The 55,495-nt window shown below is 73.2% G+C and carries 48 protein-coding genes and 7 tRNA genes (1 of these 55 cut by a window edge); 19 read left to right on the plus strand and 36 right to left on the minus strand.

Annotation, left to right across the window (positions count from 1 at the left end; genetic code table 11):
• Positions 1-51: 51 nt before the first annotated feature.
• The 3 genes from ACIQMU_RS15175 to pgsA are packed head-to-tail and all read right to left on the minus strand — an operon-like array spanning position 52 to position 2,887.
• On the minus strand, positions 52-1,212 hold the full coding sequence (locus ACIQMU_RS15175; protein ID WP_352241592.1) for a glycosyltransferase family 4 protein: 1,161 nt from the start codon (positions 1,210-1,212) through the stop codon (positions 52-54).
• Complete coding sequence (locus ACIQMU_RS15180; RefSeq protein WP_352241593.1) at positions 1,209-2,129, minus strand: phosphatidylinositol mannoside acyltransferase; 921 nt, start codon at positions 2,127-2,129, stop codon at positions 1,209-1,211. Before ACIQMU_RS15180 ends, ACIQMU_RS15175 begins: the two co-directional genes overlap by 4 nt.
• Positions 2,126-2,887 carry a phosphatidylinositol phosphate synthase gene (pgsA, locus tag ACIQMU_RS15185; protein WP_402688987.1) on the minus strand — a complete coding sequence of 254 codons (762 nt, stop codon included), beginning with the start codon at positions 2,885-2,887 and terminating at the stop codon, positions 2,126-2,128. The genes ACIQMU_RS15180 and pgsA overlap by 4 nt, the downstream gene beginning before the upstream one ends.
• A gap of 322 nt (positions 2,888-3,209) precedes the next feature.
• On the opposite strand from pgsA, the gene ACIQMU_RS15190 reads away from it, so the two are divergent.
• Both ACIQMU_RS15190 and ACIQMU_RS15195 read left to right on the plus strand, forming a co-directional pair.
• Complete coding sequence (locus tag ACIQMU_RS15190; RefSeq protein WP_402688988.1) at positions 3,210-5,435, plus strand: elongation factor G-like protein EF-G2; 2,226 nt, start codon at positions 3,210-3,212, stop codon at positions 5,433-5,435.
• Between the two features lie 153 nt (positions 5,436-5,588).
• Positions 5,589-7,259, plus strand: a complete 1,671-nt coding sequence (locus ACIQMU_RS15195) for a hypothetical protein (RefSeq protein ID WP_352241596.1) — start codon at positions 5,589-5,591, stop codon at positions 7,257-7,259.
• Between the two features lie 63 nt (positions 7,260-7,322).
• On the opposite strand, the gene ACIQMU_RS15200 is transcribed toward ACIQMU_RS15195, so the two are convergent.
• The 4 genes from ACIQMU_RS15200 to ACIQMU_RS15215 all read right to left on the minus strand — a co-directional run bounded on the left by ACIQMU_RS15200 (position 7,323) and on the right by ACIQMU_RS15215 (position 12,025).
• On the minus strand, positions 7,323-7,898 hold the full coding sequence (locus tag ACIQMU_RS15200) for an HIT domain-containing protein (protein ID WP_352241597.1): 576 nt from the start codon (positions 7,896-7,898) through the stop codon (positions 7,323-7,325).
• Between the two features lie 147 nt (positions 7,899-8,045).
• Positions 8,046-10,022: a threonine--tRNA ligase gene (gene thrS / locus ACIQMU_RS15205; RefSeq protein WP_352241598.1), complete on the minus strand. Its 1,977-nt coding sequence runs from the start codon at positions 10,020-10,022 to the stop codon at positions 8,046-8,048.
• 165 nt (positions 10,023-10,187) lie between these two features.
• Entirely contained in the window at positions 10,188-11,429 is a 1,242-nt protein-coding gene (locus ACIQMU_RS15210) for a hypothetical protein (protein ID WP_352241599.1), read from the minus strand.
• On the minus strand, positions 11,429-12,025 hold the full coding sequence (locus tag ACIQMU_RS15215; protein ID WP_352241600.1) for a DUF4365 domain-containing protein: 597 nt from the start codon (positions 12,023-12,025) through the stop codon (positions 11,429-11,431). The genes ACIQMU_RS15210 and ACIQMU_RS15215 overlap by 1 nt, the downstream gene beginning before the upstream one ends.
• A gap of 226 nt (positions 12,026-12,251) precedes the next feature.
• Here ACIQMU_RS15215 and ACIQMU_RS15220 point away from each other — a divergent pair, with 226 nt between their 5' ends.
• Positions 12,252-12,977, plus strand: a complete 726-nt coding sequence (locus ACIQMU_RS15220; protein ID WP_352241601.1) for a 3'-5' exonuclease — start codon at positions 12,252-12,254, stop codon at positions 12,975-12,977.
• A gap of 79 nt (positions 12,978-13,056) precedes the next feature.
• Here ACIQMU_RS15220 and ACIQMU_RS15225 read toward each other — a convergent pair.
• Positions 13,057-13,128, minus strand: a tRNA-Val gene (locus tag ACIQMU_RS15225).
• Between the two features lie 139 nt (positions 13,129-13,267).
• Between ACIQMU_RS15225 and ACIQMU_RS15230 the strand changes: the two genes are divergently transcribed.
• A complete protein-coding gene (locus ACIQMU_RS15230) occupies positions 13,268-15,895 on the plus strand; it encodes an SCO7613 C-terminal domain-containing membrane protein (RefSeq protein ID WP_402688989.1) in 2,628 nt (875 codons plus the stop codon).
• Between the two features lie 112 nt (positions 15,896-16,007).
• Here the strand turns inward: ACIQMU_RS15230 and ACIQMU_RS15235 are convergent.
• Positions 16,008-16,079 (minus strand) — tRNA-Val (locus ACIQMU_RS15235).
• A 54-nt stretch (positions 16,080-16,133) separates the two neighbouring features.
• Positions 16,134-16,589, minus strand: a complete 456-nt coding sequence (locus ACIQMU_RS15240; protein WP_352241603.1) for a TIGR02611 family protein — start codon at positions 16,587-16,589, stop codon at positions 16,134-16,136.
• Between the two features lie 190 nt (positions 16,590-16,779).
• Between ACIQMU_RS15240 and ACIQMU_RS15245 the strand changes: the two genes are divergently transcribed.
• Together ACIQMU_RS15245 and ACIQMU_RS15250 are read left to right on the plus strand one after the other, a co-directional pair.
• Positions 16,780-17,193 carry an SsgA family sporulation/cell division regulator gene (locus ACIQMU_RS15245; RefSeq protein ID WP_003959770.1) on the plus strand — a complete coding sequence of 138 codons (414 nt, stop codon included), beginning with the start codon at positions 16,780-16,782 and terminating at the stop codon, positions 17,191-17,193.
• A 271-nt stretch (positions 17,194-17,464) separates the two neighbouring features.
• Complete coding sequence (locus ACIQMU_RS15250; protein ID WP_402688990.1) at positions 17,465-18,061, plus strand: CGNR zinc finger domain-containing protein; 597 nt, start codon at positions 17,465-17,467, stop codon at positions 18,059-18,061.
• 33 nt (positions 18,062-18,094) lie between these two features.
• On the opposite strand, the gene ACIQMU_RS15255 is transcribed toward ACIQMU_RS15250, so the two are convergent.
• A complete protein-coding gene (locus ACIQMU_RS15255) occupies positions 18,095-18,250 on the minus strand; it encodes a hypothetical protein (protein ID WP_176711576.1) in 156 nt (51 codons plus the stop codon).
• Positions 18,251-18,415: 165 nt separating this feature from the next.
• Positions 18,416-18,883: a hypothetical protein gene (locus ACIQMU_RS15260; RefSeq protein ID WP_352241605.1), complete on the minus strand. Its 468-nt coding sequence runs from the start codon at positions 18,881-18,883 to the stop codon at positions 18,416-18,418.
• 167 nt (positions 18,884-19,050) lie between these two features.
• Between ACIQMU_RS15260 and ACIQMU_RS15265 the strand changes: the two genes are divergently transcribed.
• Positions 19,051-19,575 carry a DsbA family protein gene (locus ACIQMU_RS15265; RefSeq protein WP_352241606.1) on the plus strand — a complete coding sequence of 175 codons (525 nt, stop codon included), beginning with the start codon at positions 19,051-19,053 and terminating at the stop codon, positions 19,573-19,575.
• A 100-nt stretch (positions 19,576-19,675) separates the two neighbouring features.
• Here ACIQMU_RS15265 and ACIQMU_RS15270 read toward each other — a convergent pair whose 3' ends face one another.
• The 3 genes from ACIQMU_RS15270 to ACIQMU_RS15280 all read right to left on the minus strand — a co-directional run bounded on the left by ACIQMU_RS15270 (position 19,676) and on the right by ACIQMU_RS15280 (position 22,450).
• On the minus strand, positions 19,676-20,512 hold the full coding sequence (locus ACIQMU_RS15270) for a GNAT family N-acetyltransferase (RefSeq protein WP_402688991.1): 837 nt from the start codon (positions 20,510-20,512) through the stop codon (positions 19,676-19,678).
• Between the two features lie 61 nt (positions 20,513-20,573).
• Complete coding sequence (locus ACIQMU_RS15275) at positions 20,574-21,395, minus strand: aminotransferase class IV (protein ID WP_402688992.1); 822 nt, start codon at positions 21,393-21,395, stop codon at positions 20,574-20,576.
• Positions 21,392-22,450, minus strand: a complete 1,059-nt coding sequence (locus ACIQMU_RS15280; protein WP_352241610.1) for a chorismate-binding protein — start codon at positions 22,448-22,450, stop codon at positions 21,392-21,394. The genes ACIQMU_RS15275 and ACIQMU_RS15280 overlap by 4 nt, the downstream gene beginning before the upstream one ends.
• A 145-nt stretch (positions 22,451-22,595) precedes the next feature.
• Between ACIQMU_RS15280 and ACIQMU_RS15285 the strand changes: the two genes are divergently transcribed.
• From ACIQMU_RS15285 to ACIQMU_RS15305, 5 genes are all read left to right on the plus strand, one after another.
• Positions 22,596-22,668: transfer RNA gene (locus ACIQMU_RS15285), tRNA-Gly, on the plus strand.
• Between the two features lie 38 nt (positions 22,669-22,706).
• Positions 22,707-22,780: transfer RNA gene (locus ACIQMU_RS15290), tRNA-Cys, on the plus strand.
• Position 22,781: 1 nt separating this feature from the next.
• Positions 22,782-22,853, plus strand: a tRNA-Val gene (locus ACIQMU_RS15295).
• 36 nt (positions 22,854-22,889) lie between these two features.
• A tRNA-Val gene (locus ACIQMU_RS15300) sits at positions 22,890-22,961 on the plus strand.
• A 23-nt stretch (positions 22,962-22,984) separates the two neighbouring features.
• Positions 22,985-23,059 (plus strand) — tRNA-Val (locus tag ACIQMU_RS15305).
• Positions 23,060-23,160: 101 nt separating this feature from the next.
• Here the strand turns inward: ACIQMU_RS15305 and ACIQMU_RS15310 are convergent.
• From ACIQMU_RS15310 to ACIQMU_RS15320, 3 genes are all read right to left on the minus strand, one after another.
• A complete protein-coding gene (locus tag ACIQMU_RS15310; protein WP_356730929.1) occupies positions 23,161-23,499 on the minus strand; it encodes a zf-TFIIB domain-containing protein in 339 nt (112 codons plus the stop codon).
• Between the two features lie 65 nt (positions 23,500-23,564).
• A complete protein-coding gene (locus tag ACIQMU_RS15315) occupies positions 23,565-24,575 on the minus strand; it encodes a phosphotransferase enzyme family protein (RefSeq protein WP_402688993.1) in 1,011 nt (336 codons plus the stop codon).
• Between the two features lie 306 nt (positions 24,576-24,881).
• Entirely contained in the window at positions 24,882-25,088 is a 207-nt protein-coding gene (locus ACIQMU_RS15320; protein WP_352241613.1) for a hypothetical protein, read from the minus strand.
• A 603-nt stretch (positions 25,089-25,691) separates the two neighbouring features.
• Here ACIQMU_RS15320 and ACIQMU_RS15325 point away from each other — a divergent pair.
• Complete coding sequence (locus ACIQMU_RS15325) at positions 25,692-27,092, plus strand: serine/threonine-protein kinase (RefSeq protein WP_352241614.1); 1,401 nt, start codon at positions 25,692-25,694, stop codon at positions 27,090-27,092.
• Positions 27,093-27,262: 170 nt separating this feature from the next.
• On the opposite strand, the gene ACIQMU_RS15330 is transcribed toward ACIQMU_RS15325, so the two are convergent.
• The 8 genes from ACIQMU_RS15330 to ACIQMU_RS15365 form a co-directional block, all read right to left on the minus strand.
• Complete coding sequence (locus ACIQMU_RS15330; protein WP_352241615.1) at positions 27,263-28,153, minus strand: RNA methyltransferase; 891 nt, start codon at positions 28,151-28,153, stop codon at positions 27,263-27,265.
• 79 nt (positions 28,154-28,232) lie between these two features.
• Entirely contained in the window at positions 28,233-29,534 is a 1,302-nt protein-coding gene (gene cobA, locus ACIQMU_RS15335) for a uroporphyrinogen-III C-methyltransferase (RefSeq protein ID WP_352241616.1), read from the minus strand.
• Between the two features lie 318 nt (positions 29,535-29,852).
• Complete coding sequence (cobT, locus tag ACIQMU_RS15340; RefSeq protein ID WP_402688994.1) at positions 29,853-33,785, minus strand: nicotinate-nucleotide--dimethylbenzimidazole phosphoribosyltransferase; 3,933 nt, start codon at positions 33,783-33,785, stop codon at positions 29,853-29,855.
• 333 nt (positions 33,786-34,118) lie between these two features.
• Positions 34,119-35,357, minus strand: coding sequence for a precorrin-6y C5,15-methyltransferase (decarboxylating) subunit CbiE (gene cbiE, locus ACIQMU_RS15345; protein WP_352241618.1), 1,239 nt, complete (start codon positions 35,355-35,357; stop codon positions 34,119-34,121).
• A 109-nt stretch (positions 35,358-35,466) separates the two neighbouring features.
• Positions 35,467-36,153, minus strand: a complete 687-nt coding sequence (locus tag ACIQMU_RS15350; protein WP_352241619.1) for a GNAT family N-acetyltransferase — start codon at positions 36,151-36,153, stop codon at positions 35,467-35,469.
• Between the two features lie 102 nt (positions 36,154-36,255).
• Complete coding sequence (locus ACIQMU_RS15355; RefSeq protein WP_352241620.1) at positions 36,256-37,122, minus strand: MetQ/NlpA family ABC transporter substrate-binding protein; 867 nt, start codon at positions 37,120-37,122, stop codon at positions 36,256-36,258.
• A gap of 80 nt (positions 37,123-37,202) precedes the next feature.
• The gene (locus ACIQMU_RS15360) at positions 37,203-37,874 is read right to left on the minus strand and encodes a methionine ABC transporter permease (RefSeq protein ID WP_352241621.1); all 672 of its coding nucleotides are present in this window, start codon (positions 37,872-37,874) and stop codon (positions 37,203-37,205) included.
• Positions 37,871-38,962 (minus strand): methionine ABC transporter ATP-binding protein, encoded by a 1,092-nt coding sequence (locus ACIQMU_RS15365; protein WP_402688995.1) that lies wholly within the window; start codon positions 38,960-38,962, stop codon positions 37,871-37,873. Before ACIQMU_RS15365 ends, ACIQMU_RS15360 begins: the two co-directional genes overlap by 4 nt.
• Before the next feature lie 643 nt (positions 38,963-39,605).
• On the opposite strand from ACIQMU_RS15365, the gene ACIQMU_RS15370 reads away from it, so the two are divergent.
• A complete protein-coding gene (locus ACIQMU_RS15370) occupies positions 39,606-39,965 on the plus strand; it encodes a hypothetical protein (protein ID WP_402688996.1) in 360 nt (119 codons plus the stop codon).
• A 1-nt stretch (position 39,966) separates the two neighbouring features.
• Positions 39,967-40,407, plus strand: a complete 441-nt coding sequence (locus ACIQMU_RS15375; RefSeq protein ID WP_402688997.1) for a hypothetical protein — start codon at positions 39,967-39,969, stop codon at positions 40,405-40,407.
• Positions 40,408-40,442: 35 nt separating this feature from the next.
• Here the strand turns inward: ACIQMU_RS15375 and ACIQMU_RS15380 are convergent, their stop codons facing one another.
• The 3 genes from ACIQMU_RS15380 to ACIQMU_RS15390 form a co-directional block, all read right to left on the minus strand.
• Positions 40,443-40,946, minus strand: a complete 504-nt coding sequence (locus ACIQMU_RS15380) for a GNAT family N-acetyltransferase (protein ID WP_352241625.1) — start codon at positions 40,944-40,946, stop codon at positions 40,443-40,445.
• Positions 40,947-40,963: 17 nt separating this feature from the next.
• Positions 40,964-41,536: a sigma-70 family RNA polymerase sigma factor gene (locus ACIQMU_RS15385; protein ID WP_352241626.1), complete on the minus strand. Its 573-nt coding sequence runs from the start codon at positions 41,534-41,536 to the stop codon at positions 40,964-40,966.
• Positions 41,537-41,689: 153 nt separating this feature from the next.
• On the minus strand, positions 41,690-42,835 hold the full coding sequence (locus ACIQMU_RS15390; protein WP_402688998.1) for a glycerophosphodiester phosphodiesterase: 1,146 nt from the start codon (positions 42,833-42,835) through the stop codon (positions 41,690-41,692).
• 265 nt (positions 42,836-43,100) lie between these two features.
• Between ACIQMU_RS15390 and ACIQMU_RS15395 the strand changes: the two genes are divergently transcribed.
• A complete protein-coding gene (locus ACIQMU_RS15395; RefSeq protein WP_352241628.1) occupies positions 43,101-43,772 on the plus strand; it encodes a lysophospholipid acyltransferase family protein in 672 nt (223 codons plus the stop codon).
• Positions 43,773-43,878: 106 nt separating this feature from the next.
• Here ACIQMU_RS15395 and ACIQMU_RS15400 read toward each other — a convergent pair whose 3' ends face one another.
• Positions 43,879-45,423 carry an MFS transporter gene (locus ACIQMU_RS15400; protein ID WP_352241629.1) on the minus strand — a complete coding sequence of 515 codons (1,545 nt, stop codon included), beginning with the start codon at positions 45,421-45,423 and terminating at the stop codon, positions 43,879-43,881.
• Positions 45,420-45,971, minus strand: coding sequence for a TetR/AcrR family transcriptional regulator (locus ACIQMU_RS15405; RefSeq protein ID WP_352241630.1), 552 nt, complete (start codon positions 45,969-45,971; stop codon positions 45,420-45,422). The genes ACIQMU_RS15400 and ACIQMU_RS15405 overlap by 4 nt, the downstream gene beginning before the upstream one ends.
• Before the next feature lie 351 nt (positions 45,972-46,322).
• Between ACIQMU_RS15405 and rox the strand changes: the two genes are divergently transcribed.
• Both rox and helR read left to right on the plus strand, forming a co-directional pair.
• Positions 46,323-47,750 carry a rifampin monooxygenase gene (rox, locus tag ACIQMU_RS15410; protein ID WP_352241714.1) on the plus strand — a complete coding sequence of 476 codons (1,428 nt, stop codon included), beginning with the start codon at positions 46,323-46,325 and terminating at the stop codon, positions 47,748-47,750.
• Positions 47,751-47,875: 125 nt separating this feature from the next.
• Positions 47,876-50,041 carry an RNA polymerase recycling motor ATPase HelR gene (gene helR, locus ACIQMU_RS15415; protein WP_352241631.1) on the plus strand — a complete coding sequence of 722 codons (2,166 nt, stop codon included), beginning with the start codon at positions 47,876-47,878 and terminating at the stop codon, positions 50,039-50,041.
• A gap of 54 nt (positions 50,042-50,095) precedes the next feature.
• Here the strand turns inward: helR and ACIQMU_RS15420 are convergent, their stop codons facing one another.
• The 3 genes from ACIQMU_RS15420 to ACIQMU_RS15430 all read right to left on the minus strand — a co-directional run bounded on the left by ACIQMU_RS15420 (position 50,096) and on the right by ACIQMU_RS15430 (position 53,879).
• Positions 50,096-51,067 (minus strand): aldo/keto reductase, encoded by a 972-nt coding sequence (locus ACIQMU_RS15420; protein WP_352241632.1) that lies wholly within the window; start codon positions 51,065-51,067, stop codon positions 50,096-50,098.
• Between the two features lie 105 nt (positions 51,068-51,172).
• Positions 51,173-52,600, minus strand: coding sequence for an argininosuccinate lyase (gene argH / locus ACIQMU_RS15425; RefSeq protein WP_352241633.1), 1,428 nt, complete (start codon positions 52,598-52,600; stop codon positions 51,173-51,175).
• Positions 52,601-52,685: 85 nt separating this feature from the next.
• Positions 52,686-53,879 carry an argininosuccinate synthase gene (locus ACIQMU_RS15430; RefSeq protein ID WP_352241634.1) on the minus strand — a complete coding sequence of 398 codons (1,194 nt, stop codon included), beginning with the start codon at positions 53,877-53,879 and terminating at the stop codon, positions 52,686-52,688.
• 189 nt (positions 53,880-54,068) lie between these two features.
• Between ACIQMU_RS15430 and ACIQMU_RS15435 the strand changes: the two genes are divergently transcribed.
• Positions 54,069-54,785, plus strand: coding sequence for a L,D-transpeptidase family protein (locus tag ACIQMU_RS15435; RefSeq protein WP_352241635.1), 717 nt, complete (start codon positions 54,069-54,071; stop codon positions 54,783-54,785).
• Positions 54,786-54,856: 71 nt separating this feature from the next.
• Here the strand turns inward: ACIQMU_RS15435 and ACIQMU_RS15440 are convergent, their stop codons facing one another.
• The gene (locus ACIQMU_RS15440; protein WP_019764598.1) at positions 54,857-55,393 is read right to left on the minus strand and encodes an arginine repressor; all 537 of its coding nucleotides are present in this window, start codon (positions 55,391-55,393) and stop codon (positions 54,857-54,859) included.
• Positions 55,394-55,418: 25 nt separating this feature from the next.
• Positions 55,419-55,495, minus strand: partial view of an acetylornithine transaminase gene (locus ACIQMU_RS15445; protein WP_352241636.1) — the final stretch only. Its footprint extends 1,123 nt past the window's final position; 77 of the gene's 1,200 nt are visible here — the last part of the coding sequence; its start codon lies off the right edge, out of view; its stop codon occupies positions 55,419-55,421.

Here is a 55,495-nt window from a genome sequence, read left to right on the forward strand (position 1 = left end):
GTCGCCCAAGGCCCCCGCTTCAACGGGAGGCCCCCGCGACCGGCCCGCCGCTCAGTCCCGCGCGAGTCCGAACCGCGCCCGGAGACCGGAGCGTTCGTCCGCCGCGACCGAGGCGGCCCCGTCGGCCACCGTCTCGTACACCCCGAGGATGTCGGCCCCCACCGTCGCCCAGTCGAAGCGGCGTACGTGGGCCTCGCCCCGCTCGCGCAGTCCGGCCCGGCGCTCCGGGTCGCCCAGCAGCCGGATCGCGGCGGCGGCCAGCGCGTCGGCGTCCTCGTTGGCGAACAGGTCGCCCGCCGTGCCCTGGTCGAGCACCTGCGCGAAGGCGTCCAGGTCGCTCGCCAGCACGGGGGCGCCGGCCGACAGCGCCTCGACCAGGATGATGCCGAAGCTCTCTCCGCCGGTGTTGGGGGCCACGTACACGTCGACGCTGCGCAGCAGCCGGGCCTTGTCCTCGTCGCTGACCATGCCGAGGAACTCGACGCGTTCGCGCAGCTCCTTCGGCAGCGAGGCCACCGCCTCCTCCTCGTCGCCCCGCCCGGCGACCAGCAGCCGGGCCTCCGGGCGGGCGGCGAGGATCGCGGGCAGCGCCTTCATCAGGACGGGCAGGCCCTTGCGGGGTTCGTCGATACGGCCGATGAAGCCGAGGGTCTGGCCCTGCCACGCGGCCTTCGGCTCGGCCCTGGCGAAGAAGCCGACGTCGACGCCGTTCGGAATGACGACGGCGTCCCCGCCGAGGTGCTCGACCAGCGTGCGCCGGGCGTACTCGCTGACCGCGATCCGGGCGCTGATCTTCTCCAGCGCGGGCTGGAGGATCGGGTACGCGGCGATCATCGCCCGGGAGCGGGGGTTGGAGGTGTGGAAGGTGGCCACGATCGGCCCCTGCGCCGCCCAGCAGGCCAGCAGGCCCAGCGACGGGGAGGTCGGCTCGTGGATGTGGATGACGTCGAACGTCCCGTCGTGCAGCCAGCGCCGCACCCGGGCCGCCGACAGGAAGCCGAAGTTCAGCCGGGCGACGGAGCCGTTGTACGGGACGGGGACGGCCCGGCCAGCCGAGACGACGTAGGGCGGCAGCGGTGTCTCGTCGTCGGCGGGGGCCAGCACGGAGACCTCGTGGCCGAGCCGGATCAGGTGCTCGGCGAGGTCCCGGATGTGGAACTGCACGCCGCCCGGTACGTCCCAGGAGTACGGGCAGACGATGCCGATCTTCACGTGGGTTCCCCTCGGGGGTCCAGGTCGTCCAGCCAGAGCCGCTGGAGCATGTGCCAGTCCTCCGGGTGCTCGGCGATGCCGCCGGCGAAGGCGTCCGCCATTGCCTGGGTCATGACGGCGGTCTTCTCGGCGCGGGTGCCCTCCCGCGGCACGTCGACCGCCGGATGGATGCGCCCGCGCATCACCGGCCCGTCGTACCAGAGGGTCACCGGCAGCAGCTTCGCGCCCGTCTGCTGGGCGAGGAGCGCGGGACCCGCGGGCATCCGGGCCGCGGCGCCGAAGAACGACACCTCGGCCCCGGAGGAGGAGAGGTCCCGGTCCGCGACGAGGCAGATCAGGCCGCCCGCGCGCAGCCGCCGGGCCAGGGTGCCGAAGGCGGACCCGCCGCTGTGCGGCAGGACCTCCATGCCGAGGCCCTCGCGGTAGGCGACGAAGCGGTCGTAGAGCGTCGCGGGCTCCAGCCGTTCGGCGACGGTGGTGAAGGGGATCTTCAGGTCGGTGGTGGCCCAGGCTCCGGCGAGATCCCAGTTGGCCAGGTGCGGCAGGGCCACGATCACCCCCTTGCCGGCGTCCAGGCCCTCGGTCAGGTGGTGGACGTCGGAGATGTCGATGCCGTCCTTGATGCGCTCCGGGCTCCAGGTGGGCAGCCGGAAGGACTCCATCCAGTAGCGCATGTAGGAGCGCATCCCGGCCCGTGACAGCTCGGCCAGCCGCGCCGGCCCCGCGTCGGGGACGACCCGGGCGAGGTTCGACTCCAGGCGCAGCACGCTCTTGCCGCGCCGCTTCCACGCCTGGTCGGCGATGGTGCGGAAGATCCGGGCGGCGGCGGGCTCGGGCAGCCTCTTGACGGCGCCCCAGCCCAGTCCGTACAGCCCGTCGGTGAGCCGGCCCCTCAGGCCGGACGCGTCCGCGCTCACCGGTCGGCCTCGCTCCCCCGACCGGGCTGACCGGCCTGACCGGCGGAACCGGCGGAACCGGCGGCGGACGGTCCCGCGGTGCCGGCGGCGGAGTCCACGGCCGCCGGACCCCCGGCGGCCGCCTCCGCGGCGTCCGCCTCGGCGGATTCGCGGCGTACGGTCACCACGCGCTGGACCAGCGTCACGAGGCTGCCCGCGGCGACGATCCACAGCGCGATCGGCAGCAGCACGTCGATGCCGGGGACGCCGAACGCGTGGAGCCCCGCCAGACCTGCGGCGACCAGCGAGATCACCAGGCGCTCGGCGCGCTCCACGAGGCCGTTGACCGCGACCGGCAGGCCGATCGACTCGCCGCGCGCCTTGGTGTACGAGACCACCTGGCCGCTGGCCAGGCAGAAGATCGCGACGGCGCACAGGACGTTGTCGTCACCGCTGCCCGCGTACCAGAGGGCGAAGCCGGCGAAGATCGCGCCGTCGGCGACCCGGTCGAGCGTCGAGTCGAGGAAGGCGCCCCAACGACTGGAGATACCGGCCTGCCGCGCCATGTTGCCGTCGACGAGGTCGGAGAAGACGAAGATCGTGATGACGATCGTGCCCCAGAAGAACTCCCCCATCGGGAAAAAGACCAGCGCACCTGCCATCACTCCGGCCGTGCCGATGAGAGTGACCGCGTCGGGACTGACCCCGAGGCGGAGCAGCAGAGCGGCGAACGGCGTGAGGACACGCGTGAAGAATGCACGCGCGTACTTGTTCAGCATGGCCTTCCCGAGGGTTCGGTTGGCCGAGCGGCCCCTACGGCCACCGGCTGGCCCATCGTAGTCACCGCCGGTGCCTTCCACCGGACGGGCACCCGTCGCCGGGTGCCGGCGGAGCCCGCCCCGGCCGGCGACGGCCCTGCCCGGTGTGCGGACCGGACGCGCGGGCGACGTGTGGACGGGGCCCCGCCGCGGTGCCAAGCTCGAAGGACCGCGGGCGTCTTCGAAGCCGCCGCGGCGGCCTCTTCGAGCGCGCCCGTGCCACCGCTGCTCCGCGCGCGGTCGCCCTCCCCCGCACCGCGCCATCGACCGGGAGGCTCGCATCATGGGCGACAAGGCACACGCACACCCCGGAGCCGCCGGAGGAGCACCGGCGGCCGGCCGTCCCTCCGCCGTACGGAACGTGGTGCTGGTCGGCCCCGGCGGATCGGGCAAGACCACGCTGGTGGAGGCCCTGGCGCTGACGGCCGGAGCCGTGAACCGGGCCGGTCGGGTCGAGGACGGGACGGCCGTCTCCGACTACGACGAGATCGAGCGGCGCCGACAGCGTTCCGTGCAGCTCTCGCTGGTCCCGGTGGCCTGGGACGGCTGCAAGGTGAATCTGCTGGACACTCCCGGCTACGCGGACTTCGTCGGTGAGCTGCGGGCCGGTCTGCGCGCGGCGGACGCGGCCCTCTTCGTCGTCTCGGCGGCCCAGGACGCCGGGTCCGTGGCCGCGACCACCCGGGCCGCGTGGGAGGAGTGCGCGATGGTCGGCATGCCGCGCGCGATCGTCGTCACGCACCTGGACACCGCCCGCACCTCCTACCGGGAGATGAACCGGATCTGCGCCGAGACCTTCGGGGGCGAGGACCCCGACGCCGTGCTGCCGCTGTACCTGCCCGTGCTGGGGCCCGAGGCCGCCGACGGCCACGCCCCGCTGACCGGGCTCACCGGGCTGCTGAGCCGGCGGATCCTCGACTACTCCTCGGGGGAACGCGTCGAGCTGCCGCCCGCGCCCGGCCAGGAGGAGACGCTGCGGTCGGCACGGGAGCGGCTGCTCGAGGGGATCATCGCGGAGAGCGAGGACGAGTCCCTGATGGACCGCTATCTCGGCGGCGAGGACATCGGCGTCGCGACCCTGACCGATGACCTGGAACGGGCCGTCGCCCGGGGCTCCTTCCACCCCGTCCTCACCGCGGCGCCGGCGGCCGAGGGCGCCCGTCAGGGCGTCGGCACCGTCGAGCTGCTGGAACTGGTCACGCGCGGCTTCCCGACCCCGCTGGAGCGCACCCCGCCGCTCCTCACCACCCCCTCGGGGGAGCCGCGGCCCGCCCCGGTCTGCGATCCCGAGGGTCCGCTGGTCGCCGAGGTCGTCAAGACGGCCTCCGATCCGTACGTGGGCCGCGTCTCGCTGGTCCGCGTCTTCTCCGGCACCCTGCGCCCCGACGACCCGGTGCACCTGTGCGGCCATGGCCTGGACGCGGCGGGTCGCGCGCCGCGTCCCGGTCACGGGGCGGAGATCCGCGTCGGGGCGCTCACCTCACCGTTCGGCCGTCGGCAGCACCCGCTGGACCGGTGCGTCGCGGGCGACCTGGCGTGTGTGGCCCGGCTCGGCGAGGCGGAGACCGGCGACACCCTCTCCGCGGTCGGCGACCCCGTCCTGATCGAGCCGTGGGCGACGCCGGACCCGCTGCTCCCGCTGGCCGTGCGGGCGCACGGCCGGGCGGACGAGGACAAGCTGTCGCAGGGCCTGGCCCGGCTGGTCGCCGAGGACCCCACGCTGCGCCTCGAACAGAATCCGGACACCGGCCAGGTCGTCCTGTGGTGCCTGGGCGAGGCCCACCAGGAGGTCGCCCTGGAGCGGCTGCGCGGCCACTACGGTGTCCAGGTCGACGCGGAACCGCACCGGGTGCCGCTGCGCGAGACGTTCGCCGGGCGGGCCACCGGGCGCGGACGGCACGTCAAGCAGTCGGGCGGCCACGGCCAGTTCGCGATCTGCGAGATCGAGGTCGAGCCGCTGCCGCCGGGCTCCGGCGTCGAGTTCGTCGACAAGGTGGTCGGCGGTTCGGTGCCGCGTCAGTTCGTTCCCTCGGTGGAGAAGGGCGTGCGGGCGCAGGCCGCCCGGGGGCTGGCCGCCGGATTCCCCCTGGTCGACGTGCGCGTCACGCTGCTGGACGGCAAGGCGCACTCCGTGGACTCCTCGGACGCCGCCTTCCAGACCGCGGGAGCGCTCGCGCTGCGCGAGGCCGCGTCGGACGTCCGCATCCAACTCCTCGAACCGGTGTACGAGGTGAGCGTCCTGGTCCCCGACGACTACGTCGGACCGGTGATGAGCGACCTGTCGGGCCGGCGGGGCCGCGTCGTGGGCACCGAGCAGAGTCCGGGCGGGCGCACCCTCGTGCGGGCGGAGGTTCCGGAGGCCGAGGTCGGCCGGTACGCGGTGGACCTGCGCTCCCTGTCGCACGGCACGGGCCGCTTCGACCGCGCGTACGCCCGGCACGAGGCGATGCCGCCGCAGGTGGCCGACCGGGTCCGCGCCGAGACGGCGGACGGGGCACCCGGCGCGTGACCGGCGCACCGTCGCACACACCCTCCGGCTGCACGTAGGCGGCCGGTGCCGGTGCGATCCGGACGATACGCTGTGGTCGCAGCTCAGAAGGTATGCCGCGTACGGTAGTTGGGCACACCGCAGGAGCAGACGTGCGGCGAGTGGGGGCGACAGGTGGCCAACGACGGATTCGACTTCTCACCCGGGGCCCAGATCCCGATCCAGGGCGCGGGCGGCCAGTCCGTGGCGACCAATGCCCTGGCTTCGGCGGCGTACCGGGACAGTCCGGTGGAGACGATCCTCGACGCCAACAGCGAGTGGCACAAGTCGACGGTGAAGCCGGGCTCCTCCAAACTCTTCAAGTCCGACTACTTCAAGCCGAATCTCGGTGAGGCGTTCGCCCGTGCCGTCCAGGAGCGCATGCTCGGCGGCGCCCGCAAGGCGCTCATCCAGTCCTTCGGCACGGACCCGCAGACCGTGGTGGAGCACTGCCTCTCGGCGAACAACCTGCGCAAGGCCCGGGACACCCGGCTCACCCTGGTGACCGTCGTGTTCGGCGTCCTGTTCCTGCCCGGCATGCTGGCCTGGGTGATCGCCTTCCGGATCCGGGACGCGCTCAACAAGTCCAAGGACACGGCGTTCCGCGCGGTCGGCACGGTGCTGCTGGCCGCCTTCGGGATCGGCGCGCTGGTCCTGATGGTCAAGCTCCCCCTGGACGGGCTGCTCGCGCTCTACGTCCGGGGCGCGCTCATCGCCCCGGTGATCGGCTGGCTGGTCGCCAAGCGGATCGCGGAGACCTCGGCCAAGGACATGCGGGCCCGCTGGGAAGGACTTCTCTCCGGCACCGGGGTGATCGCGAAGATCCCCGAGGCGGTGCCCAAGAACCCCAACGAGACCGCGCGCGAGGCCCTGCGCCAGAGCCTGGAGAAGCTGACGGCCGAGCAGCAGTCGAACGCCGTCTTCTACGCCGGCCCCAAGGGCGTCCTCGGGATGGGCACCCGCTGGGGCAGCTGGCAGCTGGCGGAGGAGCTGCTGCCGAAGGACCCGACGAAGGAGATCCACCAGTTCCGCAGCTGGGACCTGATCCGGATCATTCACGACCAGCTGAAGATGCTGGAGCGCGGACCGCTGAACACCGGCGGCTTCCCCAAGCCGTCCGTGAAGCACTGGGTCGTCTCGCCCATCGGGGAGAACGCCGACTCCGTGACGCGCCCCGAGGGCGAGGACGTGGCCACCTTCCAGGTGAAGCCCCACGAGATACAGCGGATCTGCAACCACCAGCAGTTCGGCAGCGGCGACCGGCATTATCTGGGCGTCCAGTTCACGCTGTGGGACGGCCAGCTGGTGATCACCATGATGATCACCGTCACCGTGCTCCACGAGACCCTGCGCATCGAGGTCACGGGGCACGCGCTGGGGCCGGTGCACAGCCTGTTCCTGTCCAAGCCCGCGGCGAAGACGAAGACGGTCAACAAGACCGTCCGCTTCTGGGAGACCCGGGACGTCCAGCTGGCGCTGGTGGACGCCAAGGAGGTGGTCCGGCTGGCGCTGCGGGCCCCGCTCACCTGGTATCCGCCGCTGCTGGACTACCTGGGCGGGAAGATAGTGCTGCCGGAGCCGTTCGGGCTGCGGCACGCGTGGGCGGCCAAGCCGTGGAACCACCGCTTCATGGCGGACGACGCGATGCGCGCCGCCACCCCGGTGCTGCGGGCCGTCCACACGGCGGCGATGCGGGTCCTGGAGGAGAACGGCGTCGACACGGAGCGCTTCGACAGCCGCTCGATGGTGCTGAGCGGCCTCGTCCAGGACCCGGCCCCGCGCAAGGCCGACGTCTACGAGGCGTGAGGGGACGGAAGGGGAGGCCCGGGCCGGACCACTCCGGCGGGCCTCCCCTTCCGCGTCCCGTGCTCAGCGGGCCGGCAGTTCGCCCGTCGGCCAGGCGTCGGCCAGCATCGCCCGGGTGTCGCCCAGCAGCTGCGGCAGCACCTTGGTGTGGCCGATGACCGGCATGAAGTTGGTGTCTCCGCCCCAGCGCGGCACCAGGTGCTGGTGCAGGTGCGCGGCGATCCCGGCGCCGGCCACGGAGCCCTGGTTCATGCCGATGTTGAAGCCGTGCGCCCCGGAGGCCGCCCGCAGAGCCACCATCGCCCGCTTGGTGAAGTCCGCCAGCTCAGCCGTCTCCGGGCCGTCCAGTTCGGTGTAGTCGGCCACGTGGCGGTAGGGCACGACCATGAGGTGGCCGCCGTTGTACGGATACAGGTTCAGCACCGTGTAGACGCGCTCGCCGCGCGCCACGACGAGCCCGTCCTCGTCGGATTTCGCGGGGATCGAACAGAACGGACAGCCGTCCTCGGCGCCCGGGCCGCTCGGCTTGTTCTCGCCCTGGATGTACGCCATCCGATGGGGGGTCCACAGACGCTGGAATGCGTCGGGCGTCCCCACGCCGATCTGCTGCTCCGGCTCACTCGTCATGCCGATCAGCATATTGCGTCACCCCGGAGGAGCGTGTCGCCGGGGCCGTGCCGCCCGGCCGCCCGCCGCCCCGCTCGGCGTCCCCGCCGTCCATCCGGGCGGACGAGGAACGGCCCCCGGAGCGCGGGGCGCGCTGCGGGGGCCGTTCCCGCGTGCGGATCAGACCTGTACGCGGTCCTCGACGGCCTTCGCGATCTTGGCGAGGGCCTCCTCGACCGGGACGCCGTTCTCCTGCGAACCGTCGCGGTAGCGGAAGGAGACGGCGCCGTTGGCCATGTCCTCGTCACCAGCGATGATCATGAAGGGCACCTTGGCCTTCTGCTGATTGCGGATTTTCTTCTGCATCCGGTCGGACGAGGCGTCCACGTCCACCCGCAGCCCCTGCTTGCGCGCCTTGGCGGCGAACTCCTGGAGGTAGGGGATGTGGGCGTCGCCGATCGGGATGCCGACGGCCTGGACCGGAGCGAGCCAGACCGGGAACGCGCCCGCGTAGTGCTCCAGGAGCACGGCGAAGAAGCGCTCGATGGAGCCGAACAGGGCACGGTGGATCATGACCGGGCGCTGCTTGGAGCCGTCCGGGCCGGTGTACTCCAGGTCGAAGCGCTCCGGCAGGTTGAAGTCGAGCTGCACGGTCGACATCTGCCAGGTACGGCCGATGGCGTCCTTGCACTGCACGGAGATCTTCGGCCCGTAGAACGCGGCGCCGCCCGGGTCCGGGACCAGGGGCAGCCCCTGCTTCTCGGCGACCTGGCGCAGCGTCTCGGTGGCCTCTTCCCAGGTCTCGTCCGAGCCGACGTACTTCTCCGGGTCCTTGGTGGACAGCTCCAGGTAGAAGTCGGTGAGCCCGTAGTCGCGGAGCAGGTTCAGCACGAAGGTGAGCGTGCGGTCGAGCTCCTCGGCCATCTGCTCCTTGGTGCAGTAGATGTGCGCGTCGTCCTGCGTGAAGCCGCGCGAGCGGGTCAGGCCGTGCACGACGCCCGACTTCTCGTACCGGTACACCGTGCCGAACTCGAAGAGGCGTAGCGGCAGTTCGCGGTAGGAACGGCCGCGCGCGTCGAAGATCAGGTTGTGCATCGGGCAGTTCATCGGCTTGAGGTAGTAGTCCACCCCGTCGTCGAGCTGCATGGGCGGGTACATGCCGTCGGCGTACCAGTCCAGGTGGCCGGACTTCTCGAAGAGCTTGCCCTTGGTGGCGTGCGGCGAGTAGACGAACTCGTAGCCCTCCTCCTCGTGACGGCGGCGCGAGTAGTCCTCCATGGCCCGGCGGATGACGCCGCCCTTGGGGTGGAAGACCGCGAGGCCGGGGCCGATCTCGTCGGGGAAGGAGAAGAGGTCCAGCTCGCTGCCGAGCTTGCGGTGGTCGCGCTTGGCGGCCTCCTCCAGGAACTCCAGGTGGGCCTTCAGCTCGTCCTTGGTCGGCCAGGCCGTGCCGTAGATGCGCTGGAGCATCGGGTTCTTCTCGCTGCCGCGCCAGTACGCGGCGGCATTGCGCATCAGCTTGAACGCCGGGATGAACCGGGTGGTGGGCAGGTGCGGACCCCGGCAGAGGTCCTTCCAGCACAGGTCGCCGGTCTTGGGGTCGAGGTTGTCGTAGATGGTCAGCTCGCCGCCGCCCACCTCGACGTCCGCGCCGTCGTCCGAGGACGCGGAGCCCTTGATGCCGATGAGCTCCAGCTTGTACGGCTCGTCGGCCAGCTCCTCACGGGCGGCCTCGTCGGAGACGACCCGGCGGGAGAACTTCTGGCCGCGCTTCTGGATCTCCTGCATCTTCTTCTCGACGGCCTTGAGGTCCTCGGGCGTGAACGGCTTCTCGACGTCGAAGTCGTAGTAGAAGCCGTCCTTGACCGGCGGGCCGATACCGAGCTTGGCCTCGGGGAAGAGCTCCTGCACGGCCTGGGCCATGACGTGCGCGGTGGAGTGGCGCAGGATGTTGAGGCCGTCCTCGGAGGAGATCTCCACCGGCTCGACGCTCTCGCCGTCCCGGAGCTCGTAGGAGAGGTCCTTCAGCTCGCCGCCGATGCGCGCGGCGACGACGGTGCGCTGACCGGGGAAGAGCTCGCCGGCCGTCGTGCCCGTCGTCACCACGTGCTCTTCCCGCTCGGAATCGCGTTGGATGATCACACGGACGTCTGACACCGGTCTCTCCTGACTGAGGGGGCGCTCGCCTTCGTATGGCTGAGCCATGCGAATCGTACCGAGCCGTACGCCCCCGACGCGAACGCCTTCCGCGAGGGGGCGGGGCCCGCCGTTCGGATCAGGGCGCCGGGGCCCGCGAGCCCGGCCCGATCCGAGCGGCGGGCCCTACGGCTCCTCCCCCGCGCACGCCTCCTCGAAGGAGTCGACGTTCTCCTGGAGGGCCTTCGTCAGCCGGTCGCGTTCGGCCTCGTCGACCTGGACGGGCGCGACCTGCGAGGCCCCGGTGAGCCGCCGGAAGCCGCCCCGGTTCTCCAGCCGCCCCTCCACCCGCAGCGGCAGCCCGACGAGGTGGGCGTGGCCCGCGATGCGGTACGCCTCCTCGTCCAGCTCCACGCGGACATGCGCGACCTCCGCCCCGGCCAGCACCCGCAGTCGTACGATTCCGGCGCCGCGCGGCCCGGAGCGGCGCAGCCGGACCACGACACCGGTCAGCCGCACCTGTACGGCGGGTTCGTCGCGGAGGTAGCGGGCTCCGGCGGCGCGCAGGGCGGGCAGGTCGCCCGGGGAGAACTCGACGGGCTCGGGGCGGGCCGGGCAGCCGTCCGGGGGGCCCGCGGCGGGCGCCCACCGCAGACCGATCCCGGCCCCCTCGGATCCGCGCACCAGCGTGATCAGCGCCTCGGTCAGCTCCCGGCCGACGCCCGCCGCGACCGCGCTGTCGAAGGCCGCCATGCCACCGGTGGCCCGCTGGTAGTCCACCGCCTCGCGGGCGGCGTGCAGGGCGTGGCCCAGCCGGACGGCGACGGCGCGTCCGGAGGCCACGGGGAGGTACGCGGTGAGACGCCGGCCGTCGGCTCCGGGCCCGATCAAGGCGTCGTCCAGGGCCGCGCGGGCCTTCCTGCGGTGCCGGGCGCCGTGGTAGCCGGCCCGGCCGCGCGCCGCGAGGGCCCCGGCCATGAGGACCTGCCGGGCGGCCGACCGCAGCTCCTCCGCCTCGGTCCAGCCCGAGGCGCCCCCCGCGACGGCCGCCGACTCGGGGCCCTCGCGCCACCAGCGGATCTCGTCGCCGGGCACGGTGAGGGCCACGAGGACGTGGCGGGCCGATGGTTCGGCGCTGCGTCCGAGGGCGACCAGGGCCTCCTCGAACAGTTCCCCGCTGTCGGGGAAGGCCGCACTCTCGGGCACCAGCAGGCTGGTGGCCCCGGCGGCGGATCCGGGCGGGGTCCAGCGCCCGTAGCGTCCCGGCGCTCCCCCGCGCCGCCGCCAGCCGTGCCGGCGCAGGAGGGCGGCGAGGACGGCGGGATCGGGCGGCTCCGTACCGGCCGCGGCGGCCAGGGGGCGGGTGAAGTGCGAGCGGGCGGCGGTCGGTCCGGCTCCGTCCGTGGGCTCGTCCGTGGACCGGTGCATCAGGGTCTCCCTCCGGCCCCGACCCGGGCCATGATGTCGCAGAGTGCGCGGTCGTCGAAGATCCGCGAGGTCGGGATGCGCACAGTGGTCCGGTACCGGCCCGTCACCGCGTGGCCGGCCAGGTTGGTCCAGTAACAGCAGTGGCGCAGGTCGAGGCCGCCGGGTGCGGCCCGCAGCCAGTCGTCCTGGCTGCGGGGCACCAGCATCACGACCAGGATCTTGTGCACCGACACCGGAGTGCGGGCCAGCTTGACGAGATGGGCGTTGTCGAGGGTGAAGGGGAACGCTCCGCCCGCCGGGTGCGGCGGTATCTGGTAGGTGCACTTGAGCTGCACCTTGATGGTCACTTCGTCGTCGACGGTGTGGGCGGGGGCGCCGTGGCTGACGTGCCAGTCGATCCCGTTGTCGGGGAAGGGCTGGGACAGGGAACAGCCCGCCGCCGCCGCGACGGCGTGCAGATAGCCCACCTGAAGGGTCTCCATGCAGGCGGTGGTGGCGAGGGAGCCGCGCAGCGGCGCGTCGAACTGCTGCGGCAGCCGGGGCCCGAAGGTCTCGGCGCGGGCGGGTCCCCCGGGGTCGGGCTGCGCGAGCGCCATGGCTCCGTGTGCCTTCCGGGCGTGCCGAACGATGGCAGGTGGTCTGCCGACGGGTGTGGCGGGCTGGGCGGATCAACGGGCACCGGCGGCAACTTCCCGGTGCCTCACCTGAGTTGTCACCGCATCAGACCGCCCGCAAACGGCGTATCAGGCAAACAGCCCGGGTATCACCGATAACGGGCAGAGGAATCACTCCATCTGCCGTGCGGGTGCGAGGAGTTCGGGGATGATGCACTGGTTCGAGGGGCCGCTGGCCGCTTTTGACACGGAGACGACGGGCGTGGACGTCGAGCGGGACCGGATCGTCTCGGCCGCTCTCGTCGCGCAGGACACCGCGGGCGGTCGCGTCCGCGTCACGCGCTGGCTGGTCAATCCGGGGGTTCCGGTCCCGCCCGGGGCGGCCGAGATCCACGGTCTGACCGACGACCACCTCCAGCGCAACGGGCGTTGGCCGGCGCCGGTGATGGACGAGATAGCCCGTTCGCTGACGGAGAGCTGCGCGACGGGCCGGCCGCTGGTCGTGATGAACGCCCCCTTCGACCTGACGCTGCTGGACCGGGAGCTGAAGCGGCACCGGGCGTCGTCGCTGGCCCGGTATCTCGACGGGGCGCCGATGCGGGTGGTGGACCCGCGGGTGCTGGACAGGCATCTGGACCGCTACCGCAAGGGCCGCCGCACGCTCACGGATCTGTGCGCGCGCTATGAGGTGGTGCTCGACGGGGCCCATGACGCGGCGGCCGACGCCACCGCCTCGCTGGAGCTGGTACGGGCGGTGTGCCGGCGCTACTCGGCCCGGCTGGAGCGGCTGTCGCCGTCCGAGCTGCACACCCTGCAGGCGACCTGGCACGCGGCCCAGGCGCGTGGTCTGGAGGCGTGGTTCGCGAAGAGCGGGACACCGGAAAGGGTGGATCCGGCCTGGCCGCTGCGCCCGGACCTGCCCGCCGCGGCGTGAGGGGCCGGGCGTCAGGGGTGAAAGGGGCGGGACACGCGAAAGCCGGCCCGCGTGATGCTGGCGGACCGGCTTTCCCCGGTGGGCGATACTGGGTTCGAACCAGTGACCTCTTCGGTGTGAACGAAGCGCTCTCCCACTGAGCTAATCGCCCGGGAACGGGTTGAACCATACAGGGCTCCGCGGGCTTCGTTCAAACTCCTTCCCTCGGGGCCCTACTCAGTGCGCCGGGCCCGGGAAGTGAGTATCCGAGCGCATGTGCGAGCCGCGTGACCGGGGCCACACTCCCGTACATGGAACACGTGCCCCCGCCCGCCGAGGAACTGGCCCGCCTCGACCGGGAACTGACCGAGCTGGACGCCCGCCGGGCCCAGCTGCTGACCCGGCGTGCCTGGCTGCTCGCCGCGCTGCGGCCGCCCGCGCCGGCGGCCGCGCCCGGCTGGAACCCGTCGGCCTGGGGGGCGCCTCCCGCCGGGCGGCCGGGCGCCCCGGCGCAGCCGTGGGGTCACGTGCCGAAGCGGCCCTCCGCCCCGCGCGGCGTCCAGAACGTCCTGCTGACACTGGGCGGCCTGCTGCTGACGGTGGCCGCCGTCGCCTTCACGCTGGTGAGCTGGGGCTCGATGGGGATCGGCGGCCGGTCGGCCGTGCTGACGGCGCTGACCGCGGGGACGCTGACCGCTCCGGTGCTGCTGGTGCGGCGGGGGCTGGCCGCCACCGCCGAGGCGCTGACGGCCGTGGCCCTGGCGCTGACACTGCTGGACGTCTACGCGGTCCACGCGGTGGCCGCGCCCGACACGGACGGGCTCGGTTTCACGGCCGTCGCGTCGGCGGTGCTCGCGGCGCTGTGGACGGTGTACGGGCTGGCGCTGGGCAAGCTGCGTCTGCCGTTGCCGGCCGCCGTGGTGCTGGCGCAGTGGCCGCTGCTGCTCTGGGCGTGGGCCGCCGGCGCGCCTGCGCTGGTGGTCGGCTGGGTGCTGCTGGCCACGGGGGTGCTGGACGGGACGATCGCGCTGTACGGCAGGGGGGCCGGGGCGCGGGTCACGGCGTGCGTCGGCGGATCGGTGATGGGCTTCTCGGCCCTGGTGGTGGGCCTGGCGCTGTCCGTGACGGCCTCCGGGCCGCTCGCGGCGGTGGCTCCCGGCGCGCTGCTGCTGGCGGCAGCGGCGGCGGCACTGGCCGGGGCGTGGCGCGCGCCGAGGGGCTTCGCCCGGGCGGGCGGCGTGGTGGGCGGCCTGGCGGCGGTGGCAGCGGTCGGCGGCGTACCGGCGGCGGCGGTGCCGGACGGGTGGATGGTTCTCCCGTACCTGCTGTGCGGCCTCGCTCTGACGGCGGTCGTGCGGACACGGCTGCCCGGGAGTGCGGCACACGGGGTGCTGGCGGCGTCGGGCGCGGTGGTGGCCGGGGCCCTGGTGTGGGCAGTACCGCCGGTCGCGACGGTGCTGCTGGGCCCGGTGACGCTGCTGTCGGACGTGTGGGCGGGTCCGCCGGAGGGCTTCCGGTCCGCGCTGGGGTCGACGCTGCCGTGGACGGAGCTGGCCGCGGCCCCGGTGGTGTCGGCGCTGATGGCCGTGCTGCTGGGGGCCGCGTACCGGTGGTGGCCGACGCTGGTGCGGATCGCCGGGCCGGTGGCCGTGCGCAGGGCGCCGGATACGGGCGGGGAGCCGGGCACGCCGCAGTCGGGCGGGGCGGCGTCGCACGGGGTCGGAGCGCACGGGCGGGCCGGGTCCGGCGCGCTCTGGTCCGCCGGGGCCGGCGCCGCCGCTCGCAGGCCGTCCGGCGCGGTGCTGCGCGGGGCCGCCGGGGCGGCGGCGGCGGCGCTCGGCTGGGCTGCGCTGCTGCTGGCCGGGGCGGTGCTGGACGTGCCCTACGGGGTCGCGGTGGGCGGTGGGACGGTGCTGGTGGGCGCCCTGCTCGTCCTGGCGGTCCGGAGCGCGGGGAGCGGTCGGGGCGCGTCGGCGGCGGTGCCGGTGACCGCGTCGGTGGCGGCGGTGTCCGGGGCGGCGAGCGCCGGGCTGCTGTCGCTCGCGTCCGAGGGGGCGTCCTACGCGGTGTTCGGCGTGCTGGCGGTGCTGTTCGCCGGGGCGGCGGTCCGGGCGGGGGACGCGGTGCCGCGTGCGGTGTTCTCCGTCGCCGCCGCGGTGGGGGCCACCGTGCTCACGGGCTTCGCCGGCCGGTCCCTGGACCTCGCCCCGCACGAGGCCGCGCCGCTGGTGCTTCTGGTGCCCGCGCTGACGGTGCTGCTCGGGGCGCGGCTGCGGCGGGACCCGGTGGCGTTGCCGGTGGAGCTGACGGGCGCGCTGGGGGCGCTGGTCGCGGTGGGGGCGGCGGCGTCCGACGGGCCGTCTTCGGCCCTGGTGCTGGCGCTGTGCGGGGTGCTGGCGGCGGGCGCTGCGGTGCGGCCGGAGCGACGGCGGGTGGCGGGCTGCCTGGCGGTGGTGCTGTTCGTGGTGGCGACCTGGGTGCGGCTGGCCGCCTCGGAGGTGTCGTTCCCGGAGGCGTACACGCTGCCGGTGACCGTGCCCGCGCTGGCGGTCGGGGTGCTGCGGCGGCGCGGGGACCCGGAGGCGTCGTCGTGGACGGCGTACGGGCCGGGGCTCGCGGCGACGCTGCTGCCGAGCCTGGCGGTCGCCTGGGCCGACACGGACTGGCTCCGGCCGCTGCTGCTGGGGGTGGCGGCGCTGGTGGTCACGCTGCTGGGCGCGCGCCACCGCCTCCAGGCGCTGCTGCTGCTCGGCGGAGCGGGGCTGGCGTCGGTCGGGCTGCACGAGCTGGCGCCGTACGTGGTGCAGGTGGCGGGGGCGCTCCCCCGCTGGCTGCCGCCGGCCCTGGCCGGGCTGCTGCTGCTGGGGGTGGGAGCGACGTACGAGCAGCGGCTGCGCGACGCCCGCCGGCTGAAGGACGCGCTGGGGCGGATGCGGTGAGCCGCGGCCGGGCCCGGGGCGTGCCGTGCGCAGCGGCCCCCGGGCCCGGGGAAGCGGGCGAACGCAGAGGGCCCGGGAGACGGATTTCCGTCTCCCGGGCCCTCTGTCCGGGTGGGCGATACTGGGTTCGAACCAGTGACCTCTTCGGTGTGAACGAAGCGCTCTCCCACTGAGCTAATCGCCCGGGCGCACCGCAAACATTACCCCATGTCAGCGGCGCTCCGAGACCGTCCCCGGGCTACTCGCTGATCTTCCACGGCATGGTGAGTCCGAACTTCCAGACGTAGACCGCGACGAGCACCGCCATGATCACGAGCCCCACCGTGGTGAGGATGATGTTGCGCCGCCGGACCTTGGGATCGAGGGCCCGCTGCGCCGCCTCGGTGACCTTGCGCTTGGTCCAGCGCAGCACCAGCTGGGCCCAGACGAACTCGGTCGCCCAGATCGCCATGCCTCCGAAGATCACCAGCCAGCCGGGGCCGGGCAGCACCAGCATGAGCACCCCGGCGATCACGACGCCGAGGCCGACGATGAAGACGCCGACCTGCCAGCTCAGATGCAGCGCTTTCGACGCCTTGATGAAACCCGGCGCCCGCGAGCCCAGCTCGCGTTCCGCCCGGTCCGATTCCCCCGTGGCGGATGCCGGGGCCGCCTGCTCGGCGACCTCGCTCCGCTCGTCACTCTCCGCGTTCATGAAGCTCAACTTACCCGACCCGTCGTCGTCACTGGAATGGGTGCATAACTCAAAGTTACACGCCGCTGAGCGAGGGACCTGAAGCATCACAAATGGGACAGAGGGGTTTACAACGCCACCGTAGGTGGCATGTCGATTTCGCCGACGTGCGAATCCCCGAGCGCACACTGAGCGAAAGGCCCTGGCGCTTATGAACACCACGGTCAGCTGCGAGCTGCACCTGCGCCTCGTTGTGTCGAGCGAGTCCTCACTGCCTGTACCCGCGGGCCTGCGGTATGACACGGCCGATCCCTATGCCGTGCACGCCACCTTCCACACCGGAGCGGAGGAGACGGTCGAATGGGTATTCGCCCGCGACCTCCTTGCCGAGGGGCTGCACCGGCCCACCGGCACCGGAGACGTCCGCGTCTGGCCATCTCGTAGTCACGGCCAAGGCGTCGTATGCATCGCCCTGAGCTCCCCGGAGGGAGAAGCCCTGCTCGAAGCCCCGGCGCGAGCCCTGGAGTCGTTCCTGAAAAGGACCGACGCCGCGGTTCCGCCCGGCACCGAGCATCGTCACTTCGATCTCGACACGGAGCTCTCCCACATCCTGGCCGAAAGCTGAGCCAGGCAGAGAGCCGCTCTACGCCGTCCGACTCGGGGCGACGGCGTCGTGCCGACAACCGCATAGGACAGAAACCGGCGCCGGCGCCGCGGAAACCACCGCGGCGACGGCGCCGGTGCGCTCCCACCCCTGCGACCACTCCCCCGGGAGCCGGAGGGTCCGCTTCCGCTCCTCGGCCGGGGCGCGCACCGGACCGGGCGCCGGCGGGCCGAGCCAGTAGAGTCAGCCGCCATCGGCAGGCGCCCGCCCGCCGGAGGCCAGGGAGCGAAGCGTGCTGATCCCTCACGACACCCGGATCGCCCTCGACACGGTGGTCGAGCTGGTGAACACCGCACCGGAGAACGAGCCGCCGCGGGACGACCCGGCACTCGGCACCGCGGGCGGGTCCGAGGACGGCCTCCCCGACGTCGCCGCGCTGTACGCCTTCGCGGAGCGGCATCTCATCAGCGGGGTCGGCACGCTCGGCGGCAGGGACCTGGCCGCCGTGCGCGACGTACGGGCCCGGTTCGCCGAGGTCTTCGCGGCGCCCGACCCCCGTACGGCCGCCGACCTGGTCAACCGGCTCGTCGCGGCGGCCGGGACCACCCCGCAGCTCACCGACCACGACGGCTACGACTGGCATGTGCACTACTTCGCACCCGACGCCTCGATCGCCGACCACCTCGCGGCCGACTGCGGCATGGCGCTGGCCTTCATCATCGTGGCGGGCGAGCAGGAGCGGCTGCGACGCTGCGAGGCGCCGGACTGCGGGCACGCGTTCGTCGACCTGTCGCGCAACCGCTCCCGCCGCTACTGCTCCAGCCGCACCTGCGGGAACCGGCTCCACGTCGCGGCCTACCGGGCCCGGCGCAAGGAAGCCGCGGGCTGACGTCCGCGGCGCCCCGCAGAGGGGCGTGAGCCGTCACAGCACGAAGAGGTCGTGCAGGGCGGCCATCAGCAACAGGCCCCCGACCACCGTCAGGAAGATCATCAGGGGCGGCTGGGAGAGCGCGAAGAGACAGCCGCGGGGCTCTTCGGCGGGGGGTGCGGGGGCATCGCCCCGGGAAGTGTCCACCATCTCGGGGTGATCATGACGTACCCGCGGCCCGGTTGGCGATCAACCGGTGCCACATCCCCGGGAGTTCACCGTCCCGTGGCCATCGGTAATCGATCCGGCGTGCGGGTCGCCGTCAGGTGTTCGGACCGTCGGCCCGAACGCCTGGCCCCGGAACCGGCCGACGCCTCAGATGCCGTGCTTCTTGAGGATCGCCTCGATGTCGCTGAAGTCGTCGCCGGGCGCGGCGGCCTCCCGCTTCTTCCGCGGCCCGGCCTGCGGCTCGGCGGCCGGGGGCGCTGCCGCGCCGCCCGCGCCGAGCGAGGGGGCGGAGGCGCCCGGGGCGACCGCCTCGTTCCGGCCGGCGGCCCGCGCGGCCTTGCGTTCCGCGCGAGTGGTGCCGCCGCGGCGCTCGATGGCGCGGGTGGTCATGAACAGCAGCCAGGAGAGGCCGAGCACCCCGAAGCCGATCCAGACACTCGGCTTGAAGGCGATCCCGGCGACCCACTCGACGACCCCGGTGAGCACGAGCCCGACCGGGACGAGCGCGTAGGCGGCGATCCTCGTCGCCGTGAGGAACCTCTTGCGGTAGGCGGTGACCGCGGCGATGCCCAGACCGGCCGCCGACGCCGCGGAACAGATGGTCTCGGCAAGCATCGGGGCCTCCACGCGCAGGGGATACGTCCCTTCCATCCTGCACCGGCGACCGCCTTCGGGGCCACGGCGGCGGTCCACCTCAGGGTCATTTCAGGGCCGGACTCCTCCCCAGGGGGTGCCCCGGGTCCGGATTGGGTCGCGTCCGCCCGGCCTGAAAGACTGGGCGCATGAGCGATTCCACCCCTGCGGCACCGGTCGTCCTCGACCTCTGGTGCGATCTCGAATGCCCCGACTGCCACCGAGCCCTCGACGACGTACACGCCCTGCGCGCCCGCTACGGGGACCGCCTCGAGATCCGGCTGCGGCACTTCCCGCTGGACAAGCACAAGCACGCCTACGCCGCGGCGCAGGCCGCCGAGGAGGCGACGGACCGGGGCAAGGGCTGGCCGTACATCGAGGCCCTCCTGTCCCGCACCGCCGATCTCGGCCGCACGGGCGAGCCGCTGCTCCTGGATGTGGCGCGGGAACTGGGCCTGGACGCCGAGGAGTTCGACACGGCGCTGATCGACGGCCGGCACCTGCTGCTCGTCGACGCCGACCAGGCGGAGGGCAAGGCGATCGGCGTCACCGGCACGCCGACCTATGTGATCGGTGACGAGCGGCTGGACGGCGGCAAGAGCCAGGACGGGCTGCGCGAACGGATCGAGGAGATCGTCGACCGCACCCTGGCCGAGCAGGGCGGCGGCCGATAGCCGTCGCTAGCGGTCGACAGCGGACGGCAGCCGTCGGCCGCGGCCGGAGTCGGCGAGTGGAGCGCCGACGGCCGGAGGACCGGGAGCGCCGGGACTCCCGTCACAACGGCTTGGCCATGTTGTACCGCGTCGTCGTGTAGCCGAGGGACTCGTACAGCCGCAGCGCCGGGGTGTTGGACGCGAAGACATGCAGGCCGAGGCGGTCCGCGCCCCACTCCCGGGTGACGTCCTCGGCGAGCAGCATCAGGGCCCGGCCGTGCCCCCGGCCCCGGTGCTCCTCACGCACCTCGACGTCGAAGACGTATCCAGCCGGGCGGCCCGGTGACAGTTCCCGCAGGGCCACCCACACATGGCCGACGACCACGCCCCCGTCCACCAGCACCCGGAAGCCCGTCCCCTCGGTCGCCAGTCCGTCCGGCAGAAGGGCGGCGTGGTCGGACTCGGACTTGCGCCGGGCCTGCTCGGGCGGCACTCCGCGATCGGTCCAGTCCCGCGCGTACGTCCGCACCGCGTCGCGCTCCCAGGCGGCGAACTCCTCCCCGCTCATCGCCCGCGACCCGAGGCCGGCGGGCAGCGGCGCGGAATCCGGGCCGAGGCTCTTGATCATGTTGCGGCTGCGTTCGGTGTAGCCGAGGGCGGTCGCGAGGCGCCGGGCGGGGTCGTTGCCGGCCGGAACCTCCACCCGTACCCGGGTGCAGCCCCACCCCCGCAGCGCCTCCTCGGCGGCGAGCGCGGCGATGGTGCCCCGGCCGCGCCTCCGGCCGGCCTCGTCGATGCCGAGCGGGCCCAGCACCCCGGCGGTCGCGCCGAACGCGTCGTCGGTGCTGATGAAGACGGTGCCGACGGGCCGCCCGTTGTCGCACACGTCGTAGTGACGGGCCCGCGCACCGTCGGCGCCTTGCTGAAGCGGCCCGGACGGCCGGAGTGTCGTGGTCATCAAGGGTTTGTATCCCCTGCGCGCCGCCGCGTCACGCGCTTTTCGGCGCCGTCGGGTCCTGTCACGGGTCGAGGTCGTCGGCGGCCCGCTCGGCGAAGATCCGCATCGCCTTCGCCGTCACCGGCCCGGGGGCCGCGCCGAGATCGCGGTCGTCCACGCGGTGCACCGCCTGGATGTCGCGGAGCGTCGAGGTCAGGAACACCTCGTCGGCCTCGGCGAGCACGTCCATCGGCAGGTCGGTCTCCTCCGCCCCGGTCCACTCGACGGCCAGTGCGCGGGTGATCCCGGCGAGGCAGCCGGAGGCCACCGGCGGGGTGTGGACGCGGCCGTCCAGGACGACGAACACGTTGGAGCCGGTGCCTTCGCAGAGGCGGTCGGCGGTGTTCGGGAACAGCGCCTCGGACGCGCCCCGTCGCCGCGCCCGTGCCAGGGCGACGACGTTCTCGGCGTACGAGGTGGTCTTCAGGCCGGCGAGCGCGCCCCGTTCGTTGCGCGTCCACGGGACGGTGATCACCGCCGTGCTGTCCGGGCGGCGGCTCACCCCGTCGAGGGCGACGACGAGGCTCGGCCCGTCGGTGCCCCGGTCGGAGCCGAGCGGGGACAGGCCGCCGGTGTAGGTGATCCGCAGGCGCCCCAGGGCGACGGGGTTGGCGTCGACGACCGCGGCGGCGGCGCGGCGGATCTCGTCGTGGTCCGGATCGGGCAGGCCCAGCCCCCGGGCGGACCGGGTGAGGCGGTCCAGGTGCCGGGTCAGCGCGAAGGGACGCCCCTCGCTCGTACGCACCGTCTCGAAGATGCCGTCGCCCACGGTCAGCCCGTGGTCGAGCACCGACAGCCGGGCGTCGTCGGCGTTCCGCAGTCCGCCGTTGACCCAGATCCTCATATCGCGGTCCTTCCCGTCTCCTCGAACACACCTGACGCTACAGCGAGCAACCGGGATGCCTTGAGCTCGGTCTCGTCCCATTCACGCTCCGGATCGGATCCCCAGGTGATCCCGGCGCCGGTCCCGAACCGGAGCAACGGCGCGGGGCCGGTCCGGTCGATCCAGAACGTCCGTATGCCCACCGCGAGGGAGGCGGTGCCCCGGTCGGCGTCGACCCAGCCGACCGCACCGCAGTAGGGACCGCGCGGGGCCCGCTCCAGCTCGGCGATGATCCGCAGCGCGCTGGACTTCGGCGCCCCGGTGACCGAGCCGGGCGGAAAGGCAGCCGAGAACAGCTCGGGCCAGCCCGCCCCGTCGGCCAGCCGGCCCCGGACGCTGGAGACGAGGTGGACGAGCCCCGGGTGCTTCTCCACGACACAGAGATCGGGAACGCTCACGCTTCCGGTGGCGCAGACCCGGCCCAGGTCGTTGCGGACCAGGTCCACGATCATCACGTTCTCCGCGTGGTCCTTCGGCAGCAGGTCGCCCTCGGTCCGGCCGGTGCCCTTGATCGGCCCGGACTCCACGACCCGCCCCTCGCGCCGGAGGAACAGCTCCGGGGACGCGGTGGCCACCTCCACGCCGTGGCCGGGCAGCCGGATCGTTCCCGCGTACGGGGCGGGGTTGCCGCGGGCGAGGAGGGAGGTCAGGGCGTCGACGTCCGCGTCGGCCCCGCCGCCGGGGAGCGGTGCGGACAGCACCCGGCAGAGGTTGGCCTGGTAGACGTCGCCCGCCGCGATGTGTTCACGGATCCGCCGTACGCCCGCCGTGTAGGCGTCACGGTCCAGTGAGGAGGCCCAGCCCCCGGCGGCGGGCCCGCGCCAGGCTCCCGGCACGGGCGGGGGCACCGGTTCCTCGCGCACCTCGGAGAAGCGGGCGCAGACGGTACGGCCTTCAAAATCGGCGCATACCGCCCAGAAACCCGACGAGTCGAGAGCCGCGGGATCGTGGGTCACATCCTGCAGACCGGAGGCGATGAGGCCGCCGAAGCGGGCCAGGGGGGCGAGGTCGGGCACACAAATGAGTCTAGGACGGTGCGGGTGACCCGCGTCGGGGCGAGGCCACCGCAGCACGCTGCACAAACGCGTTTTTGTACTGGCCCAGGAATCCGCTAGAGTTCAACACGTCGCCGGGACGCGCAAGCGCTCCGGACAAGGACAAGCGGACGTAGCTCAGTTGGTAGAGCGCAACCTTGCCAAGGTTGAGGTCGCCAGTTCGAACCTGGTCGTCCGCTCGCAGAAGGTGGGGGATTCTTCCCGAACCCCCACCCCTGGTGGAGTGGCCGAGAGGCGAGGCAACGGCCTGCAAAGCCGTCTACACGGGTTCAAATCCCGTCTCCACCTCCAAGGACGATTAGCTCAGCGGGAGAGCGCTTCCCTGACACGGAAGAGGTCACTGGTTCAATCCCAGTATCGTCCACTGATCCGCAAGGATTATCGGTCCGCAAGGACACCCGCGCGATTAGCTCAGCGGGAGAGCGCTTCCCTGACACGGAAGAGGTCACTGGTTCAATCCCAGTATCGCGCACGCAGTACACGCAGGGTCACCCTGCGCGATTAGCTCAGCGGGAGAGCGCTTCCCTGACACGGAAGAGGTCACTGGTTCAATCCCAGTATCGCGCACCATCGAAACCCCCGGTCGTCTCCACGACCGGGGGTTCTTCGTCGTACGGTTGCACGCCTCCGTGGCCCGGCGGCACGGGGACCGCCGGCCCGCGGAGGATCGCTCAGGACGAGAACAGCATCCGGCCGAAGCCCTTCTGGCGGTGGTGGCCGTGGTGCCCGCCGTGCTGCGGTGCGCCCCAGGCGGGGGCGTGGGCGGCGGGAGGATAGGCGCCGGGGGCGGGAGCGGCCGGGTACGCCTGCGGGGCGGGAGCTGCCGGGTAGCCGCCGGGGGCGGGGGGCGCGGGCGGAGCCTGCTGGGACCACTGGGACTCCAGGCGGGTCAGCGACTCCAGCTCGCCGTAGTCGAGGAATATCCCCCGGCAGCCGCTGCACTGCTCGATCTGGACGCCGTTGCGGTTGTACGTGTTCATCTGCGCGTGGCACTTCGGGCACTGCATCATCTACTCGGCTCCTCGCCCTCGTTGTGCCGTCGCCGGAATGCCTGCCCGGCCACGGTCCGTTCACCCTACGACGTGCGGTCGACGGTCAACTCGGGCGGCAGCGTAGCGATTCGGGCACAGGATGCGATCATCAGCTGTTCGAGCTCGTCCGGTTCACGCCGCTCCGCGGCGCCCTTGGCCAGGGCGAGGGCCGCCGTCTGCACCGTCAGCGCGCGGGCCGGGACGTCCAGTTCGGGCCAGGGGCTCCCGGTGGCGGAAACCGCCGGGCCCCCGGCGGACCGGTAGGCGTCCAGGAAGGCGGACCAGTCCTCGGGGGCCAGGAGTCCGGCCGCGTACCAGGCGGCGGGCCGGGCGAGGTCCCAGGCCGGATCGCCGGCTCCCGCGTCGTCCACGTCGATGAGCAGCCAGGGCCCGTCCGGTGCGGGGTGGCGTACGAGCTGGCCGAGGTGCAGGTCCCCGTGACACAGGAAGCCGGCCCTCCGCGCGGGCGCCGGCCCCTCGCCGCGGGCCCAGCCGGGCAGGGCCTGCCAGGCGGTCAGCACGGGCGGGACGGCCGGGTCGCCGGGGAGGGCGGCACGCATCCGGGCGACGGCCCGGGCAGCCTTGGCCGGCCCGCGCATCGGCGGGAGCGGGAACGGGGGTGCCGTCCGGTGGAGGCGGGCGAGCAGCACGGCCGCCTCGGCCCAGGGGGCCGCGTCCGGGTCGGTGGGGTCGACGGGCGTGCCGAGCGGCCAGAGGGTGACCGGGCGCGGGGCGGACGCGGGGCGTCCGGGCGACTCCGGAAGCCCGGGGGCGGAACCGGAGAACTCCGGGTTCTCGGCGGCGGTGAGCGGCGCGAGCAGGATTCCGGCGAGCTGCGGGGCGGCGGCCAGGGCGAGCCGGGCCGCCAGCGCCCCGCGGTCGGTGCCGGCGGCGTGGGCCTTCGCGACGATCGCGCCGCTGCGGACCACCGTGCCGTCGGACCGGTCCGCGAGGACCTCCGGCGGCCCGCACACGCAACGCGTCCTGGCGGGGTGGACGAGGCGGTGCGCGAGGGCGCCCAGGTCATGGACGACTGAGGTCTGGGTGGTGGTCAACGGCTCCCCCGGCGGCGGTCGGCCCGGCCGTGGCACCGGTCCCGCCGTGAGCGTAACGCGGGAGGCCGACCGGGCCGGAAGCGAGCATCCGCCCGGAAGCAGGCCCGCCCGGCGCCGTGCTGCGCACCCGGCGGGGCCGGCCGGGCCGCCGCGTCCGGTGGGAAGCGCACGGGCCCGGACAGCGCGATGCCCGGTCAGCTCCCCAGCTGACCGGACAAACGCTGCCGTCCGCCGCACCCCCGTCCCCACGGGGCTGTTGGCCGGATGTGTGGGTCCGGACCGCTCTTCCGGACCCCCGGGCGCCGCTCAGCGCCCCAGCATCACCGCCACGGACGACGCATGTGTGACCACTGCTTCCCAGCCGCCGAAGACGACCGCGAGCAGGGCCGCCAGGGGAAGGACCATCGCCGTCGCCACCAAGGGGTGACGGGTGCCGGACGAACGGGCGCCGAACGCGGCGTACGCCCTGCGTCCTCGCATACGGACCATCGTCCGCGCTGCCGTGTCCGACATGGTTCCTTCTCCTGACCTGATGGGAAGCGGCGGGCGTGTGACCTCGGGGGACGAGTGCCGCGCCCGCCGCTTGACCTCAACATTAGGTAAGCGGCGAGCACAGGGCGTCATGCCCGCGTACCGAATCCCGGGCCTCCCGGAGGATGAGCAGGCGTCTGCCGGCGTACTCCGCTGGGTGGAGACGGGGCAGCGGAGGTTGGGGTCATCCCGGAGGGGTCGCCCGGGCCTGTCCGCCGCGTGTCCGCCTGCCGTGGAACCCGCCGCGCGGGTGACTTCACTCACGTCCGTCGTCCCGGTCGGCGGCCGGCCCGTCGGGGGCCGACCGGGACGCCGTCGCACCGCGGGCCGGGGCGGTGGTCGCGGCCTCCGCGACGGCCGCTTCCCGGTGTCACCGCGTGGATCCAATCCCCCTTGCCCGGTGGTCCCTTGGGCGGGCCGGACGACCGGGGCGTCCGGATCCGCCGCGCCCTGCCTCCTCTTCGCCTCTCCCGCCGGGCACCGACAATCGAATCCCCGGTGAGGGCGCGGCCTCTGAGCGCGTCGGGCACGGGGTACGTAAGCTGTGCGTCGTCAGGCGGATCAGGCAGCGGGGATGGGCAGACGATGGCGATGATGCGGCTCCGGCGCGAGGACCCGCGTCTCGTCGGCTCGTTCCGGCTGCACCGGCGACTCGGCGCGGGCGGCATGGGCGTCGTCTACCTCGGCTCCGACCGGCGTGGCCAGCGGGTCGCGCTCAAGGTGATCCGGCCCGACCTGGCGGAGGATCAGGAGTTCCGTTCGCGGTTCGCGCGCGAGGTGTCGGCGGCCCGGCGGATCCGGGGCGGCTGCACGGCCCGGCTGGTCGCCGCCGATCTGGAGGCGGACCGCCCGTGGTTCGCGACACAGTACGTGCCCGGCCCCTCGCTGCACGACAAGGTCGCCGAGGAGGGCCCGCTGGCCGCCGCCGAGGTCGCCTCGATCGGAGCCGCGCTGTCCGAGGGCCTGGTGGCGGTGCACGAGGCGGGGGTGGTCCACCGCGACCTGAAGCCGTCGAACATCCTCCTCTCCCCCAAGGGCCCCCGCATCATCGACTTCGGCATCGCCTGGGCGACCGGGGCGAGCACGCTCACCCATGTCGGTACGGCGGTGGGGTCGCCCGGGTTCCTCGCGCCCGAGCAGGTGCGGGGCGCGGCCGTGACGCCCGCGACGGACGTCTTCTCGCTCGGCGCGACGCTGGCGTACGCGGCGATGGCCGACTCCCCCTTCGGGCACGGCAGTTCCGAGGTGATGCTGTACCGCGTCGTGCACGAGGAGCCGCAGCTCCACGAGGTGCACGACGCGCTGGCCCCGCTGGTGCGCGCCTGTCTGGCGAAGGACCCGGAGGAGCGGCCGAGCACGCTGCAACTGTCCATGCGGCTCAAGGAGATCGCGGCGCGCGAGGCGCAGGGGCTGCACGAGAGCCGGCCGCCCGCCCAGCGCTCCGCCCAGAACGCCGACCGGCCGACCGGGCGGATGGCCGATCCGTACGCCGATCAGCAGACCCGCCGTTCGGAAGGGCCGCCCTCCTCCCGCCCCCGGCCGAGCAGGCGCGGGGCGCCCGTGCGTTCGGGGCCGCCGCGCACCGGTGGCTCGCGTCCGCGGCAGGCGTCGCGCGAAACGACGCGTTCCGGGGGGAAGCGGCAGGGCCCGCCGGCCGGGACGAACGGCCGGCCGGGGACCCGCTCCGGGGGCCGCACGACCTCGGCGGGAAGGCGTCCGGCCAATCCGCGGCTGCTGCGCCAGCGGCTGGTGGTGTTCGTCGTGGTGACGCTGCTGGTGGCGCTGGGCATCGCGGCGGCGCAGGGCTGCCAGGGGCCGGCGCGCGGGCTGGGCGGGAACGGGACCGGTGCGGGGACCGAGCAGAGCGACCGGGCGCCGCGGGCTCAGGCCCGGTCGGCGCTGGGCGGACATCAGCGACTGGACGGCCATGAGCGCGCGGAGGCCCGGGACCGGCCCGCCGTCCGGGGGTCGGCGCGGCTGTACTGACGCCCCGTACGGTGCGGCCCTGCGCGCTCAGCTCTCCGGGCGGCCGGTGGCCACCGCGTCGAAGGCGACGGCCGCCGCCGTGCCGGGCTGCGCCCGACGCCGGCCGACAGCGCGCCTCGTGGCGCTTGATCACCGGCGATCCCTTGAGGTGCGGCTCGCAGCGTTGCGGCCTACCGGGGCTTCGTCGCGTAGAAGGCCACGGCGGAGGCCGCGGCGACGTTGAGGGAGTCCACTCCTGCTGCCATCGGGATCTGGACCCATTCATCGGCCGCGCGTAGGGCGCCGATCGACAGTCCATCGCCTTCGGTACCGAGCATGAGCGCCAGCTTCTCGTACCGGCGGGCGGCCAGTTCGTCTATCGAGATCGACTTCTCGCCGAGGCACAGGGCAGCCGTCACGAAGCCGTGCCGGCGGAACAGCTCGACGTCCTCCGGCCAAGAGGTCAGCCGGGTCCAGGGGACGTGGAAAACGGCGCCCATCGACACCTTCACGGCCCGTCGGTAGAGGGGGTCAGCACAGCGTGGCGTGAGGAAGACGGCGTCCACGCCCAAAGCGGCCGCGTTGCGGAAGGCAGCTCCCAGATTCGCGTGATCGACGATGTCCTCGAAGACGGCGACGCGCCGGCTTGCACCTTCGTGCAGCCCCAAAGCCAACACAGCGCCGTCGTCGGTGTGGTCGTTCACCGATTCCATGGCAGCCGTCGGGCGGGCGGTGGCGAGCAGTTCGTCGGGGGCGGGCAGCGGCTTGCGCTGCATGGAGGCGAGCGCACCGCGGTGTACGTGGTAGCCGGTGACCCGTTCGGCCAGCTCGGGGGCGACGGCGTACACCGGGGCCGGGACCTCGTCGATGACGTCCCGCATGACGTCGACCCACTTGGCGGAGAGCAGCATGGACCGCATCTCGTACCCGGTCTGCCGGGCGCGGCGGATGACCTTCTCGCCCTCGGCGATGAAGAGACCTTCGGCGGGCTCTCGGCGTCGTCGCAGCTCGACGTCGGTCAGGCCGACGTAGTCGCTCAGCCGTGGGTCGTCGGGGTCGTCGACGGTGATGAGATCTGCCACAGGGTGATACTGCCTTGTCCGGTGTGTGATGCCAACGCCTGGGATGGAGGTACGTAACCGCGGGTTACATCGCCGCCGGCTACTCGGCCGGGTCCGGGGCGGTCCTCGGTGCGGAGTGCGGGCCGACCGCGACGACCTCGCCGATGACGATCACGGCGGGCGGGCGCACGTCCTCGGCGACCACGCGCTCGCCGACGTCCGCGAGGGTCGCGTCGACCCGGCGCTGGGCGGCGGTGGTGCCCTCCTGGACGAGGGCGACCGGGGTGGCCGGGTCCTTGCCGTGGGCGATCAGGGCGGCGGCGATGGCGCCGATCTTGTCGACGGCCATCAGCAGGACGAGGGTGCCACGCAGCCGTGCGATGGCCTCCCAGTCGACCAGCGAGCGCGGGTCCTCGGGGGCGACATGGCCGCTGACCACGGTGAACTCGTGGGCGACGCCTCGGTGGGTGACCGGGATGCCGGCGGCTCCGGGGACGGAGATGGTGCTGGAGATGCCGGGGACGACCGTGCAGGCGATGCCCTCGGCGGCCAGCGCCTGGGCTTCTTCCATGCCGCGGCCGAAGACGAACGGGTCGCCGCCCTTGAGCCGGACCACGGACTTGCCGGCCTTGGCGTGCTCGATGAGCGCCTGGTTGATCGCCTCCTGGGCCATGAACCTGCCGTACGGGATCTTCGCGGCGTCGATCACCTCGACGTGCGGCGGGAGTTCGTCGAGCAGGTCCCGGGGGCCGAGGCGGTCGGCGATGACCACGTCGGCCTCAGCGAGGAGGCGGCGGCCGCGGACGGTGATCAGGTCCGGGTCGCCGGGGCCGCCGCCGACGAGGGCGACGCCGGGGGCGCGGGTGCGGTGGTGCGGGGCGGTGAGGGTGCCGTCGCGCAGTCCTTCGACGATGGCGTCGCGGATGGCGGCGGAGTGCCGGGGGTCGCGGCCCTGGGAGGTGGTGGTGAGGACGGCGACGGTCACGTTCTCGCTGCGGCCGGTGGCCGGGGTCCAGGCGGTGGCGGCCTCGGCGTCGTCGGCCCGGACACACCAGGTGCGGGTGCGCTCGGCCTCGGCGGAGGCGGCGTCGTTGGCCGTGGTGTCGGAGGAGGCGATCAGGGCGTACCAGGTGTCGGCGAGGTCGCCGTCCTGGTAGCGGCGGCGCTCCCAGCGGATCTCCCCGGCGTCCGCCATGGCCTCGACGGAGGGCGTCGCGGACGGGGAGACGAGCGTGATGACGGCCCCGGTGGCGACGAGCTGCGGCAGCCTGCGCTGCGCGACCTGTCCGCCGCCGACGACGACGACGCGGCGGCCGTGCAGGCGGAGCCCGACAAGGTACGCGGGGTGGTCGGCGCGGTCTGCGTGACCTGCGCGGTCGGCGTGGTCTGCGTGCTCGGCCATGGCGGTACGGGCTCCTCGTGCGGGTGCTGCGTAGGGGCCGCTGCGGCGGTGGAGCGGCTGTGACGTGCGGAAAGCCGGGGGTCCCGGGTGGGGGACACGATACGGGGTGGCGGTGGGCGGGCCCCGGGGGCGGCCCCTGGGGAGGGCGGTCCGGGGCCCGGGCGCCCATCGGGGCCAGGACGCCGGGGCGGGGAGTCCCGATGCGGGGCGGGGCCCCGGTGCCGGGCGGGAGGGGGCGGGCCTCGCGCAGCCCGCCCCCTCCCGGAACCCGGCTTCCCTCCCGGGCCCCGCCCCCGCCCCTCGTGGGCCGGACAGGGGCTACTTCTCCGTCACGCCCGCCGAGTCGAACGTCGCCACCTCGTGCATCGCGCGCGCGGCGCTCTGCACGATGGGGAGCGCCAGGAGCGCGCCCGTGCCCTCGCCCAGCCGGAGGTCGAGGTCGACCAGGGGGCGCAGACCCAGCTTGTTGAGGGCGGCGACGTGGCCGGGCTCGGCACTGCGGTGGCCGGCGATGCAGGCGGCCAGTGCCTCGGGGGCGATGGCTCGGGCGACCAGGGCGGCCGCGCCCGCGCTCACGCCGTCCAGGATCACCGGCGTACGCAGGGAGGCCCCGCCGAGGAGGAAGCCCGCCATCGCCGCGTGCTCCAGGCCGCCGACCGCCGCGAGCACGCCGATCGGGTCGGCCGGGTCCGGCTGGTGCAGGTCGAGGGCGCGGCGGACGACGTCGACCTTGCGGGCGTGCATCTCGTCGTTGATGCCGGTCCCCCGGCCGGTCACCTCGGAGGCGTCGCTCCCGGTGTACACGCAGATCAGCGCGGCCGACGCGGTGGTGTTGGCAATGCCCATCTCGCCGGTGAGGAGGGCCTTGTTGCCCGCCGCCACCAGGTCGCGGGCCGTCTCGATGCCCACCTCGATCGCGGCCAGGACCTCTTCGCGGCTGAGCGCGGGTCCGGTGGTGAAGTCCGCCGTTCCGGGCCGCACCTTGCGGGGCAGCAGGCCGGGGGTCGCGGGGAGGTCCGAGGCCACGCCGACGTCCACCACGCAGACCTCCGCGCCGACCTGGGCCGCGAAGGCGTTGCAGACGGCTCCGCCGCCCAGGAAGTTCGCCACCATCTGCGCGGTGACCTCCTGCGGCCAGGCGGTGACGCCCTGGGCGTGCACCCCGTGGTCGCCGGCGAAGATCGCGACGGCGGCGGGCTCCGGGATCGGCGGCGGGCACATCCGGGACAGCCCGGACAGCTGCGCGGAGATGATCTCCAGCATGCCGAGCGCGCCGGCGGGCTTCGTCATCCGCTTCTGGCGTTCCCACGCCTCGCCGAGCGCCTTCGCGTCCAGCGGACGGATCGCGGAGATCGTCTCCTGGAGCAGGTCGTGGGGCTCGGCGCCGGGCAGGGCGCGACGGCCGTACGTCTCCTCGTGGACGACCCACGACAACGGGCGGCGCTTGGACCAGCCCGCCTGCATCAGCTCGGGCTCCTCGGGGAACTCGTCGACGTAACCGACGCAGAGGTAGGCCACCACTTCCAGGTGCTCGGGGAGGCCCAGCGCGCGGACCATCTCCCGCTCGTCGAAGAAGCTGACCCAGCCCACGCCGAGACCCTCGGCGCGGGCGGCGAGCCACAGGTTCTCGACGGCGAGGGCCGAGGAGTACGGCGCCATCTGCGGCTGGGTGTGCCGCCCGAGGGTGTGGCGGCCGCCGCGGGTGGGATCGGCGGTCACGACGATGTTGACCGGGGTGTCGAGGATCGCCTCGATCTTCAGTTCCTTGAACTGCTTCGCCCGGCCCTTGGGCAGCGACTTGGCGTAGGCGTCGCGCTGGCTCTGGGCCAGTTCGTGCATGGAGCGACGGGTCTCCGCGGAGCGGATGACGACGAAGTCCCACGGCTGCGAGTGGCCGACGCTCGGCGCCGTGTGCGCCGCCTCCAGTACCCGGAGCAGGACCTCGTGCGGAATCGGGTCGCTGCGGAAGCCGTTGCGGATGTCCCGGCGCTCACGCATGACCCGGAGCACCGCTTCCCGTTCGGCGTCGTCGTAACCGGGGGCGGGCGGGGTGAACGGCTCGGCGGGCTCCTCGGGCCGCTGCTCCGTCACGGGCTGCTGAGGCGCCTCTGCCTGCTGGAGTGCTTCGGTGTGCTGAGGTGCTTCGGTGCCTTGCGGAGCTTCGGTGTGCTCGGGCGTTTCGGTGTGCTGCGCGGCTTCGGCCGGCTGCGGGGCCTCGGCCTGTGCCCGCTGGTCGGCGGCCTGTCGACCGGGCTCCGGCAGCTCCGGCGTCTCGATGATCTCGGGGCCGGTGCCGTCCTCGGCGTCGGGCGCGGCCACGTGCGCCGATTCCGCCGCCGTTCCCTGTCCCGGCTCGGCCGAGGTTTCCGGGGCGGGCGCGGCTTCCGGGTCGGGCGCGGGGGTCGCCTCCTGCTCCGGGGTGGGGAGCTGCTGGGCCGTCGGCTCCGGGGTGGGGAGCTGCTGGGCCGTCGGCTCCGGCGTGTCCGCTCCCTCCGTACGCTCCGCCCCGGCCGGGGCCTCCACCACGGGCTCTGTGGACTCCGCGGTCGCCGCAGCCGCCTCCGCGACGGGCTCGGGCGGTACGGGCTGGGACGCGGGCGACCCGGCCACCGGCTCCGCCGCGGCGGGCTCCGGAGTCTCGGCCGCCGCCGCTGTGGCGGGAACCGGCTCGGCGGCCGGCTCGGCGACGGGCTGAGCCTGCTCGGGCTGAGCCACCGGCTCGACGGCGGGCGGGCCCGGCGCCGGGGCCTGGGGTTCGGGGGCGACGGTGTGCGCCGGGACGGCCTGCGCTGCGGGCTCCGGGACCATGGCGACACCAGGCTGCGGCTCCGCCGTCCGGGGTGTGGCCGCCTCGTCCGCCGGGAGCTGGACAGGTGCGACCGCCGGAGCCTCCGGCCGGCCCGCCTCCGGCTCCGGCTCCGGCTCCGGGACGGCACCCGCTCCGGCGGGGGCGGGCTCCACGGCGGCCGGCTCGGGGACGACCGTTTCTGCCGCGACGGCCTGATCGGCGTGATCGGCCGGGGCCACCTGGTCTGCCGGGGCGACCTGGTCCGCGGGGGCCGCCTGGCCCGCCGGGGCGGCCAGGACAGCCTGAGGGGACGGCTCGGGCTGCGCAGGGGCAGCGGACGGCACAGGCTGGTCCTGCTGATCCTGCCGCGCCGAGGGGTCCTGCTGCTCGACCGGAGCCGCCGGGGCGGTCACGGCCACCGGCTCTGTAGGACGAACCGGCTGCTCGGCCTCAACCGGCTGCTCGGTCTCAACCGGCTGCTCGGTCTCAACCGCCTGCTCGGCCTCAACCGGCTGCCCCGCCTCAACCGCCTGCTCGGCCTCAACCGGCTGCCCCGCCTCAACGGGCTGCTCGGCCCCTGGCGGCTGGGCCGCCGCCTCGACGGGCTGCTCGGCCACGACCGGCGGCTCGGCCTCGGGCTGCTCGGCCACGACGGGCGCCGCCTCCGGCTGCCGGGGTTCGACGGCCCCCTCCGGTTCGGGGGCCGCCTCGTCAGCGGTCGGCCCGGCGGCGGCCGGCTCGGCCGGCACCGGCTCCGCCAGGGCCTGCTCCGGCTCCGGCTGCGGCGGCTGCGCCCCCCACGGGGCGCCGGCCTGCGGTGGGATCTCGCCCAGCTGCGGGCCCGGCAGGGCCGAGGAGTCCTCGGGCGGGACGTCGACGTACTCGGGGCCGGTCGTCTGCGGGCCCGCGTGGCGGGCGGGAGTGGCGGTCCGGGTGGCTCCGGCGGGGCCCCGGTCGGCCAGGGAGCGCACGACGCCGCCCTGCGTACCGCCGTACGCCGGGGCCTCGCCGGAGGCCGGCCCCCGGTGCAGGGGGCGACGGGCGGGGGCGGCGGGCGCGTGGACGCCGACGGGTGCGGGGGCCGGCGCCGGGACGCGCACGCCGGCGACGTCCATGGAGCCGGAGTCCCGGCCGCCGGACTCGTGGGTGCCGTGCGTCTCGGCGGCGGGGGCCGCCTGGCCCTGCTGCGCGGGAACCTGGGGCTGCCGCACGCCGTGCTCGGGCGCGGGGGGCTGGGCCACGGCGGCCGGCGGGACGGGCCCGCCCGGCGCGGGGGCCACGGCGCCCTGCTGCTCGCTCCAGGCGCCCTGGGAAGCCGGCATCAGCAGGAGGTCGTCGTCCTCGGGGGTGTGCTCGGAGGGGTCGAGGAAGGTGTGCGTGTCCGGGGCGGGGACGCCCGGCTGCTCCACCATGCCTGCGTTCTCCGGCAGTCCCTCGCCCGGGATCTGGCCGGTGTCAGTCATGCGTACCCCTCGCCCATCGTCAGTGCTCCTTCGGCCCTTCGCCCGGGACGCCGAACCACGGCATGCCGGTGCTCGTCCTCAAGAACGAGCGGGCTCGCCGCGCGGCACGAAACGTCCGCGGAGCTTCCTATTCTCACGGCCGTTCGCCGCCGCGACAGGCAGTTCTGCCACGGCTCACTGTGGACTGCGCCACGTTGCGCGTCCCCCGGGTTGCGTCGTACCACAGTGCGGACCAAAACAGTCCACTTTTCCGGACATTGACGAACGAAGCGACGAACGGCCGGGTGCGGTACAACAATCGGCCAGCCTACCTCCCGCGCCGGGCCCGGCGGGTCAGGGGGCGAGGTCCGAACGGCGCCCGGAGAGCAGGAACACGACCGACCTTTCCCGCTCGGTCCAGGCGGTGGTGTCCAGGTCGACCGACTGGAGGAGCGCGCACTCGACGCGGTAGCCGCCGTCGGTGAGCGCCCCGCCGAGGGCCTCGGCCTCGTCGCGCGTCGAGGCGTGGGTGACGATGCGTTCGGGGCGGCGGTCGGCGACCGCGGTGGCCACCGCCACTCCCCCGCCGCCGATCCGTACGACGTCCGGTTCGGGCAGCCGTTCCAGGACGTGCGGAGCGCGGCCGCGGACGACCTGGACGGGGACGCCGAAGGCCCGGGCGGCGGCCTCGGTGCGGGCGCAGGCGGCCGGGTCCTCGTCCACGGCCAGGACGGCCGCGCCGAATCGGGCCGCCTCGACGGCCAGGGCACCGCTGCCGGAGCCGATGTCCCAGACCAGGTCGCCGGTGCGGGGGCCGAGGCGGGCGAGCTGGGCGGCGCGCAGACCGGGGAACTCCCCCTCGCCGGACTCCTGCATCCGCTCGGCCCCGGCGGCCCGGTAGGCGTCCGCGGGCAGGGCCCAGCCCCGTATCCCCTGGGGGTAGGCGGGCTGGCGGCCGGCGATCCAGGCGCCGGCGGCGGTGGTCTCGGGGCCACCGCCGATGACGATGACGACGTTGGGATCGCGCCAGGCGTGGTCGGCGGCCTTGTCGGAGGTGAGGACGGTGACGCGCTCGCGGTCGGTGCCGAGTTCCTCGCAGATCACGAAGGTGCGGTGGACGCCGTCGAGGAGGAGGGCCAGTTCGGCGGGTCCGGCGCCCGGTGAGGTGAGGACGGCGACCTTGTGGTGGGCCCGGCAGACGTTGACCGCGCGGCGCAGGGTGCGGGGGTGGGCGACGACGATCTGGGCGTCGTCCCAGGGCATTCCGGCCCGTGCGAAGGCTGTGGCCACCGAGGAGACCGCGGGGACGACCTCGACTTCCAGACCGTGTTCGCGGGCGCGGAGCGTGCGGACGACGCCGAAGAAGCCGGGGTCGCCGTCGGCGAGGACCACGGCGCTGCCGCGGTGTCCGGCGATCCTGCGGGCGGCGAGGTCGACGCTGCCGAGGCGGATGCGTTCGGCGGCCGGCGGCACGTGGGGCAGGGCGAGGTGGTGGGGGGCGCCGGCGACGAGCGTGGCGGCCGAGAGCGCGGCCGTGGCCGCTCTGGTCAGTGGCGAGCCGTCCCAGCCGATCACCGTGACCCGGTCGGCCATCGTCGTCTGTCTCCTGGGGTGTCCGAGGGGGCGAGGGGGTGTGCCCGTGCGCGGGGCAGGGGGTGAGAGTACCTGGTCCGGACCTTGGCCCGGCGGGTGGCCTCGGGCTCTACTTCCAGTCGTTGTACGTGCCGTAGCCGCCGGCGTCGGCGAGCTGTTCGGCGACTCCTTCGAGGTCCTCGGGGAGGAGTCCCCAGACGATCAGGTCGGTGCGGATGTCGGTCCAGCCGCCGTCGGTGCCGTTCTCGGTCCGGGTGCGGGCGACGCGGGCGTTGCGCAGGACGCCCTCGCTGATGCAGCCGAGCTTCTGGGCGACCTGCTGGGAGGCGGTGTTGTCGGCGGGGGTGCGCAGCTCGACGCGTTCGAAGCCCTGGTCGCGGAAGAGCCACTCGGCTATGGCGAGCACGGATTCGGTGGCGTACCCCTCGCCGCGGGCCCAGGGGGCGGTGATGTAGCGGACCTCGGTGGCCAGGGTGCGCCAGTCGGTGTTGAGGAGGCGGACGCTGCCGACGAGCCGCTGGGTGAGGAACTCGGTGACGGCGAGGGCGATGCCGTGGCCCGCGGTGCGTTCCGCGGGGGCGATCCTGCGGACCCAGCGTTCGGCGTCGACCTGGGTGTACGGGTTCGGGCCGTCCATCCAGGCGGTGACCATCTCGTCGTTCATCATCTCGATGTACGCGGGGATGTCGGCCATCTCGAAGGGGCGCATCACCAACCTGTCCGTGCTGATGGAGATGGACGGAAAGGTGGTAGTCATGCGCAGCTCCATGCCGAAGACCGGGTAAAAGCACAGCATGCAGCATCGGGCCGGCGTTGTGCATGGGCGGGTCGACACCACGGAGCCCCGCACCGTCCGGGGGGACGGTGCGGGGCTCCGATGGCAAGTGCCGGGCGGGTGTCAGGACTTGGCGGGCGCGCCGAAGGCCGGGACGATCGAGCCCTGGTAGGTGTCCTCGATGAACTTCTTGACCTCGTCGGAGTTGAGGAGCTTCGCGAGCTTCTCGACGCGCGGGTCCTTCTCGTTGCCGTCCTTGACCGCCAGGAAGTTGGCGTACGGGTTGCCCTCGGCCTTCTCCAGGGCGAGGGAGTCCTTGCCGGGCTTCAGTCCGGCCTCGATGGCGTAGTTGCCGTTGATGACGGCGGCGTCCACGTCGTCCAGGGCGCGGGGCACGGTGGCGGCCTCCAGCTCCTTGAACTCCAGGCCCTTCTTGTCGGTGATGTCGCTCAGCCTGGCGCTGGTGCCGACGCCGTCCTTGAGGGTGATCAGGCCGTTCTCGGCGAGCAGCTGGAGTGCCCGGCCGCCGTTGGTGGTGTCGTTGGGGACGGCGATGGTCTGGCCGGACTTGATGTCCTTCAGGTCTTCGACCGTCCTGGAGTAGAGGCCGAGCGGCTCCAGGTGCACGTCGACCACGGGCACGATGGTGGTCTTCTGCTTGGCGTTGAAGTCGTCCAGGTAGGGCTTGTGCTGGAAGAAGTTGGCGTCGACCTGGCCGTTCTGGGTGGCGGTGTTCGGCAGGACGTAGTCCGTGAACTCCTTGACCTCCAGCTTGAGGCCGTCCTTCTCGGCCAGGTTCTTCTTGACGAAGTCCAGGATGTCGGCGTGCGGTGTCGGGGACGCGGCGACGACGAGGGCCTTGGAGGTGTCGGCGTTCGCGCCGGTCCCGCTCTTGGCGGCCGGGTCGGAGTCCGTGCCGCAGGCGCTCAGACCCAGGGCGAGGGCGGCGGCGGAAGCGACAGCTGCGGTGATCTTGATGTTGTTGCGCACGAAAAGTGCCTCTTTCTTGTGGTGGTGCGCCCGGACAAGGAGTTCGGGCTCGGTGGAGAGGAAAGTCGGGGGGCGGCGCCTCAGGAGGTGGTGCGGCCGCGGCGGGCCAGCAGCCGGACGGTGAGGTCGCCGATCAGCTGGATCACGGTGACGATGACGATCAGCAGCACGACGGTGATCAGCATGAACCGGTTGTCGAAGCGCTGGAATCCGTAGGTGACGGCCTTGGAGCCGAGTCCTTCGCCGCCGACCGCGCCGGCCATCGCGGAGTAGCCGATGAGCACGATGAGGGTGGTGGTGACCCCCGAGACGAGCGAGGGCAGGGCCTGCGGGAGGAGCACCTTGCGGACGATGGTGGGGATGGAGCCGCCCATCGACTGCACGGCTTCGACGAGTCCGTGGTCCACCTCGCGGATCGCCGTCTCGACGAGCCGGGCGAAGAACGGGATGGCGCCGACGGCGAGCGGCACGATCATGGCGGTGGGTCCGATGAAGGTGCCCACGACCCAGGTGGTGAAGGGGATCAGCGCGATCAGCAGGATGATGAACGGCAGGGAGCGGCCGATGTTCACGATCACGCCGATGACCTTGTTCACCACGGTGTTCCGGAGCAGCCCGCCCTTGTCGGTGAGGACCAGCAGGACGCCGAGCGGCAGTCCGCCCGCGACGGTGACCAGCGCGGACCACAGCACCATGTAGAGGGTGTCGACGGTGCCCTGGGCCAGCAGGGGCTGCATTTCGGACCAGGTCACTTGACGGCCTCCTTGGTGAGCGGGGCGGGCGTCCGCTCCGGGACGACGGTGGCGGCGGCCAGGGGGATCGTGGCTGCGGCCTCCCCGTCCTCGACGACCTCGATCCCGAGGCCCTGCTCGCGCAGGAAGCCGATGGGGACGACGTTCTCCTCGAAGCGGCCCGGCAGCTCGATGCGCATCCGGCCGATCTGCTTGCCGCCGACGGTGTCCATCGCGGCGCCGAGGATCGATATGTCGATGTTGTACGTACGGGAGAGCTGGGAGACGACCGGCTGGGAGGCCGACTCCCCCTGGAAGGTGACGTCGACGACCGTGCGGTCGGGGCCGGAGGCGGTCCCGCCGACCGGGAACAGTTCGTGGGCGAGTTCGGAGCCGGGGGTGGCGAGGAGCTCGCCGACGGTTCCGGACTCGACGATCCGGCCGCGGCGCATGAGGGCGGCGGAGTCGCAGACGGTCTTGACGACGTCCATCTCGTGGGTGATGAGCAGGACGGTCAGGCCGAGCTGCCGGTTGAGGTCGCGCAGCAGCTGGAGGATGGAGCGGGTGGTCTCGGGGTCGAGCGCGGAGGTCGCCTCGTCCGAGAGCAGCACCCGGGGGTCGCCCGCCAGGGCGCGGGCTATGCCCACGCGCTGCTTCTGGCCGCCGGAGAGCTGGCCGGGGTAGGACTTGGCCTTCTCGGCGAGGCCGACCAGGTCGAGGAGGCCCTTGGCCTTGCGGGTGCGCTCCTGGCCGGAGACGCCGAGGATCTCCAGCGGCAGCTCCACGTTGTCCAGGACGGTGCGGGAGTCCAGGAGGTTGAAGTGCTGGAAGACCATGCCGATGCCGGTACGGGCCCGGCGCAGCTGCGCACTCGCCCGCCGGCCGCGGCCGGCGAGGGCCGTGAGGTCCTGGCCGGCCACCGTCACGGTGCCGGAGGTGGGGCGTTCCAGGAGGTTGACGCAGCGGATGAGGGAGGATTTTCCGGCGCCGCTCTGTCCGATGACGCCGTACACCTCCCCTTCGCGGACGTGCAGGTCGACGCCGTCGAGTGCGGTGACCTCACGGTCGCGCGACTGGTAGACCTTCGTGAGGCCCGTCGTGGTGATCACAGGGGTTTCCGTCACTGTCGAGTGCGCGGCGCGGTGTCCGCCGGGCACGGGGCATACGTCTGAAGAGACTGTTCGGGCTGGGTCGGCCGTGGTCTCGGCATGGCTGTACGCGGCGGTCGGCCGGGGAAGCGCATGCGCGGGCGCGCTCGTTCCCCAGGGGGCGCACGGCGCAGGCTCGGTCTCGCTTCGGGGCGCGAGGCTCAGGCGGGGGCCCTCAGAAGGCGCGCATTCGACACATACAACGAGCACCGGGCGTGCTGATCGCCTCGGTCGCAAGGGTGCGGCTGCTCGTCGTGGTCATGGGCCAAGTAAAACAGACGTAACGGCGGCGCGATCCCTGTTGTCCGCATAGCGGACAGCCTTGGACGGCCGGATGCTGACCTTCCGGTACCGCCCGCCCTGCCTCGCCACACCTCTGCGACCTGCGGCGACAAGGGAAGCACGGGGGTGGGCCCCGGGCTCGCGCGAGCATCCGGGGAGCGGAACTTCACCCCCCGGTTGTGGCCAAGGCCACCTTCGCCGCCGCCCGGACCGCGCCCGCCCGCCGACCCGCCTCCCACCGGCCCGCGACCTGATCGCGGGCCCGCCCGTCGGGGCCGGGGCCGCACGCGGGCGGGCGTTCCGTCCGTAATACCCTCGACTCATGCTTGACGCCCTGACGGTCGCGGTCACCGTGGCCGCGCTCGCCCTCGCCGCCTGGTGCGGACATGCCGCCTACCGGGACCAGCCGACGAAGGACTGGCACTTCATCGGGATGGCGGTCGTCTCCGTGCTGGCGCTGGCCCAGTTGGTGGTGGGTGTCGTGCAGCTGGCGCGCGGGGAGCGGCCGGAGCAGGGGATGGCGGTGTTCCTCGCCTATCTCATCGGTTCGTTCGCCGCCGTGCCCGCGGCCGGATTCCTGTCGTTGACCGAGCGGACCCGCTGGGGCTCGGTCACGGTGGCCGCGGGCGCGGTCGTGCTGGCGGTTCTGGAAGTCCGGCTCTATGACATCTGGGGAAACTGACGTGAGCGACACCGGCCGCCCCGAGGTGGCGACGTCCCCGAAGCCGTCCTTCGAACTGGGCACCGGCCCCGGCCGGGTGCTGGTCTGGTTCTACGGGGTGTTCACGGTCGCGGCGGCCTCGCGCTCGATCGTCCAGATGGTCGTCGACTTCGACCGGGCGCCCCTGGCGTACGTGCTCTCGGCCGTCGCGGCCCTGGTGTACGGCTTCATCACGTACTCGCTGGTGCGCGGTGGGGAGAGGGCCCGCCGTGCGGCGCTGGTGTGCTGTGCGGCGGAGCTGCTGGGCGTGCTGGTCATCGGCACGTGGACGCTGGCCGAGCCGTCGGCCTTCCCGGATGCGACCGTGTGGTCGGACTTCGGGATGGGCTACCTCTTCATCCCGGTGATCCTTCCGGTCACCGGGATGGTCTGGCTGCGCCGCGCGAGGACGGTGGCGGTGTAGCGACGCCGTTCCGGCCCGCCCCGCGCGGCGCACGGTCAGGCGCTGGCCACGTAGTCCTGGTCGGCGGCGTCCTTCTCCAGCAGGACCATCCGGACGCCGTCCGCTCCGGTGACGTCCCCGACCTGGGCGTATCCGGCCCGCCGGTAGAGCCGCAGATTGCCCTCGCTGCGGTGCCCGCTGTGCAGCCGGAAGCGGGTCGCCGCCCGCTCTGCGGAGAGCGCCGACTCGGCGGCCAGCAGCAGCCGGGCCCCGAGCCCGTGGCCCTGGAGCCGGGGGTGGACGCAGAGCTTGCCGATCAGGCCCGTGCCCTCGGGGTCGGTGAACCCCCGGACCGAGCCGACGACTTCGTCCCCGAGCCGGGCCACGAACACCAGGTCGTCGGCGACTTCGGCGCGCAGCGACGCGAGGCTCTGGACGAGCGGGTCGATCCGGTAGTTGTCGTACAGCTCCGCCTCGCGCTGGAAGCAGAGGTACTGAAGTCTGAAGATCTGCTCGACGTCCTGTGCCGTCGCCGCCGAGATGGTCACGCTCATGCCCATGTGTGCACGCCTCCCGCTCACCTGTCCACCGGTTGCCTACCGCTCCTTTCCCGCACGGAAGGAGCGACAACCTCCGCAGCGAGCATTCTGCGCAGACATCCAAGGCAACGGGAACGGATCGGGCCCAAGCTCCCTTGTGACATACCCAACTCCCCTGCGATTTCCCGGTAGGTCGGGTCGGTGGGGGCGAACATCGCCTCCAGCAGCCGGGGGCAGCGGCCGGGCAGCCGGGCCATCGCGGAGCGCAGCGCCCGCCGTTCGGCGGCCCCGAGTGCGGCTCGTTCGGGACAGTCGGCCGGTCCGGCGACGGGTTCCGTCCCGGCGTACGGACGTTCCCGCCGGGCCGTCCGGCGTCCGCGGCGGGCCTCGGCCCGGACCGAGTCGCGCACCCAGCGCGCCGCGTCGGCGGGCGGCCCGGCCGCGGCGGGGCGCTCCAGCAGCCGCACCCAGACGCTCTGTTCGAGGTCGGCGGGATCGAGCCCGGCGGCCGGGGCCTCCGCCCTCGCCTCCGCGCGCACCAGCGGGTGCAGGGCGCGGACGACGCGGGCGGTGGAAGCGGCCGGATCGAGGTCGTGATCGAGAAGCGTCATGCCCCGGCGGACGTGCCGGTGGCGGCCGGTGGTTGCCCCGGACGCGCGGCACCACTCGACCGGGGCATGACGGGGTGGGCGGCTGACGGCGTTCCGGTCCTCGCAGAACCCGCTCCCCGAGGACCGGAACGCCCTGTCCGCCGCCGTACGGTGTCAGCGCCCCGCGTAGTCCGCCGCCGCGAGCAGGGCCGTGTCCGGGTGGTCGGCGAAGATGCCGTCGATGCCGGTGGCGAGGTAGGCGGCGCAGGCGCCGAACACGTCGCCGTAGGCGTTGGGGTCGGTGCCGCGCCGGAAGTCGGCGGGCAGGAACCTGTTCTCGTTGCGCAGCGTGTACGGGTGCAGTCGCAGGCCCCTGGCGTGCGCGTCCCGTACCAGCGTGGTCGGGGTGGTGAGCCGTCCCGACGCGTCCTTGGGGATGACGAGGTCGAGGGTGGGGCCGATGCCCTGGGCGAAGGAGGCCAGCCACTTCAGCCCGGCGGGCTTCACCAGGTCGGCGACGGTGCGCGGGTCGCCCGACTCGACGAAGTCCCAGGGGCGCTCCTTCGGGCCGGAGAGCAGCACGATGCGCGGGGTGTCGACGAGGCGGGCGAGGCGCTGGACCGAGCCGGGTTCGAAGGACTGGAGGATGAGCGCGGCGTTCTCGCGGTCCCGGCCGTAGCGGCGCAGCAACCGTGCGAGCGGCTCCTCCAGGCCGAGGCCCAGCTTGCGGAAGTAGGTGGGGTGCTTGGTCTCCACGTACAGCCAGACGGGCGCACCGCGCTTGCGGCCCTCCTTGTCGGCCCAGCGCAGGACCTCCTCGAAGGTGGGGATCGTCCACCGGCCGTTGTAGAGGGTGTTGTCGGGGCGGTTGCCCGGGATGCGCTCCTCGGCCCGCAGGGTCTTGAGCTCGGCGAGGGTGAAGTCCTCGGTGAACCAGCCGGTCAGCAAGTGGCCGTCGATGCTCTTGGTGGTCCTGCGGTCGGCGAACTCGGGGTGGTCGGCGACGTCGGTGGTGGCGCTGATGTCGTTCTCGTGGCGGCAGACGAGGTGGCCGTCCTTGGTCGGCACGAGGTCCTGCTCGACGATGTGCGCGCCCATGTCGAGGGCCAGCTGGTAGGAGCCGAGGGTGTGCTCGGGGCGGTAGCCGCTGGCCCCGCGGTGGCCGATCACCGTCGGCACGGGCAGATCGCGCAGCGATCCGTGGCCGCGTCCCCGCCCGGCCGCCTGGGCGGTGGCGGGCAGGCCCAGGGCCGCGGTGCCGAGGACCGCGGCTCCCAGAAGGGTCCGCCGGCCGGGTGTCGTCCGCGCACGCTCCGTCATGAATGCTCCTCGCTTGGTGATGTCCGGGACCGGTCGAGCGAGGCCCGATCGTAGGCTGGGAGACGTACGCGAGGGCGGACCGTCGGCCAACATGGCGGAAACACATGTCAACACCGCGTATCCGCCGTGTGAACCCGATGTGCGATCAGCGCATACCCGCGAGTATCGTCCTCACCTGCACCGACCATCACCCGTCGGCACCGGCCACCGCCCGTACGACCCCACGTCCATCGCGGCCGGCCAGGCCACGACACCGGAGGAACCGTTGTCCCGTCTCACGGTCATCAAGGCAGTGCTCGGACCGATTCTGCGCCTGATGTTCCGCCCACAGGTGGAGGGCGTCGAGAACATCCCCGGGTCCGGGCCGGTGATCCTCGCGGGCAACCACCTCACGTTCATCGACTCGATGATCATGCCGATCTGCTGCGACCGGCCGGTGTTCTACATCGGCAAGGACGAGTACGTCACGGGCAAGGGCCTCAAGGGCCGGCTGATGGCCTGGTTCTTCACCGGCTGCGGCATGATCCCGGTGGACCGGGACGGCGGGCGGGGCGGGGTCGCGGCGCTGATGACGGGGCGCCGGGTACTGGAGCAGGGACAGGCTTTCGCGATCTACCCGGAGGGCACCCGCTCCCCCGACGGCCGGCTCTACCGGGGCCGTACGGGCATCGCGCGGCTGACGCTCATGACGGGCGCGCCGGTGATCCCGTTCGCGATGATCGGGACCGACAAGCTGCAGCCGGGCGGCGCGGGCCTGCCCAGGCCGGGCAAGGTCACGGTGCGCTTCGGGGAGCCGATGGAGTTCTCCCGGTACGAGGGCATGGACCGAGACCGCTACGTGCTGCGGGCGGTGACCGACTCGGTGATGACCGAGGTGATGCGGCTGTCCGGCCAGGAGTACGTGGACATGTACGCGACGAAGGCGAAGGCCGCCTGACCGGTTCGACGGTCACGGGGAACGCCGCCCGATCGTCGGCGCAGACGCGGAGAGGGGCCCGCGCCCCCGGCGGGCGCGGGCCCCTCTCCGTCCGGTCCGACGGCCTCTACGGGTGCTCGACGCCGTCCTCCAGCTTCTGGCCCCGCAGCAGGAACCACGCGGCGACGGCGGCGGCCAGCAGGACCGCCGCGCCGACGCCCGCGGCCGACCGCAGTCCGTCGACGAACGCCTCCTGGGCGGCCGAGACCAGCGGCCCCGCCTGGGCGGCGGGCAGCGCCCCGGCGGCCTCGACCGCCCCGCCCAGCGACTCGTGGGCGGCCGACTCGATGTCGGCGGGGATGCCGGACGGGGTGGGGAAGCCCCGGTAGACACCGGTGACGATGGAGCCCAGCAGGGCGATGCCGAGGGCCGCGCCCAGTTCGTACGCGGTCTCGGAGACGGCGGACGCGGAGCCGGCCTGCTCCTTCGGGACGCTGGAGAGGATCACGTCGGCGGTGACGGTGAAGGCGAATCCCGCGCCGACGCCGACGACCAGCAGCATGGCGCCGAGCAGCGGATAGCCGGTGTGCTGGTCGAGCAGCGTCACACTGCCCAGGGCGAGCCCGACCGCGGCCAGACCGCCGGAGACGACGGAGCGGACGGTGAAGCGGCGGGCGGCGAATCCGGCCAGCAGGCCGGCGGTCACCGCGCCGATCGCGGCGGGAAGTTCGGCGAGACCGGCCTCCAGCGGTCCACGGCCCTGCACCAGTTGCAGGAACTGGGAGAGGAAGAAGACCAGGCCCGACAGGCCGAGGATGGTCAGCAGATCGGCGAGGACCGCGCCGGAGAAGCCCCGGTGGTGGAAGAGCCGCATGTCCAGCAGGGGCGCGGGCAGCCGCAGTTGCCTGCGGACGAACCAGGTGAGCGCGCAGCCGCCGAGGACGGCCGCCGCCCCGGCCTGCCATCCCACCCCGTGTGCGGCCGTCTCCTTGACGGCGTACACGACACCGATCATGCCGACCAGGGAGAGGCCGACGCTGAGCATGTCCCACGGGCCGGGCGCCGGGTTCTTGGACTCGGGGATCAGCTTGATGCCGACGACGACGAGGACGGCCATCACCGGCAGGTTGATGAGGAAGACCGAACCCCACCAGAAGTGTTCGAGCAGGAATCCGCCGACGACCGGACCGACCGCCGCGCCCGCCGAGGCCATGGCGCCCCAGATGCCGATGGCGAGGCTGCGCTCGCGCGGGTCGTGGAAGAGGTTGCGGATCAGGGCGAGGGTGGACGGCATCAGGGTGGCGCCCGCGACACCGAGCAGCGCCCGGGCCACGATCATCATCTCGGGTGTGGTCGCGTACGCGTTGAGCACGGAGACCGCGCCGAACGCGACGGCGCCGACCAGCAACAGCTTCTTGCGGCCGATGCGGTCGCCGAGGCTGCCCATCGAGACGAGCAGGCCGGCGATGACGAAGGAGTAGACGTCACCGATCCAGAGCAGCTGCGTGCCGGTGGGCGCGAGGTCCTCGCTGAGGAACGGGGTGGCGAGACCGAGGACGGTCGCGTCCACGGCCACCAGCAGCACGGCGAGCACGAGTACGGCGAGCGCGATCCACCGCCCCGGGCGGCGTACCGCGTCGGTGGTGTCCGGGTTCGGGTCGATGCTGGTCATTGCTCCACGCTCCGGCGTGCTCCGCCGAGCAGCAACTCGACGATCATGTGCTGGAAATCCTGTGCGGCGACCCGCCCCGCCTGGACGGCCCAGGCGCCGGTGCCGATGAGCCCGTAGAGGGCTTCCGTCAGCCAGGCGGGGGTGAGGTCGATGCGGAATTCGCCGCGTTCCTGGCCGCGACGGAAGAAGGCGGAGACGCGGGCGTCGGCCCGGTTCCAGCCCTCGTTGATCTCGTCGCCCTCGAAGAGCTGGTTCTCGTTGACGAGGAAGGACAGCAGTCCCGCACTGGGCTCGACGGCCGCGATCAGGCGGCGCAGCCCTTCCTCGGAGGTGTCCTCGTCGAGCCGGGCGGCGTCCAGGGCGGTTTCGAACTCCTGGATGCCGAGGTTCTCCAGCGCCTTCACCAGGGCGTCGCGCCCGGCGAAGTGGCGGTGGAGTGTGGCGCGGCCGATGCCCGCCGCCCTGGCGACCTCGTCCATGGTGGCGGTCGATTTGCGGGTCAGCAGGGCGGCGGCGCTGCGCAGCACCTGCTCACGGTCGAGAGTCATGAGACGACCATAACCCACATGAGACATCTTCGTCTCATCGTGGGGTGGTGCAGGGCAGCCGGGCCTTCCGACTCGAAGGGAGCACCGCCGGGGAACGCCGCCGGGAAGCACCGCCGCCAATGGCGCCGGAAGGACGCGCGGAAGCGGAGAGCGCCGGGAGAGGGCGAGGGTGGAGGAGAAAAGAGAAAGTGGCAGGAGGTGAAACCACTCCTTGCCACTCTTAACTTATAGCGCATGGGGGGCCTTGCGGCAAGGCCCCCCATATGCCGCAGAATCATGCGCCGAAGCCGGACCCAGGAAATCGGCTTCGATGATTCCGGCGCGCTGAACGCCGGCGAAGGGGGAATGGTGATGATCGACGTCATCGTCGTGGGAGGCGGTCCGACCGGGCTGATGCTCGCCGCTGAGCTGCGGCTGGCCTCTGTGCACACGGTGGTGCTGGAGAAGCTGGCGGAGCCGACCCGGGAGTCCCGGGGCCGCGGACTGCATGTGCGCAGTGTCGAGGTGATGGACCAACGCGGGCTCCTCGACCGGTTCCTCGCGGTCAGTGAGAAATTCCGGGTGGGCGGTTTCTTCGGCGGCATTCAGAAGCCATGGCCCGACCGCCTGGACACCGCCCACCCCTACGGCCTCTCCACGCTCCAGCCGGTGACCGAGCGGCTGCTCCGCGAACGTGCGGTCGAGCTGGGCGCCGAGATCCGTCGCGGCTGCGAGGTGGCCGGGCTGAGTCAGGACGCGGAGGGGGTGACCGTCGAACTCGTGGACGGCACGCGCCTGCGCTCACGGTACGTCGTCGGGTGCGACGGCGGCCGCAGCACCGTGCGCAAGCGGCTCGGCGTCGACTTCGCCGGGCAGCCCGCCACGGTCGAGACCCTGCTCGGCGACATGGAGATGACCGAGGACCCGGCTGCGGTCGCCGCCGTCGTCGAGGAGGTCCGCAGGACACAGCTGCGGTTCGGCACCATCCCCAACGGCGACGGCACCTTCCGCGTGATCGTCCCCGCCGAAGGAGTGTCCGACGACCGGGCGGCGGCACCGACCCTGGAGGAGTTCAAGGAGCGGCTGCGCGCCGTCGCCGGCACCGACTTCGGCGTCCACTCGCCCCGCTGGCTCTCGCGGTTCGGCGACGCCACCCGGCAGGCCGCCCGCTACCGGGTCGGCCGGGTCCTGCTGGCCGGCGACGCTGCTCACATCCACCCGCCGACCGGCGGGCAGGGGCTCAACCTCGGGGTGCAGGACGCCTTCAACCTCGGCTGGAAACTGGCCGCGGCCGTCAACGGCTGGGCGCCCGACGGGCTGCTGGACAGCTACCACAGCGAACGGCACCCGGTGGGTGCGCGCGTCCTCGACAACACCCGCGCGCAGATCACCCTGCTGGGCACCGATCCGGGCGCGGTCGCGCTGCGGGAGCTGCTCTCCCGGCTGATGGACTTCGATGAGGTCAACGCGTACCTGACCGGGATGATCACGGCGGTCGACATCCGCTACGACCTCGGCGAGGGCCATGACCTGCTCGGCCGGCGGATGCGGGACCTGGAACTCGGACGGGGCCGTCTCTACGACCTCACGCACGACGGCCGCGGGCTGCTGCTCGACCGCACCGGCCGGCTGTCCGTGGCCGGCTGGGCGGACCGGGTCGATCACGTCGTCGACACCGCCGAGGGCCTCGACGCCCCCGCCGTGCTGCTGCGGCCCGACGGCCATGTGGCGTGGGCCGGGGCGGCGCAGGAGGAGTTGCTCGGGGTCTTGCCGCGCTGGTTCGGCGCACCCGCCGCCTGACCGCTCCCCCGCTCGCCTGTCCCCCGCGCCCCGGCACGCCCCGCCCCGCCCGGCCGGGGAAGCCGCAGGCCCCGGCGAGCGCCGCCCCCTGTCGTACGTACGCATCACAGATCGGAACCGACGCCGTGAAACCCCTGACCACCAGCGCCTTCGACCTTCCCGAACGCCTCTCCCCCAAGGCCGACCCGGCGCTGATCGCCGAGGACGAGCAGCACTTCGCGGCCATCGCCCACTGTCTGGAGGAGTCGATCGCCGAGCTGACCGACCGGCTCGCGGCCGAACGCAGGGCTCCCGGCGGAGCGAGCCGGCAGGCGATGGACCGGGACGTGGAGATCCACCGGCTGACCGCCCGGCTGCGCGCCCTGCGCCGGTTCGGCCTGGACCTGTGCCTCGGGCGCATGGTCGCCGCGGACGGCTCCGGGCCGCTGTACGTGGGACGGCTCGGCCTGACCGACAGCACGGGCCGCCGGCTGCTGCTCGACTGGCGCTCCCCCGCGGCCGAGCCGTTCTTCGGGGCCACCCATGCCGACCCGATGGGCCTGGCCAGCCGGCGCCGCTACCGCTGGACCGGCGGCCGGATCAGCGACTACTGGGACGAGGTGTTCGCCCCGGAGGGCTTCTCGGGGCATGCCGCACTGGACGACCAGTCCGCCTTCATCGCCAGTCTGGGCGGCACCCGGTCGGCGCGGATGCGCGATGTGCTGGGCACCATCCAGGCCGACCAGGACGCCGTCATCCGGGCGGGCTCGCGGGGGACGCTGGTCGTCGACGGCGGTCCGGGCACCGGGAAGACCGTCGTCGCGCTGCACCGCTCCGCGTATCTCCTGTACTCCGACCCCCGCCTGGGCCACCGCCGGGGCGGTGTGCTGTTCGTCGGGCCGCACGAGCCCTATCTGGGGTACGTCGCCGACGTCCTGCCCAGCCTCGGGGAGGAGGGTGTGCAGACGTGCACCCTGCGGGACCTGGTTCCGGAGGGTGCGGCGGCGGGAGCCGAGACCGATCCGGAGGTGGCGCGTCTGAAGGCGTCGGCGGAGCTGGTGAAGGCGATCGAGCCGGCGGTCCGCTTCTACGAGGAGCCGCCCGCCCAGGGGGTGCGGGTGGAGACGCACTGGTCCGACATCTGGCTGAGCGCCGCCGACTGGGCCTCGGCGTTCGGGGCGGCGGACCCGGGCACCGCGCACAACGAGGCACGCGACCAGGTCTGGGAGGAGCTGCTCACGATCCTCGTGGACAAGCACGACGGCGACGCCCCGGAAGAGGCGCTGCGCGCCTCGCTGCGGCGGAACCGGGAGCTGTTCGCCCTCTTCGACCGCGCCTGGCCGCTGGTCGACGCGGCCGACCTCGTCGGCGACCTCTGGTCCGTACCCGCCTACCTGCGCCGGTGCGCCCCCTGGCTGACCCCCGGGGAGGTCCGGCGGTTGCAGCGCCCGGACGCCCAGGGCTGGACGGTGTCCGACCTGCCGATCCTGGACGCGGCACGGCAGCGCCTCGGCGACCCGGAGGCTTCCCTGCGCAGGCGGCGCCGGGAGGCGGCGGCCTCCGCCGAACGCGAGCAGATGGACCGGGTCGTCGAGAGCCTGCTCGCCGACGAGACCCTGATCGACGCCGACGCGGACGGCGAGGGCGCGCTGGTGATGCTGCGCGGCGGGGACCTGCGGGAGACCCTGGCCTCCGCGGACCGGCCGAGCGGCGCCGAACCGGACCTGCTGGCCGGGCCGTTCGCGCACATCGTCGTGGACGAGGCCCAGGAACTGACCGACGCCCAGTGGCAGATGCTGATCCAGCGGTGCCCGTCCCGGAGCTTCACGGTCGTCGGGGACCGTGCGCAGGCCCGGCACGGGTTCGCCGAGTCGTGGCGGGAGCGGCTGGAGCGGGTCGGGCTCGACCGGATCACCCTGGCCTCGCTGACCGTCAACTACCGGACGCCGGAGGAGATCATGGCGGAGGCGGAGCCGGTCATCCGGGCCGTGCTCCCCGACGCCAATGTGCCGGTCTCGGTCCGCGGCAGCGGCCTCCCCGTCACGTACGGCCCCGCCGGGGACCTGGACACCGTCCTCTCCGACTGGCTCGCCGCGCACGACGACGGGACGGCCTGTGTCATCGGCGCCCCTTCGTTCCGGGCGACGCCCCGCGTACGGTCGCTGACCCCGGAGCTGTCGAAGGGCCTGGAGTTCGACCTGGTCGTCCTCGTGGACCCGGAGGAGTTCGGCGAGGGCGTCGAGGGGGCGGTGGACCGCTATGTCGCGATGACCCGGGCGACCCGGGAGCTCGTCGTCCTGACGAGCTCCTGAGCCCCCGCGCCGGCCCTCGCCTCCGGGACCCCGGGCCGGGGGCCCGGTGCCGCCTCAGTGCCAGGGCAGGGCGGCCCGGTGCCGCCAGTAGGCTTCCGGTTCCTCGATCAGCGCGTCGAGGCGGGCCCGCTGCTCGTCGTCCAGGTCGACGACGGCGGCGTGCAGATTGTCGGAGAGCTGGCCCGCCGTGGCGGCGCCGGAGAGCACGACGCCCGCCCAGGGCTGGTGCAGGACCAGTGCGAGGGCGACCGCGTCGCCGCCCACGCCGGCGTCGGCGGCGATCTCCCGGAACACGGCGGGGGCCTCGTCCCCGGCGAGGCGTCCGTTGGCCATGCCCTCCTTGACGATCACCGTGACACCGGCGTCGTGGGCCTCGGCGAGGGCGGGCGCGGCCGAGGTCTCCAGGGCGTTGTAGGTGGCCTGGACCGTACGGAAGAGGGGTTCGCCGTCGACCGTGACGGCGAGGGCGGCCCGGATCGCGTCGGCCTGGGCGGGCCCGCTGGTGGAGAGGCCGACGGTGACCCCGTCGGCGGCCAGGGCGGCGAGGCGGTCGAGCAGGTCCTTGTCGGTGAGCGCCGGGCTGTCCGGGGTGACCGAGTGGACCTGGTAGAGGCTGAGCCGGTCGCCGATCAGCGCCCGGGTCTCGGCGTACTGGCGCTCGAAGGCGGCGAGGCTGTGGTCCTTGACCTCGTGTTCCTCCGCCTCCACGCTCCAGTCCGCGGTGTAGGTGTAGCCCCACTTGCTGCCGACGACCAGGTCGGTGAACGAGGGCCGGGCGTCCAGCCACTGGGCGAGGAACTCCTCGGCGCGGCCGTAGGAGCGGGCGGTGTCGACGTACCGGACGCCCTGGGCGTACGCCGCGTCCAGCAGCTCGTGGGTGCGGGCGCGCAGGGCGTCGACGTCGCGGTCGGGGGGAAGGTCCCGGTCTCGGTGGAGATTGATGTAGCCGGGCCTCCCGACGGCGGCAAGGCCCAGCCCGATGTGGGCGGTCGGGGTCGTCGCGGCGGCCAGGGCGGCGAAAGGCATCGCGGGCTCCTCGGGTCGGGTTCGGATACTCCTACCCCGCCGAACGTAGCCCGCGACACCCTTCGTACGCCCGCGACGGCACCGTACGCGGGTGAAGCGGTACGGCTACCGGCGGGCGGTCGCCCAGGCGTGCTGGACGGCCAGGTCTTCCTTCACCTCGGCGAGCTGCACGGCGACGGCGGAGGGGGCCGTCCCGCCCCGGCCGTCGCGGGAGGCGAGGGCGCCCCGCACATGGAGCACCGTGCGGACCTCGGGGGTGAGGTGCTCGGAGATCCTGGCGAACTGCTCGTCGGTGAGCTGGTCGAGCTCGATGCCGTGCTGCTCGCACTCCTTGACGCAGGCGCCGGCCACCTCGTGCGCGACCCGGAAGGGGACGCCCTGCTTGACCAGCCATTCCGCGATGTCGGTCGCGAGCGAGAAACCCGCCGGGGCCAGCTCCTCCATGCGCTCCCGGTTGACGGTGAGGGTGGCCATCATCCCGGTGAAGGCGGGCAGCAGGACCTCCAGCTGGTCGCAGGAGTCGAAGACCGGCTCCTTGTCCTCCTGGAGGTCCCGGTTGTACGCGAGCGGCAGCGCCTTGAGCGTGGCGAGCAGGCCGGTCAGATTGCCGATGAGGCGCCCGGACTTGCCCCGGGCCAGCTCCGCGATGTCCGGGTTCTTCTTCTGCGGCATGATCGAGGAGCCGGTGGAGAAGGCGTCGTGCAGGGTGACGAAGGAGAACTCCTTCGTGTTCCAGATGATGACCTCCTCCGCGATCCGGGAGAGGTTGACGCCGATCATCGCCGTGATGAAGGCGAACTCGGCGACGAAGTCCCGCGAGGCGGTGCCGTCGATGGAGTTGGCGACCGAGCCGTGCTCGAACCCGAGGTCGGCGGCGACCGCCTCCGGGTCGAGCCCGAGCGAGGAGCCGGCGAGCGCCCCGGAGCCGTACGGGGAGACGGCCGTGCGCGCGTCCCACTGGCGCAGCCGCTCGGCGTCCCGGGAGAGGGACTGGACATGGGCGAGCACGTGGTGGGCGAAGAGGACGGGCTGGGCGTGCTGGAGGTGGGTCCGGCCCGGCATCGCGACGTCCGCGTGGGCCTCGGCGAGGCCGACCAGCGCGCTCTGGAGGTCGGCGATCAGAGAGCCGATGGTCCGGGCGTGGTCGCGCAGGTACATCCGGAAGAGCGTGGCGATCTGGTCGTTCCGCGAGCGGCCGGCCCGCAGCTTGCCGCCGAGGTCCGCGCCGAGGCGCTCCAGGAGTCCGCGCTCCAGGGCGGTGTGGACGTCCTCGTCGGCGACGGTGCCGGTGAAGGACCCGTCGGCGACGTCGGCTTCGAGCTGGTCGAGCCCTTCCCGCATCCGGGTCAGCTCGTCCTCGGTGAGCAGGCCCGCCTTGTTGAGGACGCGGGCGTGGGCGCGGGAGCCGGCGATGTCGTACGGCGCGAGCCGCCAGTCGAAGTGGACGGACGCCGACAGCTTGGCCAGCGCCTCGGCCGGTCCGTCGGCGAAACGCGCGCCCCAGAGCCGGACGTCACCGTTGTTGCTGCTCACTACGTGCTCCTCAGAGGCGAAGGTGCGGATATGCGGCCGCCTCCCCGCCGCGAGGGACGGGGAGGCGGCTGTACAACGAGGGAGGTCAGGCGAGGTCGCGCTTGGCGGCGATCTTCGAGGAGAGACCGAAGAGCTCGATGAAGCCCTGCGCCTTGGACTGGTCGAAGGTGTCGCCCGAGTCGTAGGTGGCGAGGTTGAAGTCGTACAGCGACTCGTCGGACTTCCGGCCGGTGACGACGGCGCGGCCGGCGTGCAGGGTCATCCGGATGTCGCCGGTGACGTGCTGGTTGGCCTCGTTGATGAAGCCGTCCAGGGCGCGCTTCAGCGGGGAGAACCACAGGCCGTCGTAGACCATCTCGCCCCAGCGCTGCTCGACCTGCCGCTTGTAGCGGGCCAGCTCGCGCTCGACGGTGACGTTCTCCAGCTCCTGGTGGGCGGTGATCAGCGCGATGGCGCCGGGCGCCTCGTACACCTCGCGGGACTTGATGCCCACGAGCCGGTCCTCGACCATGTCGATCCGGCCGATGCCCTGCGCGCCGGCCCGCTCGTTGAGCTGCTGGATCGCCTGGAGGACGGTGACGGGGCGGCCGTCGACGGCGACCGGCACACCCTCCTTGAAGGAGATGACGACCTCGTCGGCCTCGCGCGGGGTCGCGGGGTTCTCGGTGTACTCGTAGATGTCCTCGATCGGCGCGTTCCAGATGTCCTCCAGGAAGCCCGTCTCGACGGCGCGCCCGAAGACGTTCTGGTCGATGGAGTACGGGGACTTCTTGGTGGTCGCGATCGGGAGGTTCTTCTCCTCGCAGAAGGCGATCGCCTTGTCCCGGGTCATCGCGTAGTCGCGGACGGGGGCGATGCACTTCAGATCGGGTCCGAGCGCGGAGATGCCGGCCTCGAAGCGGACCTGGTCGTTGCCCTTGCCGGTGCAGCCGTGGGCGACGATCCCGGCGCCGTGCTTCTCGGCGGCGGCGACGAGGTGCTTGACGATGGTCGGCCGCGAGAGGGCCGAGACCAGCGGGTAGCGGTCCATGTAGAGGGCGTTGGCCTTGATCGCCGGGAGGCAGTACTCCTCGGCGAACTCGTCCTTCGCGTCCGCGACCTCGGCTTCGACGGCACCGCAGGCGAGCGCGCGCTTGCGGATGACGTCCAGGTCCTCGCCGCCCTGGCCGACGTCCACGGCGACGGCGATGACCTCGGCGCCCGTCTCCTCGGCGATCCAGCCGATGGCGACGGAGGTGTCCAGGCCGCCCGAGTAGGCGAGTACGACGCGCTCGGTCACGGGTTTCTCCTTACGGTGCAATCACTGATGGGTATAACTATGCAGTCCTCTGTATTGTTTGTCAAAACGGCAGGTCAGAGCGGTGCTGTTGGGTGCCGCCCGGCCGTGCGGGCGGGGTGCCGATGCCCGTTGCGCCGTACGGAGCAGGCCCGGTGGGGCGCACGCCGCGGCGGCCGTACGGTCCGGAGCATGCGCAGACCACTGGTGACCGTCGCCGTCCTCCTCGCCCTGGCCTCCTCGCTCGGGGCCGGGCCCGCCGCCTCTCCTCCCTCCGGCGCCCCTTCGCTGCCGGACCGGCTGGCGGACACGGGCGGCGGCTCGCAGCTGATCACCGCCGAGGCTCCCGACGCCGGCTCCACGACGGGCACGGTGACCTGGTGGGAGCGGCGCGGGGACGGGTGGGCGGAGGCCGGGTCCGCCCCGGCGCGGTTCGGGGCGAACGGGCTGGCCGAGGGCGCGAGCCGCGAGCAGGGCACGAGCACCACACCGACCGGGCTGTACGACCTGCCGTACGCCTTCGGCATCGAGGACGCCCCGGCCGGCACGACGTATCCGTACCGCGAGGTGACGGAGGACTCCTGGTGGTGCCAGGACAACGCCTCGCGCGCGTACAACCGGTGGGTGGAACCGCGCCCGGCCGACTGCCGGGCGGCGGAGGCCGAGCACCTGGTCTCCTACGGCACGCAGTACGCCCGGGCGCTGGTGATCGGCTTCAACTACGAGCGTCCGGTACGGGGCCGGGGCGCGGGCATCTTCCTGCATGTGAACGGGCGCGGGGCGACGGCCGGGTGCGTCTCGGTCCCGGCCGACGCCATGGCGGAGATCCTCGCCTGGGCCGACCCGGAGCGTGATCCGCACATCGCGATCGGGACCGGTTCGGGCCCGACCGCGATCACGCGCTACTAGCGTCGCGGCGCGCGCCTTCGGTCGCGTGCCGTCGGCACGCCCTTCGCCCAGCCGCGCGCCGCCGGGAGAGTTCAGCGGTCGTTCTGAGCGAGCCTCAGCAGGTGGTCGGCGAGGGCCTGACCGCCGTTCGGGTCACGGCTGATGAGCATCAGCGTGTCGTCGCCCGCGATGGTGCCGAGGATGTCGTGCAGTTCGGCCTGGTCGATGGCCGAGGCGAGGAACTGGGCCGCGCCCGGCGGGGTACGCAGGACGACGAGATTGGCCGAAGCCTCCGCCGAGATGAGCAGCTCCGCCGAGAGCCGGCGCATCCGCTCCTCCTTGGCCGAGCCGCCCAGCGGTGCCTGCGGAGTGCGGAATCCGCCCTCGCTCGGCACCGCGTAGATCAGCTCGCCGCCGGTGTTGCGGATCTTCACCGCACCCAGTTCGTCCAGATCCCGGGAGAGCGTCGCCTGGGTGACGCTCAGCCCGTCGTCCGCCAGGAGCTTGGCCAGCTGGCTCTGCGAGCGGACCGGCTGCCGGTTCAGGATGTCCACGATCCGGCGGTGGCGGGCGGTGCGGGTCTGCGGCACGGACGGCCCGCCGTGCTCGGTTTCCTGCGCCTCGGTCATCGTCGTCGCCTCATTCTCCGGAGGGTCATGCTCCGGATCGTCCGTCCCCGTGTGCCGCGTCGAGAGCGCTCGGCAGGATCTCCAGGAACGCGTCCACCTCCG

It is taken from the genome of Streptomyces sp. NPDC091649, from assembly GCF_044756785.1.
GTDB lineage: Bacteria > Actinomycetota > Actinomycetes > Streptomycetales > Streptomycetaceae > Streptomyces.

Bases quoted from the DNA above. Each gene is read 5' to 3' on its own strand.
- ACIQMU_RS15215 (WP_352241600.1), bottom strand. From the start codon at position 12,025: ATGGCGCTCGCGCAGCCCGACCCCGGGGGACCCGCCCGCGCCGAGACC.
- ACIQMU_RS15220 (WP_352241601.1), top strand. From the start codon at position 12,252: ATGATGCACTGGTTCGAGGGGCCGCTGGCCGCTTTTGACACGGAGACG.
- ACIQMU_RS15255 (WP_176711576.1), bottom strand. From the start codon at position 18,250: ATGGTGGACACTTCCCGGGGCGATGCCCCCGCACCCCCCGCCGAAGAG.
- pgsA (WP_402688987.1), bottom strand. From the start codon at position 2,887: ATGCTGAACAAGTACGCGCGTGCATTCTTCACGCGTGTCCTCACGCCG.
- ACIQMU_RS15310 (WP_356730929.1), bottom strand. From the start codon at position 23,499: ATGATGCAGTGCCCGAAGTGCCACGCGCAGATGAACACGTACAACCGC.
- cbiE (WP_352241618.1), bottom strand. From the start codon at position 35,357: ATGGCCGACCGGGTCACGGTGATCGGCTGGGACGGCTCGCCACTGACC.
- ACIQMU_RS15385 (WP_352241626.1), bottom strand. From the start codon at position 41,536: ATGACGCTTCTCGATCACGACCTCGATCCGGCCGCTTCCACCGCCCGC.
- ACIQMU_RS15400 (WP_352241629.1), bottom strand. From the start codon at position 45,423: ATGACCAGCATCGACCCGAACCCGGACACCACCGACGCGGTACGCCGC.
- ACIQMU_RS15435 (WP_352241635.1), top strand. From the start codon at position 54,069: ATGCGCAGACCACTGGTGACCGTCGCCGTCCTCCTCGCCCTGGCCTCC.
- ACIQMU_RS15380 (WP_352241625.1), bottom strand. From the start codon at position 40,946: ATGGGCATGAGCGTGACCATCTCGGCGGCGACGGCACAGGACGTCGAG.
- cobT (WP_402688994.1), bottom strand. From the start codon at position 33,785: ATGACTGACACCGGCCAGATCCCGGGCGAGGGACTGCCGGAGAACGCA.
- rox (WP_352241714.1), top strand. From the start codon at position 46,323: ATGATCGACGTCATCGTCGTGGGAGGCGGTCCGACCGGGCTGATGCTC.
- ACIQMU_RS15190 (WP_402688988.1), top strand. From the start codon at position 3,210: ATGGGCGACAAGGCACACGCACACCCCGGAGCCGCCGGAGGAGCACCG.
- ACIQMU_RS15270 (WP_402688991.1), bottom strand. From the start codon at position 20,512: ATGACCACGACACTCCGGCCGTCCGGGCCGCTTCAGCAAGGCGCCGAC.
- ACIQMU_RS15210 (WP_352241599.1), bottom strand. From the start codon at position 11,429: ATGCACCGGTCCACGGACGAGCCCACGGACGGAGCCGGACCGACCGCC.
- ACIQMU_RS15265 (WP_352241606.1), top strand. From the start codon at position 19,051: ATGAGCGATTCCACCCCTGCGGCACCGGTCGTCCTCGACCTCTGGTGC.
- ACIQMU_RS15420 (WP_352241632.1), bottom strand. From the start codon at position 51,067: ATGCCTTTCGCCGCCCTGGCCGCCGCGACGACCCCGACCGCCCACATC.
- ACIQMU_RS15440 (WP_019764598.1), bottom strand. From the start codon at position 55,393: ATGACCGAGGCGCAGGAAACCGAGCACGGCGGGCCGTCCGTGCCGCAG.
- ACIQMU_RS15245 (WP_003959770.1), top strand. From the start codon at position 16,780: ATGAACACCACGGTCAGCTGCGAGCTGCACCTGCGCCTCGTTGTGTCG.
- ACIQMU_RS15325 (WP_352241614.1), top strand. From the start codon at position 25,692: ATGGCGATGATGCGGCTCCGGCGCGAGGACCCGCGTCTCGTCGGCTCG.
- ACIQMU_RS15405 (WP_352241630.1), bottom strand. From the start codon at position 45,971: ATGACTCTCGACCGTGAGCAGGTGCTGCGCAGCGCCGCCGCCCTGCTG.
- ACIQMU_RS15240 (WP_352241603.1), bottom strand. From the start codon at position 16,589: ATGAACGCGGAGAGTGACGAGCGGAGCGAGGTCGCCGAGCAGGCGGCC.
- cobA (WP_352241616.1), bottom strand. From the start codon at position 29,534: ATGGCCGAGCACGCAGACCACGCCGACCGCGCAGGTCACGCAGACCGC.
- ACIQMU_RS15275 (WP_402688992.1), bottom strand. From the start codon at position 21,395: ATGAGGATCTGGGTCAACGGCGGACTGCGGAACGCCGACGACGCCCGG.
- ACIQMU_RS15260 (WP_352241605.1), bottom strand. From the start codon at position 18,883: ATGCTTGCCGAGACCATCTGTTCCGCGGCGTCGGCGGCCGGTCTGGGC.
- ACIQMU_RS15230 (WP_402688989.1), top strand. From the start codon at position 13,268: ATGGAACACGTGCCCCCGCCCGCCGAGGAACTGGCCCGCCTCGACCGG.
- ACIQMU_RS15320 (WP_352241613.1), bottom strand. From the start codon at position 25,088: ATGTCGGACACGGCAGCGCGGACGATGGTCCGTATGCGAGGACGCAGG.
- ACIQMU_RS15370 (WP_402688996.1), top strand. From the start codon at position 39,606: ATGCTTGACGCCCTGACGGTCGCGGTCACCGTGGCCGCGCTCGCCCTC.
- ACIQMU_RS15350 (WP_352241619.1), bottom strand. From the start codon at position 36,153: ATGCTGTGCTTTTACCCGGTCTTCGGCATGGAGCTGCGCATGACTACC.
- ACIQMU_RS15390 (WP_402688998.1), bottom strand. From the start codon at position 42,835: ATGACGGAGCGTGCGCGGACGACACCCGGCCGGCGGACCCTTCTGGGA.
- ACIQMU_RS15200 (WP_352241597.1), bottom strand. From the start codon at position 7,898: ATGCTGATCGGCATGACGAGTGAGCCGGAGCAGCAGATCGGCGTGGGG.